The organism is Hungatella sp., from assembly GCF_046966825.1.
Genome location: NZ_JBKVCZ010000045.1, coordinates 1 through 46197, shown reverse-complemented (window position 1 = coordinate 46197; position 46197 = coordinate 1). Strand labels below are relative to the sequence as shown.

At 42.1% G+C, this 46197-nt stretch carries 29 protein-coding genes and 4 pseudogenes; 13 read left to right on the top strand and 20 right to left on the bottom strand.

Annotated elements, in window-relative coordinates; genetic code table 11:
* The 6 genes and pseudogenes from ACLTD4_RS15385 to ACLTD4_RS15360 all read right to left on the bottom strand — a co-directional run.
* Nucleotides 1-2796: InlB B-repeat-containing protein (locus ACLTD4_RS15385; protein ID WP_412331403.1), on the bottom strand; the 2796-nt coding region annotated here is incomplete at its 3' end.
* A gap of 11 nt (nt 2797-2807) precedes the next feature.
* Nucleotides 2808-9106, bottom strand: a pseudogene (locus tag ACLTD4_RS15380) (InlB B-repeat-containing protein).
* Nucleotides 9107-9141: 35 nt separating this feature from the next.
* A complete protein-coding gene (locus ACLTD4_RS15375) occupies nt 9142-10794 on the bottom strand; it encodes a cell surface protein (protein ID WP_117634093.1) in 1653 nt (550 codons plus the stop codon).
* Between the two features lie 126 nt (nt 10795-10920).
* Nucleotides 10921-11817, bottom strand: coding sequence for a 3D domain-containing protein (locus tag ACLTD4_RS15370; protein ID WP_319638388.1), 897 nt, complete (start codon nt 11815-11817; stop codon nt 10921-10923).
* Nucleotides 11818-11912: 95 nt separating this feature from the next.
* Nucleotides 11913-12695: pseudogene (locus ACLTD4_RS15365) on the bottom strand (transglutaminase domain-containing protein).
* Between the two features lie 264 nt (nt 12696-12959).
* Nucleotides 12960-13850 carry a tyrosine-type recombinase/integrase gene (locus tag ACLTD4_RS15360; RefSeq protein WP_117634091.1) on the bottom strand — a complete coding sequence of 297 codons (891 nt, stop codon included), beginning with the start codon at nt 13848-13850 and terminating at the stop codon, nt 12960-12962.
* A 163-nt stretch (nt 13851-14013) separates the two neighbouring features.
* On the opposite strand from ACLTD4_RS15360, the gene ACLTD4_RS15355 reads away from it, so the two are divergent.
* Nucleotides 14014-15393, top strand: a complete 1380-nt coding sequence (locus ACLTD4_RS15355) for a transposase (protein ID WP_412331367.1) — start codon at nt 14014-14016, stop codon at nt 15391-15393.
* 1030 nt (nt 15394-16423) lie between these two features.
* Here the strand turns inward: ACLTD4_RS15355 and ACLTD4_RS15350 are convergent.
* Together ACLTD4_RS15350 and ACLTD4_RS15345 are read right to left on the bottom strand one after the other, a co-directional pair.
* Entirely contained in the window at nt 16424-17809 is a 1386-nt protein-coding gene (locus ACLTD4_RS15350) for a YfcC family protein (RefSeq protein ID WP_117634090.1), read from the bottom strand.
* An 11-nt stretch (nt 17810-17820) separates the two neighbouring features.
* Nucleotides 17821-19074, bottom strand: coding sequence for a M20 family metallopeptidase (locus ACLTD4_RS15345; protein ID WP_368272671.1), 1254 nt, complete (start codon nt 19072-19074; stop codon nt 17821-17823).
* A 242-nt stretch (nt 19075-19316) separates the two neighbouring features.
* Here ACLTD4_RS15345 and ACLTD4_RS15340 point away from each other — a divergent pair, with 242 nt between their 5' ends.
* Complete coding sequence (locus ACLTD4_RS15340) at nt 19317-20255, top strand: LysR family transcriptional regulator (protein WP_181988624.1); 939 nt, start codon at nt 19317-19319, stop codon at nt 20253-20255.
* 1581 nt (nt 20256-21836) lie between these two features.
* Here ACLTD4_RS15340 and ACLTD4_RS15335 read toward each other — a convergent pair.
* The 7 genes and pseudogenes from ACLTD4_RS15335 to ACLTD4_RS15305 form a co-directional block, all read right to left on the bottom strand.
* Nucleotides 21837-23140, bottom strand: a pseudogene (locus ACLTD4_RS15335) (Na+/H+ antiporter NhaC family protein).
* A gap of 703 nt (nt 23141-23843) precedes the next feature.
* On the bottom strand, nt 23844-24428 hold the full coding sequence (locus ACLTD4_RS15330) for an IbrB-like domain-containing protein (RefSeq protein ID WP_118077281.1): 585 nt from the start codon (nt 24426-24428) through the stop codon (nt 23844-23846).
* Nucleotides 24418-25743 carry a phosphoadenosine phosphosulfate reductase gene (locus ACLTD4_RS15325; protein ID WP_117634086.1) on the bottom strand — a complete coding sequence of 442 codons (1326 nt, stop codon included), beginning with the start codon at nt 25741-25743 and terminating at the stop codon, nt 24418-24420. The genes ACLTD4_RS15330 and ACLTD4_RS15325 overlap by 11 nt, the downstream gene beginning before the upstream one ends.
* A gap of 142 nt (nt 25744-25885) precedes the next feature.
* A complete protein-coding gene (locus ACLTD4_RS15320; RefSeq protein ID WP_117634085.1) occupies nt 25886-26920 on the bottom strand; it encodes a hypothetical protein in 1035 nt (344 codons plus the stop codon).
* Nucleotides 26921-26998: 78 nt separating this feature from the next.
* Nucleotides 26999-27841, bottom strand: coding sequence for a 4Fe-4S binding protein (locus ACLTD4_RS15315; RefSeq protein WP_118077283.1), 843 nt, complete (start codon nt 27839-27841; stop codon nt 26999-27001).
* Complete coding sequence (locus tag ACLTD4_RS15310; RefSeq protein ID WP_333490840.1) at nt 27841-27927, bottom strand: CD1871A family CXXC motif-containing protein; 87 nt, start codon at nt 27925-27927, stop codon at nt 27841-27843. Before ACLTD4_RS15310 ends, ACLTD4_RS15315 begins: the two co-directional genes overlap by 1 nt.
* An 82-nt stretch (nt 27928-28009) precedes the next feature.
* On the bottom strand, nt 28010-29167 hold the full coding sequence (locus tag ACLTD4_RS15305; RefSeq protein ID WP_117635000.1) for a TlpA family protein disulfide reductase: 1158 nt from the start codon (nt 29165-29167) through the stop codon (nt 28010-28012).
* An 876-nt stretch (nt 29168-30043) separates the two neighbouring features.
* Here ACLTD4_RS15305 and ACLTD4_RS15300 point away from each other — a divergent pair.
* Nucleotides 30044-30313, top strand: coding sequence for a tyrosine-type recombinase/integrase (locus ACLTD4_RS15300; protein ID WP_117635004.1), 270 nt, complete (start codon nt 30044-30046; stop codon nt 30311-30313).
* Between the two features lie 344 nt (nt 30314-30657).
* Nucleotides 30658-30972, top strand: a complete 315-nt coding sequence (locus ACLTD4_RS15295; RefSeq protein ID WP_319638387.1) for a tyrosine-type recombinase/integrase — start codon at nt 30658-30660, stop codon at nt 30970-30972.
* Between the two features lie 1055 nt (nt 30973-32027).
* On the opposite strand, the gene ACLTD4_RS15290 is transcribed toward ACLTD4_RS15295, so the two are convergent.
* Nucleotides 32028-33194: an IS110 family transposase gene (locus tag ACLTD4_RS15290; RefSeq protein WP_412331402.1), complete on the bottom strand. Its 1167-nt coding sequence runs from the start codon at nt 33192-33194 to the stop codon at nt 32028-32030.
* A gap of 277 nt (nt 33195-33471) precedes the next feature.
* On the opposite strand from ACLTD4_RS15290, the gene ACLTD4_RS15285 reads away from it, so the two are divergent.
* From ACLTD4_RS15285 to ACLTD4_RS15270, 4 genes and pseudogenes are all read left to right on the top strand, one after another.
* A complete protein-coding gene (locus tag ACLTD4_RS15285; RefSeq protein ID WP_117634835.1) occupies nt 33472-34170 on the top strand; it encodes a response regulator transcription factor in 699 nt (232 codons plus the stop codon).
* The gene (locus tag ACLTD4_RS15280; protein WP_182464869.1) at nt 34163-35200 is read left to right on the top strand and encodes a sensor histidine kinase; all 1038 of its coding nucleotides are present in this window, start codon (nt 34163-34165) and stop codon (nt 35198-35200) included. Before ACLTD4_RS15285 ends, ACLTD4_RS15280 begins: the two co-directional genes overlap by 8 nt.
* Before the next feature lie 112 nt (nt 35201-35312).
* Nucleotides 35313-35651 carry a hypothetical protein gene (locus ACLTD4_RS15275; RefSeq protein WP_117634830.1) on the top strand — a complete coding sequence of 113 codons (339 nt, stop codon included), beginning with the start codon at nt 35313-35315 and terminating at the stop codon, nt 35649-35651.
* 19 nt (nt 35652-35670) lie between these two features.
* Nucleotides 35671-36558 (top strand): annotated as a pseudogene (locus ACLTD4_RS15270) (DUF4300 family protein).
* A 14-nt stretch (nt 36559-36572) separates the two neighbouring features.
* Here the strand turns inward: ACLTD4_RS15270 and ACLTD4_RS15265 are convergent.
* A complete protein-coding gene (locus ACLTD4_RS15265) occupies nt 36573-36986 on the bottom strand; it encodes a hypothetical protein (RefSeq protein WP_227146770.1) in 414 nt (137 codons plus the stop codon).
* 660 nt (nt 36987-37646) lie between these two features.
* Between ACLTD4_RS15265 and ACLTD4_RS15260 the strand changes: the two genes are divergently transcribed.
* From ACLTD4_RS15260 to ACLTD4_RS15250, 3 genes are all read left to right on the top strand, one after another.
* Nucleotides 37647-38141: an ABC transporter transmembrane domain-containing protein gene (locus ACLTD4_RS15260; protein ID WP_227146767.1), complete on the top strand. Its 495-nt coding sequence runs from the start codon at nt 37647-37649 to the stop codon at nt 38139-38141.
* 369 nt (nt 38142-38510) lie between these two features.
* Nucleotides 38511-39020: a GGDEF domain-containing protein gene (locus ACLTD4_RS15255; protein ID WP_182464870.1), complete on the top strand. Its 510-nt coding sequence runs from the start codon at nt 38511-38513 to the stop codon at nt 39018-39020.
* A gap of 809 nt (nt 39021-39829) precedes the next feature.
* Nucleotides 39830-40333, top strand: coding sequence for a DUF3955 domain-containing protein (locus ACLTD4_RS15250; protein WP_118077407.1), 504 nt, complete (start codon nt 39830-39832; stop codon nt 40331-40333).
* A gap of 346 nt (nt 40334-40679) precedes the next feature.
* Here ACLTD4_RS15250 and ACLTD4_RS15245 read toward each other — a convergent pair whose 3' ends face one another.
* On the bottom strand, nt 40680-40982 hold the full coding sequence (locus ACLTD4_RS15245; RefSeq protein WP_412331404.1) for a tyrosine-type recombinase/integrase: 303 nt from the start codon (nt 40980-40982) through the stop codon (nt 40680-40682).
* Between the two features lie 320 nt (nt 40983-41302).
* On the opposite strand from ACLTD4_RS15245, the gene ACLTD4_RS15240 reads away from it, so the two are divergent.
* Both ACLTD4_RS15240 and ACLTD4_RS15235 read left to right on the top strand, forming a co-directional pair.
* A complete protein-coding gene (locus tag ACLTD4_RS15240; protein ID WP_118077409.1) occupies nt 41303-41887 on the top strand; it encodes a class I SAM-dependent methyltransferase in 585 nt (194 codons plus the stop codon).
* A gap of 69 nt (nt 41888-41956) precedes the next feature.
* Complete coding sequence (locus ACLTD4_RS15235) at nt 41957-44449, top strand: clostripain-related cysteine peptidase (protein WP_412331401.1); 2493 nt, start codon at nt 41957-41959, stop codon at nt 44447-44449.
* A gap of 504 nt (nt 44450-44953) precedes the next feature.
* On the opposite strand, the gene rpmG is transcribed toward ACLTD4_RS15235, so the two are convergent.
* Nucleotides 44954-45103, bottom strand: a complete 150-nt coding sequence (rpmG, locus tag ACLTD4_RS15230) for a 50S ribosomal protein L33 (protein ID WP_118077411.1) — start codon at nt 45101-45103, stop codon at nt 44954-44956.
* 316 nt (nt 45104-45419) lie between these two features.
* A partial coding sequence (locus ACLTD4_RS15225; RefSeq protein ID WP_412331400.1) for a TIGR03943 family putative permease subunit occupies nt 45420-46197 on the bottom strand: 778 nt, incomplete at its 5' end.

Here is a 46197-nt window from a genome sequence, read left to right as displayed (position 1 = left end):
GGGTGAATAATCCACTGTTGCGTTGGATGCAGTCGCTACCGGAGACGGTTCATACATGGCCTGTAGGATTACATCTCCCGCTGTCATTTCCACGGTCTGATTTTTTCTGGTCAGGTATGACATATGCAGATTACCAATCTGTACTTCCCATTGTTTAAATGCCTGTCCAGCAGGATTCATATCCTCCGCAGATATCCTGATCTGGTCCCCTGCCTTTACCAGGACTTCATCTGCATGTTCTTCCACATCCAGCGCTTCCCCGTTTCTTGTCACCGATTCCACATAACCTCCGTTCAGCAAACGGAAGGTATAAACACGGTCCTGCTGCGAAGTGCCTGTTACCATTATCTGGCTTCCGTTTATCATACGGTCTGAAGGCGCATCGCCGTTATCTGCCTGTTTGGCCACGATGGTATAGGATACATTGGGTTCAAGTCCTGCAAGTTCCGCTGTCCGCGGACTGCCGGACGGGCTTACCCATCCGTCTTCGTTCCCATCCTGACTGACCACATTTCCATCCATATCAAGAACCGCATACACAGTATTTTCTCCTGCCGGGCGGATAACAATCTTCCTTAGTCCCTCTGTCGTATCATCCGCGGTGGAATAATTCCCTCCAATAGCAGGTACCATGACACGGGCTGGCTGACTTATTAAGGATGGATCCACTGAATCTGTCAGTATGTCTCCAACAACAGGAGCTGCGCTTTCCGCCATCTCATACACGTAGTAGCTGTCACAGGGCGGCAGTTGTTCAAAGCAGCCGCTGCCAAGCTGTTCCCCTGTCATTACTGCCAAAAGCCGTCCGTCACTGTCCGTCAGGGCATATTTACGCGCCTCATTTGCTCCGCTTATCTCAATCTTACCCATACCGTCATTTCCTATCGTTCCAGTTCCATCTGGAATGCACAGGATTCCATCATCTCCTCCCACAGGTGTAAAGCGTGCCCTGTAAGTCTGATCCGCCAGAATCGTCATATTCGGGTCTGTAACCTGATTCCCGTTTTCATCAAACCAGCCAGCAAACATATAGTTACTGTCCGGTGTGGTCTGGGGCAGGGAAATCTGAGACCACAGAGTCCCTTTCGGCACATGCATGGAATTGGTTCCTGAAATAGAGCCGCGGCTTCCGCTTTCAAATCTTATATCACACCATTGTCCCGGATCTTCCACAAAATCCGCGTAAAGTTTAAGGTCACCGGTCAGTTCAATATCTCCGGTCAACACGGTTCCTACTTTACCTGTACCGGAAGCATTGGCTTTATACCAGCCGTTAAACATATAGTGCTGTTCAGGAGATGGCGTGATTCCCTCTGTGATTGTATCAATGGAGTGGGTACCAAGCCGTAAGGAACGTGGGCTGCTGTCTCCTGACAAGCTTCCATGTTCGCTGTTGTAATAGTTTATCCTGGCCCAATGTGCTGTATCATTCAGATCTTCATTATAGGTAATCGTAACAGTGCCGCCTGTAAAGTCTGTTTTAAAACTCAGCGTGGCTGCTGTCTGGTCCATACTGATATCGGTAAATGTTCCATTCCATCCAATGTTAGGCGGATACGTATACCCGGCTTTTCGCTCTACATTTACCGTCACTGTTTCATTCGGAGACACCTCCCTTGTTTCCGGCTCAGCCAGCACATTGTTATGGTTGTCTATCCGGTTAATGGTTACATGGGTTACATAGGAAGGGTCAATCTCGTAAGTATATACCACGGTTACCGGCTGATTGGGCATCTTTCCGGTAAAGTTCTTTTGGGCATCAAATGTGCATCCTGCTGTCTGCGCCGAATATATCCCTCTTCCCGACAAATCATCTATATCCCCGCTGCCTGTTTTTATCTGAGCGCCGGTAAGGGTATAAGCCGTAATCTGTGCCGGTGCGGCAGAAACCTGCGACTCCGCGGAATAGAGATAGCTTTCCGGGGTACGGATCGCACGGCCACTCCCATCTGCATATTCTACACGCAGGGCAAATTTCTTTGAACTGTCAGGCTCATATCTGTATGCCACAGTCAAGTCATCATTGGGCATATTTCCGCGGACAGACCGGGTAGACTCATTAATGGTCGCGGCCTCCCCCAGCGTCCCATGGCCTGAGGCGTCATCAAAACGGCGCGTTTTGTTGTTCTTAATAATCACAGAAGATACCTTATAGCCCGGTATATCCCGTTTGTAGGTAGCGGATACTGCTGTATTGGCCGTCACCTGGGTTGTCCAGCTTCCGTCATCAAAAAACTTATATATCTGGCTGTCATCCGCTCCGGGCCATGCATTCGGGTCTTCTCCATTCATGTTTCCATTTCTGTCCTCATTCAGGTCCCGGTAATGCATGACTGTAAAATCAAACTGACTGGACGCATCACCATTCCAGCGTGCCTCATATGCCGTGGTTGAATTGTAAGGAAACGCAAAGGGCAGATACAGTATCTTATTACCATCTGCATTATACCAGCCGTCAAAGGTATATCCCGGCCAACTCAAATCCGCGTCAAATGTAGGCAGCACCGGCCTGTCACCAGAACCCAGATTTTCCACGGCAATTCCATTGAAATCACTTGCTTCAGCCAGTGGATGACCAGCCCGTCCGGTAGCATACGTAATCCGGTTTCCATCTCTGGGAACATTCATATAGTTTGAATGTGATAAATCCGGGCCCTCCTTGGGATCAAACCGAATGACTGCCGGATCCCCGTAATTCAATGCATACGCCGGCGCCGGAGGCGCGGCCATGGTGATCACCATGGCCGCGGCTAAGACACGGGCCAGATATGCCTTAATCTTATTTGTTCGTTTCATAAAACCTCCTGCTATTGTAAAGCTCCATCAGCGCCTACCTGATAACCGTCCGGTGTCTTCTCGTTGCTGTACATGGAGCCAAGCGGCCTTTCCTGATTCTGCATAAACACCCATTTCCCGGTGCTGCGGTCATATGAGTATGTCTGTGCCGTATTCTGAGGTGTAAAGAAATACCATTTTCCTTCAATTTCCTTCCATCCCATTACCATCTGGCCTGTAATCAAATCCAGGTAATACCAATGCTTATCTATCTCATCATAATGCCATCCTGTCTTCATCTTTCCCAGCCAGCCGTCTTTTTTCGCATTACAGTAATACCAGTTCATATGCTCGTCCCTGAACCAGCCATAATCCATGAGTCCGCTGGCATTAAAGTGATACCAGCCATTTCGATTCACATCACCGTTGGCATAATCAAGTTTGGCCCATATGCTGGTGAGACGGATTCCTCCGTTGAGTACAAAAGCCCATTTATCACTCTCTGGGTCAACCAGCTCCCAGTTTCCATTGGTGCCTACCACATAACTCTTACTGGTTTCCGCAACATAAGGCGCCGGAGTTGTGACTGGCCCGCCTGTGCCGGCAGACCTGGAACTGCCACCGCCTCCTTTCGAGCCACCTTTGCTTCCTCCCGAACCGCTTCCTGAACCGCCATGGCTTCCGCTTCCCCAGCCGTCTCCGCCGGATGTACCTCCGCTGTTTCCTCCACTCTGGATTTTGTCGTAATGTCATACCGGTCTTCCAGAATCTTATCGAAAGGTTTGCAGGCTTCCTCCAAACGGTTCAAGGCCTCCAAAAGTTCATCAAGAGTTGCCCGGGGGCCCGTTCTGTCGAATACATCCATAGCTTCTTCTATGGCTTCCCTTATCTTTTCCGTCTCCTTCAGCGTCAGGAAGTAATCGTCTGATTTTTCGATTGCAGCTTCGATTGCATCCTCCATCTGTTTTCTGGCATCATTCACTTCACCGCTGTTATCATCGTAAAACGCATATACATACGTCTTCCTCTTGATTTCCTTGTCCGGGTCAAATTCCTTTAGCCGGTCTTCCCGGTAACTCCAGCCAATATAATTAAATTCAACCCCCTCATTATCAATAAATGAATCGATTGGTGTCTCCACTTGGCTGTATTCAAAGGAATAGTCTCCACTATTCGGTGTCTCACCCCGGCGCACTTTAAAATAATAGCGGTACTTTGGTTCTTCTTTATTATTGATAAAATAAATCCTGTATGCCCTGGAATAGATGAGCACATATCTCATTCCGGCCTGAGCCGTAAATGTAAACAAACCGCCGGTCTCTTCCGGATCATCAGACATAGTAACCGGATCAATGATCAGCTCCCCATCATCATCCTCGGAAATAGCAAACAGCTGATAGTCCATCATGTCTACATCTTCTTTATCCAGTTGCACATATGTATTAAATGTTGCTTCTGATGGCGAAGCTACCCCTACTCTCCGCCCGTTCACATACCGTTCAATATCTACATTCAATCCCCAGGCTCCATGGTACGCTTCTTCATGGTCACTGTCATAATAAGACGAACGTTTAATTGCATTGGATTCAGTCGCCTTTACCACATTCTTTTTATATACTACTTTATAGGTCACATCTGCATGGTTCACATCCATAAGGGTCCGGTCTGCGTCTGTGGTAAGCTCCTCCTCCAGGTTTTCAATTTCATTGGGGTCCAGAGCCATCTCATGCTTATTACCTCCCCGTACTTCATCCGTCACCGTTGCATTGCTGGGTGTCGCTGACGCACGCTCATAATAAGCTGTCATAACCACGTTGGAATCCGGCATCGTAAATGTCACATCCTGACGGCGTATGGTTTCTGTCATTCCCGGAACTGCCCCGATTGTCACCTTCCAGTACAGGAAATTCTGTCCATTTCCATCGGTTTCTTCCGCGTGAAGCACCACTTCATCGCCTTTATGGACCTCATCATATCTGGGGATATCTAATTCTACTCCATCAACAGAGTGGACCTGGCCATTAATCGCCTCCACTATATAGTTGGGAATATCCAGTTCGCCGCCCGGATCTGTGCTGATGTGAGTCCCGTCTTCCAATTTGCTTTCCGCAGTGATGCCGGATGACCCATGAGGCCTTGCCACTACCACATATTCCTCATTGTAATCCAGTCCGGAGAAGGTCAGGCTTGCCGGTTGGCTGCCGCCAGCTGACTGCCAGCCCCCATCTCCCGTCTCAGGAGTTGTGACCGCATTTCCGTCCTTATCTAAAATAGCATAGTCGGAATCCGCATCCGCCGGCTTAATCACGAAAACAGTCTTCCCCTCATGTTCCTCATCGTAAAGAACCTGGTAATTGGTCTCCACTACCGGGACCAGAACCTCAGTGGCACTGCTCATAATTCCAGTCACACTGTTTATGGGCCGCCCGGTCTGTGCCTGTGTCGTACCTGTTGCTTCATATATTAAATACCGCGTACCAGGATACAGGTCTTCAAAATATACCCGTCCTGATATATTCCCGAGTACCACATCTATTATATTGCCTTCCATGTCCGTAATAATATACTGATATCCCTGGGTTGTCCCATAGACTGTAATCCTGCCTTTTCCCTGCGTATCAATACCTGCTGATGCATCCGGTGCTTTCACATCCGTGCCGAATATGGCCGGGTCCGGATAGAACCGTATGGTATAGGTATTTCCATTCACAAGTCTGCTCTCATCTTCCACAGGCATTCCGCCATCATACCAACCGTCTACCAGATAATTGACCTCCGGTGTATAGGCGGGCAGATTTCCCGTGATGTCGGCCCAGGTACGGTCATATTGGATATGGAGATTTACGTTTTCCCCCGCATCTATGGTTCCATGCTCTCCTGCTGTAAAATGAATATCAACCCATTGGTCAGGATCTTCCGCAAAGTATGCAGTCACAGTAGCCGAACCTGTAAACCGGCTGTCGGCTGAAAGCAGCTCCTCACTATTATCCTTGATTCCGTTTCCATTCTGGTCGATAAACCAGCCTTCAAAACGGTAATAGATGTCTGCAGCCGTTTCAGGAACCAGTCTCTTTTCCAGTATGTCATTCCATGTATAGCTTCCCGAGGTGCCTTCTACGGTTCCGTCATTTATCAGTACGGAAGTTTTATAAACTCCTCCAGTCATAGAGATTACATCCGGTGATGTATTGCTTCCCCGGCTCAGGCTTCCATGTTCTCCTGCCCGGTAAATCAAATCCGCCCATTTTGACGGGTCTCTGTCATAACGATAGGTGACAGCCAAACGGTCATTTGGCATAGTTCCAGTAAAATTATGGCTGCTGTCAAAGGTTCCTGCAGATGCAGGTACCGAGCGTTCATCCTGGAACACATAACCATACATATTTTTAAATTCAGCGGTCACAGGCGTATCCGCTGTTACATTTTGGATGTCCGATCCTGTAATGTTTCTCAGCCTTTCATCCTGCGTGCCATTATCCAAATAATGAATCTTATACTCATAGCCCTCTTCCGTGGCTTCATATAGGTACGTTATCTCAACCGGCTGGTTCGGCATGGTTCCCGTAAACCTTCCATTGCTGTCAAAACCGCCCTGGACAGCACTTACTAGATGCCCGTCCGTATCATCTGCAGTATTTCCCGCTGTGATGCTGCCTGACAGGTACCGGAAGCCATAAACATCCACCGGAGCCGCTGCAATCGTATCTTCCGGGAAAACATCCTGTATGTCAGCTGTATGGACAACCGTACCATTAGCAGTCACGTATTTAACTGTAAATGCGGATTTCGCATTTGGATTGCTGCGGTCTACCTGATAACCATATTTCACGGCCGCATCCTGCCCTGGCATCTTCCCCGAGAAATCACCGGTACTTCCATTAAAGGTTCCAAACGGAACGGCCCCGTTCCCATCACCGTAATTGTAGACGGCCGGGTTCGTGGAGGAATTTGCCAAACTCCAGGTATAGCCGTGGATGTTCTTCTTCCCTGAATGAACCTCTGCCTCCACGCTGTAGGCATCCTCGGCCGTGGTCGACTGGAACACGATGGAACCGTCCGCATTGACATAGTCAACCGTATAATCAAACTTCACATTACTGTCCGGTGAGAAAATTGCATAATAAGTAACCGGATCCTCCGGGAATTCTGATGGCAATCCGCTTATGAGATTTGGATTCGTCCTGTCATTCACCGTGCTCCATCCCACAAACTGATAGCCGTAGCGGCTGATATTAGGCAGCAGCGCATTGACGCTTTCTCCAACAGAACCGGTCAGAGCCTGAGGCTCCGGCGTCCCTCCATTGGCTTCAAATACAATGGAACCGCTGTTTCTGGTATATTCATACGTGATAACAACATCCTGGCCCGGCATGGTTCCCGTTACCTTGCCAAAATCTGCAACACCGGCATCTGCCTGGGCGCTCAGAGTGCCACCTGTCCCCTGGTCAATGGTTACACCTGTAAGGCCGTATCCAGTAATGGCGGCGGGCGCGTTCACCTCAACCGCATCTCCTCCCGCATATGACAGCGGGGCGCTTGCCGGCGCACCATTCACAGTTCCGCCTGTGGCAGAATCCCGGTATACAAAGGACACCGTATATCCATTCCGCTTTAATACTGCATTCCGCCCATTGCCAAGAATTTCCGTTCCCGCGCTTACATACACACCGGAATTTCCCGCCTCTTGGTCTGCTTTAAAATTATCCGCAAAGGGGCAGGAGCCTGCAGCCCCCGGATAACTACTTGACGGCACAGCTATCTTTACTTCCTGACTAGGCTGGGATGATATCCCTCCCGGTGATGCCAGAGGAAGCTGCTCTGCTGTAACGCCTATCTGGGACGTGTCCAAATCGCTCATAGCTGTTATATATTTATCCTGAGCCAGATATACGTTTGCCTTCTTCCCGGACGGAGTTGTGTTGTCCGATATCTGATTCCGGTTTCTGATTTCAAATGCACCTGACCCATTGTAATAAACAGCTCCCTTTCCAGCAGACACATTTCCGGAAACCGTTCCAAAATTCATGGACAGTCCCGCGCTTCCCGTTACATTTACCGCACTTCCCTGGCTAGACTCACTGCCGCTGCAGTTAGTAATTACCGCGCCGCTGTTAATCTCCAGCTTTCCGGATGAAGCGGATATCAGGGGATCCTGACTTTCCGCATTGTTTCCGTCCAGGACAATGTCAGTAAACTTTAAAGTGGGGCCTGATACGTTAAACAGCGGACCCGTATACCCGGATGCGCGCGTCAGGGTTTTAATATAATCACCATCCTCATTCATAGGATGACCCTCATGGTCATAATCCGTACTGGCAATGGTAATATCCTTTTGGCTGTTTCCCGACACATCAATGGCGGACGAAATATCCGAATAATCCATTACATAAATATATCCCTTATTATTTCCGATTTTATTAAGCGCATATTCAATGGTTTTAAAAGGACTGCTGTAGGTTCCTTCTGCGTTGGAAGAATCCTGACCGTACTGGTCCGATACATAGTAGGAGGTATCTCTGATGGCAAATGCAACCCTCCTGTGAACCGTCTCATATGGATGAAGCTGGAACTCCCACGAATAGGCCATTCCCGAATCAGTGCTGCTTACCACATCATTGGAACTCTCATTAAATACATTGCTTCCCCAGGAATTGTAATGACCAATCCACCTGGTATCAGGAGGCGTCACCCCAAGGCTACTGTCATTTGTGATACAGTCAAAGGTGGTTTTGACATGCTGGTTGACCATGTGAAAACCCCGGTCATTTTTATATACCGTTGCATAGTCATCTTCCCGGGTGCCTCCAATCATGACATCGGTTCCGGTTCCCATTTTTATGGTCCTGCCAGTTGAGCCGCCCTGACCATTTTTATCATAGACATAGTAATCAACAAACACATACTTATTATCCGGACTCGGGGATACGGCGATCTTGACCTCTATGCCATAGGTGTCCAGAGACTGTACCCCGCCGTTTGTACTGCCCCCTATCAGCTGTTTGGCATTGGCCCCAACCTGAAACCAGGTTGCATATCCTCCGTTACTGTAAGTTGTTTTAATACCGGCTTGAGCATAATTATGCTGTCCTGCCTGCAAGCCTCTAAGGTCAAAACGCCAGGAATTTCCTCCTCCTCCCTGGCCAGTCACAGAACCATTCTTCCAAGTATATGCCGTTGCTTCGCTGGCCCCCTCTCCCAGGTTTTCATCCAACAGCTCCGTGGATGCATAGGAAAGAATACTGGACTGCCCCAAAACAATCCCTGTTATCATGCATATAGCCAGCAGCATGGCGGTCAGACGTTTATAGAAGCTATGAATACCCCTATTCATTTGTTTCATCTCCTTTGTACATTTTTCATCTCCTTTTAAAAATTCAGCCGTTCTTCCTCCGGCAAACCGTCAATGTCAGGCTCCATGCCCGCAGCCGCAATGAGTCCTCCGGCAAAGTGGTCTTCCTTGTTCCCCCTATCATAATGGTAAAATCCGGTTCCTTCCTCTCCTTTTCTCCACCTCGGCTTATCCTCATCCCCGCACCAAGCTACCAAACGGTTTCGAATAATAAGCAGGTAACCTCCCTCCTTATCCTTTACAATCTTCTTTTTTCCTTCAATCACTTTTCCCTTGGTGTCCACCACCTGATAATAGGTATCCGCACCATCTTCTACTTTTACAACCCCGTATCCGTACTCCTCATCCGCTTCCAAACGAAGACCATTGATATAATACATGCCCTCTTTTTTCTGAAGCCGATTTCGGTTACCGAACGCCTTTCCATTGGAGGCAAATCCAAAATGAAAAACCCCATCTTCCAATTCAACCGCTATATCCTTTCCAATCTGCATGGAACCATCATTAAGTTCATCCGGAGAGAACAGATACAGATCTGATTTCTCAATACCATATATAGTTCCTTCAATAAAATCCTCTGAGCTCCAGTCATCCACTTCATAGCGGGCTACAAACTCAGACTTTCCATCGAAGAGGACAAAACCTGTCTGCATCCTGCCAATCCCATCAAAAGCATAGGAACGTCCATTGATTTTACGAATACGGTTCCGATATACCTCGCCTCTTTCATCTGTATGCCACCAACTGCATTCCTGATCATAGTAATCTTCCGTATCCAGATTCTCCGATGGATACATCCAAAACCAACTATCTTTCAGAAGCACGCCACCGTCATAGCCGGAATAATATCGGGCTGAAACATCGCTGCTAGGATTACTCTTATCTGCATTGCTGATACTGGCTACCTTACTCCACCAAGGAATCATAATGCCATTTTCATCAAAACCATACTGGTTGCCATTGATAGTCTTCTGCCTCAGGCGGGTTCCATTACTTTTAACCTTCTTCGAATTGCTGTCAAAAAAAATCCACATCTTATCGTAATCCATGTAGTTTCTCCCCGCAACCTCACTATCAAGGTCAATCCCTCCTATTTTCTCATCTACCTCTTCATAATCCAGCCATTCCCCAGTCAGGAGCCTTCCATCCTCCCTCGCATAGTAAACGCCTTCCACAAAGGGGATCTCTGAATCCTCAATGGGGTTCCCATCCTCGTCAAACCATCCAGACAGCATCTTGCCATTGTCATCAAATATGTAGGTACTGTCTCCTATGTTTCGTTTGAAGCTGTTGTTCTTACGCCGATAACCTTTTCCACTGGCCCCGAAATAGTACCACCCCTCTTCAAATTCTCCATTAGGGCAATTGGAGGAATCCACATAAATCCAGCGGCTCTGTACCCTTCGCCCATCTTCATCTACATAATAATTACAATCCTGATCCATGAAAATGCGATGTTTTAGTATTGCTCCCTCCAATGATAGGTAATACCAATCCCCCTTCGACTGCTTCCAAACCTGTGTCACTGGCTGGTCGTTCTGGTCATAATATCGCCATTCCTCATTTATCTTGGTCCAGCCTTCTGCCGCCTGTACGCTTCCCATTCCCAAAGCAGCTGAAAATCCCACAGACAACGTTAAAGCCATGATTGCTGTCATGCTTTTTCTCATTTCATTCTTTCCTTTCTACTATTGTATCTATATATAAACTGCTGAGGCACCCCACCAGCAGGTAATCTTTCCATTCACAAAACTTCTGCTACATTGACCGCCCCCTATTCTTCCATTGCAGTCCAATTATGGAACTAAATAAACGTTTATTTTCTGCCTGCCGAACCTCACCGCTTCCTCGTGGGTATTGAAATAAATATCTATCACTGTTCCCTTCACTAGCTTTCCAGTATCTTCCACCACATAGATAATATCATTAATTTCCACTTTACTCCCCATAGGAAGCACCTCTGGATCTGCCGCAATTGTATGCCCGGCCTTCGGGATTTTCTCTGCCTTAGTCAATCCACCTTTCAATCCACAGCATTTTTCACAGCCACAGTAACCAGTCACTTCAAAAATCCCTAAGGGCTCTCCCAAATGTTCCTCTCTAGATTTTATTTTAAAAACCGGCAGTATCTGTCTGCCAAACGAAATGGCGTCTGCATGATTGGAGAAATACAGGCATAATGCTTCCCTGGCTCCAGGCGACACCTTGTCTTCCACCCGATATATGTCCGGTCCGATTCTGAGCATGTCACCAATCTCAAACTCATTAAGGTCAGCCGCCACGGTTGTTCCTTGTATCGGAAGTCGTCCAGACCAAGTGACATAGGTGTCTGATCTTCCGATACAGTACTGACAGCCACAGTAGGCCGCCACAGCCAATTCCCCTATGTATGCTTCCTGGACTTCATTTTCACCTATTACTGCAAACAATGCATCTCCGTTCCAGTTTCCTGTCTGCAAACTATCTGCCAACTGCAGTGCATCTGCGGCTTCTGCATCGTCCTTGGGTACATATACAGGTGCTGCGTTCTCTGTTACTTTCTCGGAACCTCCCAGCGCCTCTGTGCTCTCCAAAACCACAGTCAACGGCGGTACCTGAATATAATCCTGACCGGATGCCCCTTCCGAAACAAAAAAATAAGTTCTTATTCCCACAACAACCGTCAGACCTGCCACTGTTAGATACCGTATCATTTTTCTTCGAGTCCGCCGCCGTTTTTCCACCCTGCGAAACTCATTCATCTGCTGACGCTTTGGCGAAGCTCTCCTATGGCTGAGTCCTCCATTTTCTACAGAAAAGTCCTGTGCATGGGGCCCTCCTCCATTTTCGCCTCCGGCACCAGTTACCATCGGCCTAGCCCCGTACTCTTGTCCCATGTAATATCGCAATGCTTCCATCCCCCATCAATCCAAACTCGGTTCCAAGCGTGACCCCCGCCGTAGACCTGTTCACAGTCCATACCTACCATTCTGCATAACATCAGATATGCAGAGACGTGACCCCAACACACGGAACGCCCTTCCATTACAGCCTCGTAAACCGTTTTCCTCTTTAGTTCCGTGTCATATTCCACCTGGCTATAGACCCACTCGTAAAAAAATAAGGCTTTCTCTCTTTCAGACATGTAGGCTCCTTCCGCTACAATATCGTAAAGCCTGTCCTCTGTCTGCCTATGCTGTATCACAGCCTGGTGAGGATCATCACACTGCACATAAACAACAGCCCTGTCCCCATTCTCTCCCACCGCCAGCCGGATCTCCTGTTTTCCGAGATATGTGTAGCGATAAAAATAACGGCCCAATGACAAAGCATCCTCCATTGTACCAAAAACAACTCCTGAATCCTTCCATTCTGACAGTTCCTCGCTGTTTTCAATCAGTTCTTACATTTTATCTCCGCAGACCTCATAATCGGGAATTCTGCCGGTCATTTCCTCAGCATGTCTGCCTCTTTTTTCAAGCTCTATATCCTTCATCTGAGTCTGAGCATTCATTCCGCAGGCCGGCAGACTCCATGTAACTGCTAAGCAAAGAAAAAGAATCAACAAACATAGCCCATGAATTCTTTTCATAAATAATTCTCCCTTTACAACAAATTTTCTCTTTTGTTGTAAAGTCACTTCAAAATTCAGTGGAAGGAAGGCGAAAACCTAATAGACAAAGTTTTTTAGAATCTAAAATTTATAGATGCAGGCAATACAAATAGGCCAACCTCGTAAAAAATCAGTTGGCCATTTTATTATGTCGAAAAACATCATAGTTACAATATTTATTAAGAATTTCTGTAGACTTCTTTCAAAATATGTAGTAAAATAATTATGGTTGTATGAATGTTTTTACAACAAAAGAGAAAAATTGTTGTAAAAGTCAAACAATACTTCAAGTTTTTCTAATTGTCTCATATGGTTGCGTCCGCTTTCCATTGTATAAATCCTTGTTGTATTAATATTGCTATGCCCTAATATATCCGCAAGCCTAACCAGGTTTTTTTCCTGTTCATAATAGAGCCTGGCAAACAAATGACGAAAATTATGCGGAAATACCTTATCCCATAATACATCGGCTCCTTCACACAGTTTTTTCATGGTTCTCCATATATTGCTTCTGTCAAGCGCCTTTCCGCTTCTTGTCACAAAAATCATCCCGCTATCAATATGACTTTTCTTTGCGTAATCCAACAACATATAGCACAAACGGGAAGTCAAGAAAACAGTCCTTATTCTCCCTTTGCATTCAACTTCTGCCTTTCCAGCCTTTACCGCTTCTATCGTAATATAGGGAACTTCAGAAACCCGTATTCCCGTAGCGCATATGGTCTGAAGAAGCATAGCCATTCTTTCATCTCCCTTTTTGTATGCAGTTTTTACTAAACGTTCATATTCATCCTTATCTATTTCCCTGTTTTCCGGACAAAATACTCTGCGGCTTACCTTTAAAAATTTAGTCCGGCAATCCTGCCATGCGTTATATGAAAAAAATCCATTCACCGCTGCCAATGCACTATTGACCGTTACCGGAGCCATTCTTTCTCTCAATATCCCCTTCCACATAATTACATCCCTTTTCTCCACACTCTTCCCACTCATGTATTGCATAAACAGCATTAAATAGTACCTGTATTGTTTAATGGTTCCACTGCTTTTTTCGCATCCATAAAGCCATTCACAATATTTACTCACAGATTCCTGAGTAACAATTCTTTTTCTTATCTTTCCGTTTCTTTTCATCTTATTCTACTCCTTCTATCATTTATTAACTAAAACTTCCCACACCAATACGGTGTGTTGAACCTTGAAAATTCAATATTTCAGCCAATAAAAAGGCATAAACCTGTTCCGTTTGGTATAATGGAATTGACTAGAAACCATCTTTACAAAGGAGATTTATGCCATGTCCAGTATACCACAAAACCATTGCGATGAGAACGAGTTAATTGATTGCGTTCAAAGATTTTTTTCCAGGCATCATGTCAGCAAGCTTCTTGCCAGATGTAATGGGATGAAAGAAAAAGGCGTTTCACCTGTTTCTCTCCTTCGTTACAAACTCTGCAACGTCTTTGTCGGAAGAAGTATGTATATGCAGCAACGGATAGGTTCCTTTAAGGAAGGTTTTTCAAAGAACACTTTTTACCGGTTCCTTAATTCGGTAAAAACAAACTGGCTCCGTTTTACTTCTCTTCTTGCTGCGGATATCGTTAATAAGGATCTCAAAGATCTAACGGATGATAACAGGAAAAATGTGTTCATCATTGATGATAGCCTTTTTAGCCGAACCAGTTGTAAGAAAACAGAACTGGGATCAAAAGTATTTGACCACACCGATATGCATTTCAAAAAAGGGTTTCGGCTGCTTACTTTAAGCTGGAGTGATGGAAACACATTGATTCCGGTAAACAGCTGCCTCTTAGCATCTGCAAAAGAAACAAATATTATCGGTCCGGTAAAGAACTTTGATAATAGGACTATTGCAGGAAAAAGGCGTAAGCTTGCGCAGACAAAAGCACCAGAAGCAATGATGACTTTGTTGGATACTGCCCTCTGTGCAGGACTAAAGGCGGATTATGTCCTTTTTGATTCCTGGTTTTCCAACCCGGCACAGATCACAGCCATCCATTCAAAAGATATGGATGTGATCGCTATGATTAAGAAAAGCAGCCGCATCAAGTATTCGTACTGTGGTGAACAGTTGAACATCAAAGAGGTCTATTCCAGGAACAAAAAACGCCGTGGCAGATCAAAGTATCTGCTTTCTGTTGACGTCATGGTAGGAAAAGAGAATCCCATTCCGGCGAAAATCGTTTGCGTAAGGAATAAAGCAAATCGCAAGGACTGGCTTGCTTTTATCTGTACGGATACGACCCTTTCCGAAGAAGAGATTATCCGTATTTATGGAAAGCGCTGGCAGATTGAGGTTTTCTTCAAGACCTGCAAATCTATGCTGAACCTGATTGGAGAATGCCGCAGCTTATCCTATGATGCACTGACAGCTCACGTGGCTATCGTGTTTACCAGATATATGTTACTTGCAATGGAACAGCGCCAAAATGTAGATCAGAGAACGCTTGGCGAATTGTTCTTTTTCCTTGTTGATGAAATGGCAGACATTACTTTCAGCAGATCACTAGGCATCCTGATGGATGCCTTAATGGCAAGTCTTCAGGAAATCTTAAAGCTCAGCGATGAGCAATTGAGAGCTTTTACTGCTGATTTTGAAGCAAGACTACCGAAATATCTGCGTAACGCACTCCATCCAGAGTCTATAGGAGCATAAATCACTATTTTGTTAGCTGAAATATTGAATTTTCAAGGTGCAAAGCCCATTTTAAGTATGGGAAGTCTTAGTTATTAATTGTAAGTATTTATAATGCCCTAATTGTAGATGATTATCCCAACTCTTGAATTATAATCATAGACAAGGTTTTTATGATGAAACGCTTATCGTCCACATGTCAACATGATTTTGGACAGTGCTGTCACCATAGTTGGTAAGTAATAAAATAAGATAAATGCCATGTATATAAAGATACACAATAATTTACTGCCTAAAATTTCTTTGTAAGAACATTATCTGAGAAAAAGTCATCTGAGAAAAAAATCAACATTTTTACATTTCCCAGGATAAAGTCGAAAGCACTTTAATCCTGGAGAATTCATTCACTCGATGAGCATTCACAAAAGAACCCCATATAGTTGGTGCACTGTATGGAAGAATGGTATTATGTTATCTGCCATGAAGGCCTACTGTCAGAAGGAGGAGTTTGAAAGCTGAATCGCGAATGCACAGAGCTATGAGATTAAGCGATTTCAGAACTGTGCCAGGAGCTACCACTCCTGACAAGATAAAATCCTGAATACCTTTGAATACAGGCTACCCCATGGGCCACAGAAGGATTTAACAACAAGATGAAGGTATTAAAATAAAGTAACTACAATAGCCGAAACTTCAAGCGTTTCCGTTCCTAAATATTTCACTGTATATCATAGTAAAAATAATCGGTCATGTGGAGACTTATTTGGCATATCTAAAATCAGTAAATATTGGAACCCTACACAGAAAAGTGCCCCCATCATAGAGCGAGAGCAGGCGCACTTTCATACAAAAATTCATGATTAATTACAGTAAACTTTAGTTATCTAATGCCACTAAACATTTGTGCAAGTTTCTGTACAATTGGTGTTCTGTTTAATGTTCTGATCGTGTCTGACAATCCAAGAATCGGAAAAGCACCGTTTCAGCCATAAAATACTTTTTACGGTAAAACGATGCTTCCGTTTTCAATTAAATATTCACAACACCTTTTCTAATATCCGATGATTTGACAGAATACCATAATCAAACAGGCGGCCCCCACCCAAAACCCCCACAGTTTTCCAAAGAACTTCATCCACCTGTCATAGGGAATTGCCGCGGCCGCGATGAACGGCATCAGAGAACCACCGTGCGGTTGTACGTAACCGCATATTCCATCTCCGAGACGGTAAGACAATACGAGAATCTGCCTGCTGATATCCGAAAGATCCGCCACTGGAGCAAGAATCGGCATAACAACCGCTGCCTGGCCTGTACCTGATGTTACAAACACACTAGCTACCATATTGATGATTAACATAGCGGGAGCTTTCAAAAGAGTGGGCAGGTAATCCATGGTTAAGGTCATTCCCATTACTACAGTATCTAGAATATTGGCTTCATCCATAATCAATGTACAAGCAGCACCAAGTCCCACGATCAGCGCTGCGGATATCATTCCTTTAGCTCCTCTTACAAATTCGGAGGCAATCTTGCTGGGCGAAAATCCGTATACTAGGCCGCTCAAAATTCCCATCCACATAAAGATAATAGCATTTTGCTGTAGGGTCCAACCAAATTTAAGACATCCATATATCAGTACGGCGAAAGAGGCTAGGAATACAATTAACACAAGATAATGTCGTTTTTCTACTTTAGTGTCCATATCATTGACATCAAACTGTTTAATGTCAGGGACTCCGTAGATGGCACTTTTAGTCTGATCCTTCTTACATCTTTCTCCATAACAAATCAGATAAAATACTGTGATAATGTAAAGAACAATGAAGGCTACAATACGCATCGAAATTCCAGAATAAGCGGGCAGCCCTACCAGCCCTTGAGCAACGGCTGTAGTAGCTGCAAAAATACCAGAACTAAAGCCGATTCCAATTCCCAGCATCACAATCGCCACGCCCATAATTGCGTCATATCCGAGCGTGGCCGCCAGCATAACACCGAGTGGTGTAAAACCAATAAACTTGTTTGTGGACTGTGTGATTCCAATGCTAGCAAAAAGAAGCAGGAATAAAGGAATAAACCATTTTTCCTTTCCTGAACAGGCTTTGGAAAGCCGGTTGCAGAATGCATGGAACATGCCGGTTGACAGCAAAACTTCTAGGCCTGCCCCAACAATCAGAATGCCAAATATGATATCAGCCTGCTTTGTGAATGACTTCATAATATAGTTTGGGATCTCCCAGAACGGTACTGGCGTCTTATCAATAAATCCAAATGAATCCGGAATAACTACTTCCTGTCCAGCCGTATTTGTCTCGCGCAGATATTCGCCGGCTGGGATTAGATACGTCATAAACGAAACAAATAGCAAAATAGCAAAAATAACAACATAGCCATGCGGCATTTTAAAAGCCTTTTTCTTTTTTATAGTCTCCATTTCTATCTCCCCTATTTTTTCTCCTCCACAACTCTCTGTTTAAATTCCTCTTTTATCTCTTTCAGCAATTCCGGATTCATTATAAGCTCTGCCGCTGTCCCACTAAGAATTTTGGCCCCGTAAATAATTGCGCTGTGGGCCTCCGGCGTTTTCCCCGCATCCACAAAGCCCTGTGAATGGGATGGAACTCCATCTGGAACAAAAGCCACTCGGATACAAGAACCTGGAATTCGATGAAGAATATTTCCAAAATCGGTTGAACCAGTATTCTCTCTAGGCGGCGCCAGGCGGGGTGCTCCAACCCGTTCTGCCTCATCCATTATAAGACGGTTCAAGCGGATAGCTGGAATCTTATTATCTACTTCCTTTTCTGGCATGATTCTCACCTCTGTCTCCGTCATCATAGCTGCCCCTCTCAGAACCTTGCTTAGTCGTTCAATGACCGTATCCAGATAGGTTCGACTATAAGAGCGCACATACAGGCTAGCGGTAGTGCTGGCTGGCACGATATTGGCAGGGGTGCCACCGCTGTTCAGTATGGTGTAATGAATCTTGACATCACTATCTACGTGTTCTCTTAAGAACTCGATTCCCTGAAATGCCAGAATCATCGCATCTAACGCGCTTCGTCCTGCTTCTGGTTTAAGCGCAGCATGGGCGCTGATTCCCTGATATTCCACTCGGAATTTAGACAACGCCAAGGATTTGACATCCGTCTGCGTGTAATTTCCCCCGTGCATCATCAGAGCTACATCCAACTCCTCGAATGTACATCCTCCCTTAATCATCATGATTTTGCCGCTTACACTCTCCTCCGCAGGCGTACCGTAAACCGTAATCGTATAATTCCCTTCAATCCCCGAATGACGAAGCGCTGCTGCAGATGCAAGAATACAGGGGCCTTGCATGTGATGACCACATGCATGCCCAATCTGAGGCAGGGCGTCATATTCGCAGAGCAAACCGATATTAGGCCCTCCTTCCCCATGACGATATATCGCCCTAAAGGAGGTCTCCACGCCAGCTATTCCTCTTTCCACCTCGAAGCCATCTTTCTCCAGCCAGTCGGTTAGCCATTTACATGCATTGACCTCCTCAAGTCCCAGTTCCGGATGATCGAAAATCTGATCGGCCATTTTGAACATTTCTTCTCCAATATTGTCAATATAGCCGTATAAACGTTCTTTCATAGATATCTCTCCCTTCATGTTCAGCCTCCTTAAACCGCCGGCTAGCTTTCGGAACTGCTGTTCTGCTAATTTCATTTATTAATCTCATAAATTCATTAGATTAATAAACAAAAATATTAATTGAGTTGAGATTATTATAATTCAATTTGTTTATTTTGGGAAATTAGTAAAACAAATAGAAACTATAACGTTAATTTTCCGCAAAGAAATCACTCTTTCTATTTTGTATACTACAATTTTGTTTTATCATAATAAAAATGATTATAGTTAATCTTTTTAAGAATTAAATGCTGTATAAATTTCAGAAAGGAGGCGTTATGCACCTGAAGGAACAACTCTATATCTGCACCATTGCAGAATGCGGAAACATAACGAAAGCCGCTGAAAAACTGTTTATCACCCAACCCGCTTTAAGCCTGTATATTAATAATCTTGAAAAAATGTTTGGAGTTAAGTTGTTCGACCGGGTTGAAAAACAATTTATTCCCACTGCCGCCGGGAAACTGTATGTGGATAAAGCTAAGCAAATGTTATCACTTCAGCAAGAATTTGAGGCTAGCTTAGGTGATCTGAAAAACCATGTAGATGGGGTGTTGCACATTGGTGTCCAACTCCGGAGAGCACCGCTTCTTCTCCCCACAGTCATGGCCCGTTTTAAAATGAGCTATCCCAATATTAGGATCGATGTAAAAGAAGGCGTCAAAACTGATTTAGAAGAATTTCTCAAGTCCAATCAGATTCAGCTTCTTCTATATAATGCAGAACAGCCGCGGGAAGATTTAATTAATAAAATTCTCTATGTTGACCGTCCTCTGATCGCCATACCAGCCGATCACTCTCTGAATGCCCGGGCAGTGGAGATGCCTGGTTCCCACTACCGCTATCTGGACCTAAATTTCTGCCAAGATGAATTTTTCATTCTTCCAACAGCTAGGCAGAGCTTGAGACAGTACATAGACAAAGTATTTTTGGAGCAGCATTTTTACACCTACAATAAGATGGAGATACGTAATTTCGAGACTGCGATCCGGCTAGTTAATGAAGGCTACGGACTTGCGTTCAACCGTGAACAGTATAAAAAGTCTATGGTAGACCTTAGCAACGTGAAGTACTATGCTTTTACCTATGGAAAAAACGAAATCAGCCGAGTTTTTGTCGGATATAAGAAACACAGAGAGCTTCCTAAATACATTCATTACTTTATTCAGCTGTTGTCTATACGCGGAAAGGAGATTGAGGCTTTGGATTCAAAATGATAGTTTTTGAAGTTTGCTTATAAAAGAACCTATTTCATGCTTCTTTCTTCTTTGGAGCCTGATAAACAGGTAAAACTTTAATACTGGCCCAATATAATCTGACAATAGGATGCCTCTGAACTGACAAATCAGCCATGGTGCGGACAGTATGACATCTCTTTGAAAAGATATTATTACCGGCTTACCAAGATCCGAAAGTTCACCCTCGAGGATCTACTATGTAAGAAAATACAGTTATAGCGAAGCAAATCTTTTCCATAATGGATGCTGTCAACCACCTTACACGATCACACTACGGTAGATAACAATATTTGCAGAAGATCAGTACGGGAACTGTGGATCCCCATGGGGCAACGGTCTGATACATCCAACAAATGTCAGGGAACACCAATCTCATTTTTCGACTGTTTTAATCTGTTATTGTTAAAATTTGCTTTTACTCCCTCAATATTCCAGCTGCACTCCCAGATAAACACAGGACTTAAAAGCATCACCGTGATAATAAACTAAATATATAACCTAATGCAGATAAATGTGAAATAAATGGTGAAGTACTGTAAAATCTTGTGGTAGGCTTTTAGAGATAGGAAACCTTAGTAGATTTGGGGAAAATAGTGGTTGACAGCATTTATTTTTTTGAGATTCTGGGATGGTGGAAGGACGTTTATATATACCAAACTACAAATCATCAACTTGTATTATCTCCAGCCTTTCCCTTGGAGCAGCCAGGCTAAATCTATTCCCTCTGAAAAGTTTAGATTTGACCAGGCATTGCGCAACATATTACCCATTGGTTTTGATATTTTCACAAGGACTTCATAAAAAATAGAACTAAGATTTTAGTGTGAGTATGTGGAAAATTGCTTCGTTAAATTACATCAAATCCTTACAATATCTAGCCAAAGTAAGAAGAATTTAAAATTAGAACCTGGTGCTACAGTGAACTTTTTGAAATTTTGGCTTTTCGATGTGATAGATATGCATTATGGTTCCTGCGTATATGATAACTTACTTTTTTCATATCAGTTACTGTATATACGATCATTCCATGCATTAGTTTTATTACCATCGGTATTGTCAATGGGATTGCATTTTTACAGATTTTCCGTATCTGAGTGACAAACAGATAGCTTATCATTACAAACAGCATATGCCCCCTCCCCAACCAAATAAAAACAAAAAATTTTCTAGATTGCTCTTGCATTCATCAAAACATTGTTCAATCGGCCACTTAGAAAATTAGAAAGTTTTTTCAATTCATATTTCCGATATCAGCTGAAGCTTGATCCTGACACAAGAATGAATTCATAAGCCCATCTCTTCGAAAACTACTCAAACGTTAATACTGTTTACAAATATACGATTTCGAAAGCTTTACTGTCCGACAACCAGCGGTGTACCAAGCACTCTCTTTAAAATCAGGTAAGCATATTTAGCGGAAAACCGTTTGCTCCAAAACAGCGCGCCACGGTGATAGGACACCATCGATCAACCAATCTATTCTACCATAGAGCGCACAAAAAAATCAAAAAGGACGGCCCGATCAATAAAGAAAAAGGGGAAGTATGTACACCTAGTACCTTAGAAGAACAATGGACACAGGCATCCCAGGATAAAAATGGGGATATCCGATGCGATGAATGTAGGCACGCAAGTATCCCATATGTGGTTGTGTTGGCCATCGGCATTCAGTCCAGCTGTGGGTGCCAGAGTAGTGTCGGACACCGGGGAACCAGTGTCGCCTATGGTGGCTGCTGCTGCGATCAAAAGGGGGGTTGCTCCCAAGCTAAGGCCCAGTTCGGAACACAGGGGCACATATAGCACAGACAGAACCGGCACCGTACCGAAAGAGGTGCCGGTACCCATAACGATAACTAGGCCCACCAGCATCATCACGAAAGCACCCAGGAACTTGTTACCGTCAATGAATACTAGGGAACTCTTGACCAGTTCAGCCACAGCATTACTTTCGCTGAGCACTAAGCTGAAACCATTGGAGGCCAGCATGACAAAGGCGATAAATCCCATCAGCTGACGCCGCCATCCAAAATCTTGTCCATGTCGGACCACTTAACGGCTTGGGTGATAAACATAACGCTCAATCCAACCATAGCCCCAAGAGGCAAGGAACCAGTAAATAGCTGGATGAGCATAGTGGCAATGGCGGCCAGCAAAGCAATCCAATGCTTATAGGTAAGAGTGGTGTCCACGCTATCCAGGTCCGCCGCTACTCCCTTAATGTTCTTATATACCCGAGGCTTGCGATATAACACCAAAACAGCGAAGACCAAACCGGCCAGCATGGACAAACCCAGAGGCCAAGTGTACTTCCAGACATCCAATTCGCCGATCTCCATGCCATTCTGAGTGATATTAGTGGCCAAAATACCGTGATACAAAGCTCCAAAACCCGCAGGGATGGTTACATAAGGTGCGCGCAGGCCGAAGCCCAGGGCGCAAGCCACCGCCCGCCGGTCGATCTTCAGCTTGTTCATTACGAGCAACAGAGGAGGAATCAGGATTGGGATAAAAGCTACATAGACAGGAATAGGGTTCTGGGAAAAACAAGCAAAGAAAGCCAGTAGGAAAATAAAAGCCAGCCGTTTGTCGCTGATCCATTTGGCAATCTTCACCGCCAAAATATCGGACACACCCGTGTAGCTGATTGCAGAAGCCAGACCTCCCAACAGCACATAGGCAATAGCGGTTTCCGGGGCAGTACCGCAGCCAGAGATGAAAGTAGACATAGTGGTTCCAATGTCCATTCCTGAAACCAGGCCAGCCACTACAGAGGCACATATCAAGGCCAGCAGCACGTTCACCCGCAGGAAACAGAGAACCAGCAACACAATAACTGCAATTACCACAGGGTTTGTAAAAATCATTGCAATAACCTCCTATTTCGTTCTCAATTACAACACACACTAAACAAGAGTATAAAAGCCTACTTCCCCTTCTTCCGATTTCTGATTTCGCCGACCTATGAAAAAGAACGCAGACGCACTGTATACCTTGTGAAATATCATGCGCCTCTAAGCTCTCCTATGCGCTCCTGATATTGCACCCCCATGAATATTGAACTAATTTTCAACATATACTTTCCCTCTTTCTTGTATATTGTATTTTAATTTTATATCTACGAATGGAAATGTTCAATACAGGGTATATACTTTTAACAATTAATTGGCATTTTAATGTTTTATTTTGTGCATTTTTATAATTATTATCTGATAAAATTAAAAAATACAAAAAACAAAAAAATATCAATGTAGAAAGACATTTCCTTTTGAACATCCTAGTATAACTCATACCAACTAACTTATTACTTATCTGGCGCAACATCATTGGGATATTGTACTCTTTGATCTGATGAAACTAAAGATGATTAAAGTGAACTATACTAGGTAGATTCAACATTTATCCTTCCATAATAAAGGCCTCCTACTATGTTCTTATTTGAGCATAGTAAAAGGCCTTATAAATCTTTTATTACAGAAAAACTTTCATCGACTCTGTTTTTAAAGAATTTTAATTAGATGGCTTTTTCTTATTCCTATTTTTTAATCAATTACCTAAAAATTTTCCTCTTTAACAATCCTTGATAGATTTTCTTTGCAAACTATCAGAGGACTCATCATCCGGAACCCTATCTTCTCCAGGCCTCCATGCCTGACCAAATTTCACATCACGGAACAGCGCAGCCAGGCCAGTAATTTGCTTGAGCCTTAAAATTTCATCCCGGTCCATTCCCAGGTGTTTGGAAATCCACGCATCCGAACGCCCCAACTCGTGCAGTTCCTTAATGATATTACTCATTAAGTCCACATCATGCGTTCCACGGGCGCGGTTATGCCGGATGGTGCTGGCCATACGGTCAGATAACGGTTTATCGATTACCGAAACCGGTATCATCCCCTTCTCTCGCTCATAAATATCCGGGTAATCCCGCATCACTCTCCAACGATGAAAGCCATCTACAATTACATACTTATCACTGCCTTTTGCATAATAACAAACAATCGGCATAGTATAACCGTCCTCTTTGATGCTATCGTACAACAACCTCATTTCCGGTGGGGCCACGTTATTCGGGTTATATGTATTGGGTACAATGTTTTCAAATGGTACCGCACTGATATGGTATACCGGGCTTCTGAATTCCTTATTTACCATCTATCATCCCTCCGTACTTACGTCTAATAATATCCACACGTTTTTGTTCCTGCCGCGTAAGCCCAAACCCCATAAACCGACAGGTATGGTCATTTTTCAAAATACAGCAGCACATCCGTTTCCAACTTGGTATATCTTTCGTGCTCTTAATATCATCGGTATGATCAGGAATTGGTCCAAGAAAAATAATACGAGAATTTTTGTTGAGTGTATAGTTAGATATACCATTTCTCCGAATGTGGTACCCATGTTCCACAAGCTCTCGGATTGTTTCCTCAGACAATCCACCTCCGCTATCGTGCCAGAACCGGATGGAGGTGTTAAACTTTTTCACATAATTATTCCGCAGTCGGGCAGGTAACGTATCCAGCAAAAATTGAGTGTATGATTTCCAGGTATGACCCTCTGGTAACGTAATACTGCGATAACCCATCGCTTTTGTCTTACCATAAATAGCTCCAAAATTTGCTCCGCACACCCGCCCCACCAGTTTCACCCATATTTCTGGATCGATAACCCGATACAGATTCAAAGCATCTTTGGAATAGTCATTAAAGGGAGATGCCACCCGCATCTGATCTATCTTTAATCCTGCCTTATAATATAGGTCATATAAATGATTGTAGTCATAATCAAATCGGTAATTCGCGCACCATACATCAGAGTTTGACCAGTCGTATAAAGGTGAAGCACACCATACGTCTTTGAATTGCTTGGAAATCCAGCACTCATTTTGATACCCATGTTTTTTATTGACAAATCCGCTGTACCGCTGCAGAGACTCATCCGCCCGCATACCAAGCAGGCAGACCGTCCTGCCATTCCCATGTTCCTCCTTGTAGAATCGGCCAAACTGTTTTGCCAAATCTTCCTGATGCATCCTGTAACGATAGTGGGCAAAAGGCTTCGTCAGATTAATGACATAGGGATACTCTGGTATTGGACGTACCCATGTATCCTGTTTTGTATCATCCCAAGGATACCAATACATTTCGTAACTACTCAGTGCTGTCCGTGTTGCCATAGGAAGGCAGACCCAGTAAAGGTCTATGCCTGATTTGTTTTCCAGGCGCTTGAAAGTGCGGGTAATATAGTCCGTAGTCACGGTATACTGCGCCTCAAAATCCTGATGGAATATGCCAATCACACGATCTGAAGCATGCTTATTCCTGTAATCCAGCAGCAAATTTAAAAGAACACCGCTATCCTTGCCGCCGCTGAATGAGATATAAATATTTTTAAATTCCTGAAACAAAAACGCAAATCTCTTCTGCAACGCATCGAATACATCCATCTCAATGTATTCTTTTTTCATATCTCTAATAAACTCCTTATCTTTCAAGTAAAAATTTACAATAGCATCTGTTTGACAGTTGGATATCCTTCTAATTTTCCCAGACCATGACTGACGCTATCATTCTATCTTAAAACCTCTTTCACTTTTCCTTTCTTTCGCACTATATATTTTCTTTCAAAATTTCATATAGAAATACCGGTGTTGTTTCCGTTTGTTCATTTAGTTTTTCCTGCCAATTTGGAATCTCTAATTCTTCTAACAACAAACATAATAATGCTCCTGTTTCATAAGGCATACTATCTGCTAAAAAGCTTTTTTCCAACGCACCTGCTTTCAAAACAGGTATTACTCCATCAAAAGGAATGTCTTTTCCACTATCAAAATACATAACATTATAATTGTATCCTACAATTTCAGCAGCTTTTATTCCAACATATTCAGCTGTGCCTTCATCAGTTTCCATACTTAATTCTTTTTCCAAATATTCAGGATTATTTTTAATTCGTTCTTCCCTAACGACAATCAACTCGTTTGAGTAATTCAATAATTCATCTCTGCTTGGTTTTTCTTTTTTTAACTCGATTCGAATATTTTCTAATATTACATATTCTTTTTCAATAAGTGAAATATCCGATTCGGTTAACTCTCCATAAAATCGACTTCCTCCAGACCATTCGTTTTGCATAAAATAATGAAATGCTTCATGTACAAGAAATGGCATAAAATGTTTACTTGAAAATTCTTTTTCAAAATTGGATTCATCGTACTTTATGTAGTAAACTTCATTTCCAAATATTTTTATTTTTTCACCAATCACATTGAAAGAACCAGGCATTAATCTTTTGATAAATACTTGCAGTGTGAATTTTGCTAACCTGTAAACATTTAAGTTGCATTCTTCTGGTAAGATGATTTTTGTTGCAAACATACTTTTAATCTCAGAAGAAGGATTTATTATGTACGCCGAACCAAATATCCCATCATAAGCAAATATTGTTTTATCACTTAATTTATATCCAGGCCATAACTCAGACTCAATTTCTTTCTTGCAATACATATCCATTTCAGTCAACATTTTTTTATCAATTTCATTTAACTCTTCAAAAGATATCCGAAAGCGATTAAACATGACTATTCCAATCAATATACAAATAACACTTATTGTAAAAATCACAACCCATTTAATTTTTTTCATTTTTATATGTTCCTCTTACTATGTAAATCAATATAACAATTATTGAAATCAATGAAGAAATTGATATAAACTAAAATATTATAATTTTTTCTCAAAAAAATTAGTTTCTATTGCACCCTTTGGACAAATATTTTTACATTCCATACATCTAATGCATTCCGCTGAATTAATGTTTTCAAGAACCTTTACCTGCATTCTGCAATTACGTTCACATACTTTACAGTCGATGCATTTATTTTTATCTATTTCCATTCTATAAAAACTAAAACGATTAAACAATCCATATAGTGCCCCTAACGGACATATATATTTACAAAATGGACGATAAATAAAGATTGATATTATTACAACAAAAACCAGTATGCAAAACTTCCAATAATATAAAAAACCAATCGTTTCTTTTAATGTGCTGCTCATCAAAACCAAAGGTATCCCACCTTCCAACATTCCAGCAGGACAAATTAATTTGCAAAAGTACGGAGCTCCCAATCCATACTTATTAGTAAGCACCATCGGAAATATAATAACAAACGAAATGAATATTATGTATTTCACAAAACGCAACTTTTTATCTAACCAAGCAGAAATAGATATCTTTTTTGTCGGAATCTTATATAATAAATCTTGAATAAAACCAAACAAACACAAAAAACCACAAATCAATCTTCCTACCAAAATTCCAAAAAGCATAATCGTCCCTAATACGTAAAAGGCAGTTTTATTGTTAATGTCCCCCAGCGAGGCCTGGAGCGCCCCAATAGGGCAAGCTCCAAGTGCACTAGGGCAAGAATAACAATTTAATATAGGCACACACGCCATTTTAGTTTTTCCTTTAAAAATTGTTTTATCACGAAATCCTAAAAGATAACTATTAAAAAGAAATGCCGAAAAAATTTGTATGTAATGTCTATTTTTTTTCATTACCCAATTCCGATGCATTCTAAACAAATATTTATTGCCTTCTTAAATACGATTAGATGCTCCTTTCTACAAATTCCGATTGCCATCAATATTACGGATATACCTAAAATCCCGTTTCCGATAAAATTATTCTTGCGCATATATCTTCTCCAATATTCCAACTATGTTCTACTGGTTCTGTAATTCCGTCAGCTTATCTTCAATGATTGATTCATATTCTTCAAGGCTTCTTGCGCCTTCAACCATTTTACCAACCACATTTCCTTCCTTGTCAACGAAAATACTGGTAGGAACTGCGCCTAAGTTGTTTAAAATACTTTCTTTAAGCTGCTCATTATCCATAAGTGTGGTAAATTTCGCATTTTCCGTTTTCATGATCTTTTGTGCGGTCTCTTTGTTTTCTGTTGCATCAATACAGATCGAAATCATGTTCACGTTTTCATTTAATCCGTTATGAAGTTTCACCAAGTCCGGCATTTCTGCTAAACAAGAACCGCACCAGGTCGCCCAAACATTGATCATCGTAAGATCATACTGGTTAAAAATATCTTGCGTAATCTCATTTCCTTCTAAATCTTCTGCTTTAAAATTTGCAAATCCTTTTGCAATGCTGTCCATCATAGGTTTAAACACCAATATATGCTCTTTCAGATTTTTTATTTCACCTGTCAGTTCTTCGTATTCCTTATATTCTTCATCCTTTAATCCCGGGAAGTCTTCTCTTGTTTTTTCATTACTGTAAGCTATATAATAGGTGTTTCCAGCATAGGTTCCGACTCTCTCACAAATTTCAAATCCACTTTTTTTACCATATTCACTCGCTTCTGTATCATCTCCCTTTCCTTCTCTGTAAAACAGTTTTCCAAAGGAAACGCCTCTACCCTCAAATTCTTCTGGCGTTACACTTGCAGCCTCTTCTTCTGTCATTGCATTTATCTCTTCAAAAAACAGTGTTGAAAAGAATGAAATATTTAAATCTGTGCCGTCCGAATTTGCCATAATACCTTTTTCTTTCCATGCGTCTGGTGTTATGTATCCTGTTGCATTATAAAATACAACTCTTTCATCATCACTTTTAACCTCTTCGCCTGTTACCGTTTTATAGGTATCCTGTTCATAGCTTTCATTGCCAAAGATATCATCTTCAAGATTCATCATTCCTGCATTCAATACTTCGCCGGTTGTTTCATTAGCCACTTTATTCGTTGTTTCTGTTTTCTTGTTCGTTCCATGGTTGCCCGAGCATCCAACCAGTGAAGATAACGCACACACACCGGTCAGACACATAATTCCTATCGTTATTTTTACATTTTTTGAAAATTGCATACTACATTTTCTCCTTTTCTATTTTTGTTAATTTTTTTGAATGAATCCGATTTTTCGTCTACCTGTTTTTTTACCTCCTAGAAACAAATCAGAAACTTCATTGAATAACCATAGGCAATTTTAGTGAAAAAGGCAAGCAAGTAACTCTTGCATCGCGCTTTTTTAGGCAATTATCGCTTGCGCTATGCTACTTTTTGTTTTTTATATTTATGAATTAAATACACCTATTTTGTGTAAACTTATCAATTACACCTTTTATTACAACGCCGAATCGCCCATCCTTTACATGATATGAACAACAGGATAAAGTAAGAAATCTATCTCCAAATTTCGCTGTCACTTCCGTGCCATAAAGAGAAAGTTCCTCGATATTTTTATACCAGTTTTTTAATAAGCTTGATTATGTGTTTCAAAAAATTTGTAATATTTAAACACCTCATTCGCTTGTTTATAAACCTGATAATAAAACACCGAGATTAGTTCATATTTTTCTCTTCATACAAACTATCAAAACAGATAACTCTATGCTTCTTTCCATACTCTTCTTTTTCGTAAAACTTTAAATTTCCAAACATTTGTCCACTTTTCATTGCTTGTCCGCGGATGATTAGATTTATGAACGTCTTTAATCTGGAATCTGTATCCAAAATCAAACGCCTGTTTTGGTCCTTTTCTCCATAAAAATTTTTATCAAGATAATAATTAACAAAATTTCTCGTTTCTTTCGACATTACCTTTGTCTACAAAATTCTTTTTTTACAAAAGAAAAATCCCGTTCTTTCATTTGTTGTAATTCATTTACTTTTTGTTCTTGTCAATTTCAACCGTACCATTTTTTTTGCAAGGATGATATAAAGAAACTATTCTCCAGATGGAATACGTGCTTATACAGTTGAAACAGTTATCGGATTACTATGGTCAACCAGATCGAGACCATCCGAGCCAATAAAACTTACTATTGCAGATGTAAATCTTGAACAACAGCTACTTCATATACAGAAAACAAAGTTTTCAAAGGAACGTATTATTCCTATTGATGATTCCGTTTCTGCAAAACTTCAATCTTACAAGCAGCGGATTAGTAACAAACTCGATTATAAGATGCCTTACGAAGCGTTTTTTATACAACGGAAGGCGTTCCTTTAACAGAATCCGCATTAGCTTATGCATTTAAACTTATACGTCCTTGTATCAAAGCGACTCCAACTGGATATCCTCATGTCAGACTATACGATTTCCGGCATACCATGGCATGTAATGCTATTCGAAGATGGAACAAGCAGGGAGTAGATATCAACGCTAAACTGCATGTCCTTAGTAGAAATAGCGCATTTTGATCTCAGTTATCTTCAAGGGTTTTGCGAATATCTTGAAAAAGTAAGATGCAATAAGCCTGTTACGATTATAACAGAATCAATGCTATAAAATCTTTCATACATTATGTTTCGGAACTGGAACCCGAATATAGTGCTATAACAAAACGTGCACTTATGTTATCAGCTCAAAAGCACAAGCAACCAACTATGGTTTTTCTCACTAGAGCAGAATTCGATTCTCTAATAACTGTTTGTGATACCAATACATTCATTGGTGCAAGAGATAAACTGAAGCTTATGATTCTGTATAATTCTGGCATACGGGTATCAGAATTACTTGCAATAAAGTTGACTGATATCCAGAAAACAGACTCCATCAATCATGCCAATTTAAAAGTATATGGAAAGGGCCGAAAACAACGTGAAATACCGCTTTGGAAAAACACTGTCAAATATATCAATAAATATATAAAAAGATTGTCCTACTGATGAAGACGGATATTTGTTCATAAGAGTTACTATATAAAGGGTAGTTTCTGATACCTAATACATAGTGACTGCGGCTCATTTGTGGTGAATGGAAAAGCAGTTATGAGAAAGGAACGATACAGGCATTATAAGCGAAAAACACGCTTTCGGCAAGTGAAACATAAATCGTGTTTTCGGTTTTACGAGTCGAAAGAGAAAGTAACCGTTTCGACCTCTGAAAGCCTTGTGTGGCAAGGAGTTTTTTAGGCTAATTCTATGTGGGTAATGTGTTTGCCCTGCCTGCCCTGTTTTGAGCCTTCTGAGCGTTACGGAGTTCGGAGAAAAGCGGAGTGTCTTTTTCGGCGCAGTCCAAATCCTTTAGTGTGATTATACCAAGGGCGCATTATCCGAGATAAATCAGCTAAAGCCAATGAATACAAGCATTTCATAACAATTACCTCGGATAATTATCGAAATGACCGGTGATTTTTTCAGCAATAATTATCCGAGAAAACTTCTTTGAAAGCCTTGTAGAATGGGGCTATTCACAAGTTTCCTCGGATCATTGAAAATCTCGGATAATGCGCCCTATCCGAGTTCTTGGATAGGGCGCACTTACTCACCACCCGTAAGCGGGCGGTGGTACTGCCTTGCGGCAGTCGTGCGCTCTCCGAGAGGATCGGCGGAAATCGTTGAAGGAGAAATGATAGAGTTCCATCAGTTTTGTAAAAGTTCTTGTGTGGATAGTTTAATTCTGAAATATCTGTTCTTGAAGGATCCTCACTATTATAGTATCATTAATATAAAATAATATGCTGTTTAAGAAAAATACGAATCTACCTGACTTGAGCTGCTTATCAATGGTTATAAACCTACATAAGAATGTCTGTATCCAACACATAGAGAAACAGGCTGTCTGTTGCTTATATTATGGACATCGACAGGAGACCAGCTATGAAAAGTCAAGTATAAATTAGCCAAAAATTCCGTTTCTATATCGATGAAAAAAAGGGTAACTTTAATAGAACTCCCTAAAGGTGCTTTTTCAAAGTCTATCGATATTAGTATACAGGCCTCTATTCGAGGTTGAATTCCACTTCGTCAGTGAGCATCTTCCAGATGACCCTGACAAGTTTTCCGGCGCAATGTCCAAGGGCATTGTAGTGTGTCCGGCCTTCGGCTCTCTTGGTGTCGTAATAAACCTTGAAAGTCGCATTGTTCTTTACAACATTATGAGCTGCGTTCATAAGGGCGTAACGAAGTACACGTGACCCTCGCTTGGACATATGGGTTCTTTTAGCCTGAAAGTTTCCAGACTGGTATACAGTTGGATCCAGTCCAGCGAATGCAAGCAGTTTACCTGGTGTTGAGAAACGGTGAATATCACCGATCTCACCCAGTATCATCCCGCCATTTACGGTTCCAATGCCGGGAATGGTCATGAGTACAGAGTGCAGGCAGGTGACAAGATTCGCCATTTCAAGCTCTGTCTCGATTAACTGTGAATCCAATAACTTGATCTGTGCAATGGTCTGAGTTATCTGGATAGATAAAGAGCTGTCATTTAAGCCGACAGACCTCTGTGCGAGAACTCTTAATTCTCTGGCCATATCTTTTGTGAAGTGTCCATGGGAGGATTTGACAAGGAGATTGGAGAGATGAGTCAGGTGCAGGGAAGCAATGTCTTTTGGCATAGGAGCCTCTTTTAAGAGTGCATAGACAGCTTTCTGATGCAGACCGGATTTGAAAAAATACTGAAGTTCCGGAAAGACCTGATCCATATAGGAAGTCAATTGAATTTTCAAACGGGTACGCTGTTTCATGGTCTTCTGTCGGAACCTGCCGAGTTCCTTCAGTTCAATGTAATCCAGATCTTCCAGGGTAGAAAACCTGAGAGAGTCCTGCATCATAAGGGTTTTAGCAATCACCAAAGTGTCGACTTTATCGGTCTTCGTCTTGCGTACATTGTTTTTACGCATGGACGAAGTCATGATAGGGTTGAGAACACACACTTTAAAATCCTTGCAGATTAGGAAACTAACAAGGTTGTCACCGTAGTGTGCCGTAGATTCAAGACCTATGATGATGCTGTGCTGGTCAAGTGGTGCCAGCTTAGACAGCAGCAGATAGAAGCCATCATAGTCATTTGAGAATTGAAACGGCTCGATGAGTATCTCGCCTTCCGAAGAAACAGCAGCGGCAAAATGGTTGAGTTTGGCAATATCAATGCCTACATAAATCATGAGGTTATACCTCCCTTTCAAAAAGTCTGATACCGTGATATCCACCAACGATTATCATCGTAGACTTGATTGAAATAAGTACTCATTGGAACAGACGCTCCGGTACATCCAGCTAATAAACAATTCAGATAAAGGCAGCGGCAATACACTCCTGTTGAGTAGTCAAGGCTACAGGAAAAAATCAAAAGTCCACAGTATCTGAATGTATTAAACCACGATATTAAAACGAAAGGAAAGTAGATGTTTTCGCTTCTATAAACATCATACAAGTGACTATATGAAAAATGATAAAAAACTAATCTTAATAGCTGATGATGAAAAAGAAATCCGTGATATTCTGACATTGCTGCTGACAAGCAACGGATATGCTGTTGAAACGGCAGAAGACGGTCAGAGTGCCATTGATTCCGCATCAGAGGATATCGACCTTTATATTCTGGACGTCAATATGCCCGGACTTTCCGGTATTATGGCCGCTGCTGAAATACGAAAGAGTTATGATGCGCCGATTATTTTTCTCACCGCCTATTCAAGCGAGTCGGATAAAGTTATGGGCTTTTCTGTGGGTGCAGATGACTACATCGTGAAACCATTCTCCAATGTGGAACTGTTGATGCGTGTCAAGGCTATCTTAAAACGAAGCCCTGCCTACACCGTCTCACCCCCTACGTGTCGGGATACGAACCAGTTAACCTTTCAGGATGTGGTGCTGAATTTGGACAGTCAATCGTTCATAAAAAACGGTGAGACAATCGCTCTTACTTATACGGAATTTAAGATATTGGAGCTGCTTGCTTCCCATAAGAAAAAAATCTATTCTCTAGAAAACATCTATCAGAGCATCTGGGATGACAATGCTGTTGGCGACAGCGCCATTATGGTACATATCAAAAACATCCGCAAGAAATTGGGAGACAATTCTCGCAACCCCACTTATATTAAGACTGCATGGGGAAGGGGGTATTATATTGACTGAAGAAAGCAAACGACTAAGAGGAAAAAGGCTTCCTCGTGAAATTCTTGGCTTGTTGTCGCTCTCTTTTGTTATTACACTGATTCTGTTTCTGCTGCTCCGCATTTGTGCAACTGCTGTGGCCGACAGCATTCTTGTTATCCGGGGTATCGTCCTCACAGAAAGCAAAGTTCTGTCTCTAGAAGGCTGGATGTTCAATCTGAGCCTTCTTATATCGGTATGCTTTTTTACTTTCCTGTTTCTCTTTCTGCTTGGGGAGCGTTTATCCTACATATGGGATATCATCAAGGGGATCGATGCCCTGCGTTTAGGAGAAATGGATCATCTGGTTTCCGTGGAGGGAAACAACGAACTGACTCGTCTGGCCGAGGCCGTAAACTATCTTTCCATCACACAGAAGCAGGTAAAAGAGAAGGAACGCCTATTGGCAGAAGAAAAGGAACAGCTGATCCGCACCCTCTCTCACGATATCCGCACACCACTGACCTCCATCATGGCCTATTCGGAATTTCTGGCAGGCAACAATGATCGACCGGCACAAGAGCAACAGGGATATGCAGAACTGATCCGGGTAAAAGCGCAGCAAATCAAAGAGCTGACCGATATTCTGCTGGACGGCGGCAGGCGAAACCCGGAACGATTTGAAGATTCCCGATTGCTGATGGAACAGCTTGTAACAGAATTTGAAGAGTTGTTGGAAGAGGATTTTCAAATTTTGACTGATCTCAAAAGCTGTTTCTCTTTTTCTGGCAGTTTTGACATACAGGAGCTGCGCCGCATCTTTGACAATCTCAGCTCAAACATCCGAAAGTATGCGGATCCGCTGCAACCTGTATTCTTATCGGTTCGCTCCGATTCGGATCAGCTTGTCATATATCAGAAAAATTACATCTTTCCCGGCGATGAACAAAAGGAAAGCTACCAAATGGGACTGAACAGTATCCGCCGCATTGCACACAACTACGCAGGAACTGTAGATGTTCGGCGAGCCGAATCCGAATTTGAGATAACGATTACGCTTTCAGAGTTTTAACAGAGTTTCTTCAGAATTTTTTAGAAATGTCTTGCAAATTTCTTCAGAACTTCCTGTTATTCTATTCTCAACAAAGCAACACAACACAAAAAACGAAAGTGAGGAAATGAATATGTTAACTTCTTTGGATTGGTTGGTAATTGTTTACATGGTTATGGTGGCTGCAAGTCTTTTGTCTTTGTGCCTGATGTTTCTGGTAAGACGTCCCCGTATGAAACAGGTCTGCTTCTACATCGTAGCAGCCCTTGCAATCTACGCAGCTTCTGTCGGCATTCGCATCGGCCTTGGATTATTCCCGGTACAGGTTGCCATCGGTGTAGCCATTGGTGCCGTAGCCATTGCAGCAATCGTGCTCGAACGCACCAGTAAAGGTAATGCAGGAAAATTTAAATTTGCCCGTATTATGGCCGCAGCCGCGCTGATCATCGGCGTCATCAACACCTTCATGTAAGGAAAATGCGAGGATATTTATGAGAAAAATCCTTTTCAGCTTAAGTTCACTATGCTTGGTTATACTTCTGGCCGGCTGTCAGCAAAGCAATGACCGGTCATGTCCGGAAACGATTGAATACAGCAACCTCCTGAACGATTCTGTTCAGGAGGAGCTGTCTGTCATTATGTCAAGTGCCGGTATCTCCGATGAACGCCAGGAAATATTCTTTGAGCATGTCGATCAGTTCAACAGCACAGTTTCTACAGAAGGTCTCGCCGGAGAATTTGTGCAGAAAGATGTATCAAGGGCAACCTATGATCCGTATACCATGCAGGACGAATGAAACGAGGTATATCCATACTTTTTAGGATACAACTGCCGCATTACAGCCTTCAGCCTTTTTGGCGACTACATCGAAATCCCGACAGACGCCGAGATTCGATCGGATATGGTCATGCAGGACATGGCTTCTCTGGAAGAGGACTCTTCCGCATTGCTTAACGAAGGAGATTATGATCGTTTTCTGGCCTTTTATTCCACTGTTCCTACAGAGAGCACTCAGGAAACTTCCGTCCATGTGGAAAATCTGCAAGGCGACTGGGCCAAACGTGGTATTATCTTTGATAAACAATCAAAAGCACGGCTCATATCGGTAGTTTTCCATGACTCATGGGATGACGCAGATTATCTGTTCATTGGGCACATTGGGGTATTGTTTCCTGTTTCTGCGGACGCGCTGTATTTTGTGGAAAAGATCGCATTTCAAGAACCATATCAGCTGAGCAAATTCGCAAGTCGAGTTGAGTTAAATGACTACCTGATGTCAAAATATGATGTCAGTTTCGGTCAGCCTACCGCAGCTCCCTTCATTATGGAAAATGATAAGCTGATGGAGGAGTACAGACAAAAACCCGACAAATCCTAAAATTCAAACTCTTTTTATAAATACTTGCGTTTGATTGATAATCCTTGTTTTTTCGCAAAAAGCCCCCTTGACAAATCTCGTTTCAACAATATAGCACTCAAACAGATAACAACAGAAAATAAAATTTCCAATAGGTTCTTCTTTTTCAAACCGGCTTTACCGCTTTTATTAAATCCTGGTCGGATTAAGAAATTGTCTGCAATTTCCAGGATAATCAATATGACAGAACTATACCACCAAGAAAAAGATATATAATGCCCGATGATCTGAGCCACTCCCGAAACAATAAAAACAACGCTCCCATAGGCAAATGCACCGTAAAGTTTAAGACCCTCGGTATCACCTTTTCTTTTACGCACGAGCGAGTAACTAAGTCCAAATAATCCTATTCCAAAAAATATCAAAAGAAGATTTAACAATAGGAACAACTTCTATCCTCCTACCTTGTTGGTTAGTTTATGTTAACCAACAAGATACACTTTGTCTGTTGGCTCAATAGGACTTTACCACTATCAAAATCACAGCCAATTAAACGGATCAAGCATCTCTCCAAGGAATGCTAAAAAGCATTTCCAAAATGTTTTTCCATGTTTTCTTTGCGTGTTCCCGCCCTTTCCTGAGCGCTATCAATGTCCGTATCGATGCAATCAGTATCACGATAGCAAGATATAGTAGCAATACAAGAACCGCTATTTGCCCGATTTCCCTATGTAAAATTCCTTTTTTATGCCCGGATTATTATTCGTTTTTGCTATTGTATCAAACACGCTCTAGCGCGGTGACTAGCCCTAGATATGTGAATCCACCACTTTTTTTAAGTAGCAGTTTTTGAATATATGTTGTATTGTTGAGTTACCACACACGACAATTACATATATCATCAACTGCTATGCTTATATTATCATGGGTTTTAAACTAAACAACTGCATTATCTGAAATTTTTATCGTCCCCCTCCCAACTTGGAATGCTGTTCTAGTTGTTTTATCATTTATCACTAGGAGGTAAGAGCATGATTCAGACATTGTAAAGGTGTTTTGCGTTATCAAGGCAGGGGGCTGTCGATTTGATAAAGGGGTGTATCGTGTGTGTGTTTCAGGAGATATTCTTTATGATCCCTGTTGGGCTTCTCTATAGCTTTGTCATTGTTCTCATGAACGGGGGCGTAAATGGAAGCCGCATTTCTTTCTATGTGGTTGACACTTTGGCTTGTCTTGTACCCATGTTCATTGTAACGTATTTTCAATACAATGCCACTTATGTGGAAAGCGGCGTAAGGCGTGTTTCCTTAGCGGAACAGCTCCCACTGTCCTTTTTCAGGAAAAAGGACAGTGCTGATTTGGCAAATTCTATTATGGGGGATTGTGCCACCCTGGAAATAGCGCTCTTCCATTATGTACTCGCTTTAGCAGGTTCACTCATTTCCACAACACTGATTGCAATCTGCCTTTTTGCCTATGACTGGCGCATGGCTCTTTGGGTTTTACCGATTGCATTTGCAATCACATTCTTTTCAGCCCGCATCCAGGAATATTTTAACCATAAATTTGTAGAGGCAAATGTCGCGCTTGAAAGCGGTGTGTAGGAGTGTATCGAAAGTTTACAGGACTTAAAGGCGAATAATGCGGAAGAAATCTACCTAAAAGGACTAAACAAAAAATAGACTATGCGGAAAAACGGAATATTATAACAGAACTTGGGACCCCGCTGATATATATTTCACTGTCTTCTTGACAGATGCAGACATTATCAACATCTTCCCAATCAGCAACGAAATCACCGATGTGCTGGGATATTTCCTTGTGTATTTCCGTGCGCTTATGTTTATTGCTTTTGTTCGTTGTTTTATGGCAGAACGGCATCGCAAGTTCTGACGATTCCTTCTGTTGTGCTTTCGGCAATGATAGTGATTCAGCCTGCTCTGTACTTGCTTGGCATTTGCAGAATGTACGACATGTTCATCATCGGAATGTTCGTTATGGTTGCTTGTATATTGTACGCCGCAGTCTGCTTGATCATAGATGCGTTGAAGCAGAAGTCAATAGGGATATGGTTGATTGCAACATCGTATGTGCTCAATGTAGCTATCAACATCATGTACGTTGTGATGTTCTTCTCCCCGGCGGTTTCTGCGAAGTATAACAAAATTTATAAACCGTATATGTTTGTCAGCGATACCATTATTCTATTTTTGCTGATAAGCATCAGCTTGGGTCTTTCCCAAAAGGCCATCACGGACCGTGTTAGTAAAGCAAGTGCAGAAAAACCCAAAGCGGAACAAATGGCCGTGGAATTTGAATATCTTGCTACTCGTGATTCTCTGTCACAGTTGTGGAATCACAAAGCCATTATGGAACAACTTGATATCTGTTGTAATGGTAACGAACCTTTTGTTCTTGGCTGCTTGGATTTGGATGATTTCTGTAACATTAACAACACATACGGCTACCAAATAGGCGACTAGGTTATCCGTTTTGTATCTAAGATTAAGGTGGAATCCTTTGGTGAACTTTGCGGCAGAACCGGCGGTGATGAATTTTTGTTCATCCTTGATGATGCAGGGCAAATTACCAAGCTGGAGGACTCTTTGAATCAGTATTTGTATAGGCTGCGTCACAATTTCGTATTGAGAGAAACTGGAGAAGTCATTCCCCTTGGTGGTAGTATAGGCATTCTTAGGATTAAGTAACTACCGCATGTATCCGCTGAGGTATTCAAGCGCTGTGATGATGCTTTGTATGAGGCAAAGGCCAAAGATAAGAATCAGTTTAATTTTATTGAGATGTAAAACGAAAACTCCTTGCTGCCGCTAATGGTAGTGAGGAGTTCGTGTTTTTGGATTTATGCTTTTATCTCGGTATCGTTCTTGAAGGTGAATCGCACATCATTCTTGGAATAAACTGTGAAATTAATACTTATTATTTGATACAAAATACAGCAGCATAACCGCAAAAAAGGGCAGGTTTTTTTGTTTTTCAGTAGATTTATTTATATTCAAGCTATATAATGGATTGTAATGAGAAAAGGATAATTTGAATTTAACAAAGGATTGTGAGTGTATAAAAAGATCAATTACTAAGAGATTTTGATGGAAGGCTAATGAGTATAGAGATGGGGATTTTATTTCAACGTAATGAAGGAATTTGGGAGATTTTCTAAGTGTTTAGTTATGCAAGCAACTTTTGCGTCCATTATTTACGGATGCAAGCACTGCTTTCTTGATAAATTTTATGTGGTGTCCTACAATAAATCATGAAATGGAGGAGAAAAAAAATGAATTTTGGAAAACAGATTAAGCAGATTCGTACAAAGGAGGGATTAACTCAGGAACAGATGGCACAAAAATTAAATGTAACAAGGCAAGCCATTTCTAACTGGGAAAATGATAAGAATCTGCCGGATTTAGAATTACTTATTCAGATAGCTCAAGTGTTTTCTCTTTCATTAGATCAATTGATATTAGGAGGAAATGATATGAACAACATGACAGAAAAACTAATTAAAGACGGAAGTGAAACAAGAAGAGCTAAATTTAACATGGTATCAATTGCAATAGGTGCTGTTTTATTACTAATTGGTGTGGGATGTATTATTTTAAAAGGTATGACAGTTGAATATATTGACGCAGAGGGTGTTTTGCATGAGAACTTCTTTTTAATTCCGATTGGATTTTTATTTATGTTTAGCGGATTCATCACTTTTGTTGTTACAGGAATTAGAGGTTTCATTAATAGATTTAAAGCAAAAAACAACGAACCTCTCACCGCCATAATGTAAGCGCTTAATTTAAGTGTGTAACTAAAAACTCCAGGGCGTTTAGCCCTGGAGTAATTCTGCACATGTAGCTATAATAATGGTCGCCTGCATATTTCTTGAACACTGGTCGACCCTGGCGCTAGTATTTATACGGTTCCGAACTGTGAAGTTTCAGCATCTCTACAATGGCATATATGCCCATACTTGCTTCCGCCCCATCTATCATGTCGGAGAAAAGCCAATTCTTCCGGTTATGTTCTTAAGGACATAACCGGAATTATGTGCTGTTCAAAGCTTTGTGCAGCAATGGTTTACGAGCCGTTAATTAGCCCAAACCATTGCATTGTATAAGCATATAACTAAAGTTCTATAATGAGTTCAAAAAACTGAGTAAATCAGCGGATGGCTTATATCTGTATGAATCATTTCCAGCAGCACCTGCTTTTTCCATAGCTTTACGTTTTGATTCTATATCAGCAACCATATATTTATGAGTTGTTCCGATACTAGAATGGCCAAGCCATATCGCTATGATTGAAATGTCAACACCCGAAACTAGCAGATTCATAGATGCGGAGTCTCTGAATGTATGAGGTGTTATATTTTTCTCTAACAGACTTGGGGAGTGATCTGCCGCTTTTGTAACAAAAGTATTGATACGAGTACGCACACCTGATCTGGTGAGTTTATCACCATTTTTATTTAGTAAGAAATTGTTTCGATTTCCGCTTTTCTCCCATGCAAAGGGATATAGCAAGGCTTGGTCTTGTTTTGGGAACGATGGGAGAAATATGGATATCTGATATCTCCCGAAAAACAAAATATATCATCACAGGTGTGTTCATAACGGTTGACCTTATTATGTTTATTTGGAAATGAGGATGTAATTCAAACAGAACGGAACTCGTGCTAATACAGTAGGAAAGGATCGGTGATTCCCTAGGGATTTTCAAACAGTTTTTTAACAACACCAGAAAGCCGAATGGCTGGATGGGAAAAATGATGGTCAATGGCATGAATCAAGGTCATGCTGCGGTTTCAGATTGGGGTCTTTCCCATTTTCCTGTCGCTCCTGTGGCCCCTTCTATGATTACGGATTTTGGATGTGGAGGAGGACGCAATACCGCAGAGCTTTTAAAACGGTTTCCTATTGCAACGGTTACAGCCATGGACTATTCCCAGGTGTCTTGTGACAAAACAAAGCAGTTCAACCGGCATGCAGTACAAGCTGGGAGATGTAAGATTGTGCATGGGGACGTATCTCACTTCCCGTTTGAAGCAGAGACATTTGATGGGATTACCGCCTTTGAAACGGTCTATTTCTGGCCGGGGCCGATGGAAAGTTTTCAAGAAGTATATCGGGTGCTCAAACCGGGAGGGGAGTTTATGATCGTAAATGAATCAGACAGGACGAAACAGGCAGACGAAAAATGGACTGGCATCATTGAAGGAATACGTATCTTTACGCAGGAGCAGTTGACTCAATATTTACAGGATGCAGGATTTTCCCGGATAGCCGCACATATAAACCGGGAACATCATTGGCATTTTCTCCTGGCGGAGAAAATACGGTGAACAGAAGTGCCAATGCAAAATGAGGATTCATAGAGATTTCTTTTAAACCACATCATGGAGGGATAGGCAATGAACATAAGAAAAGAAACTGATTCTGAAAAAGATAATTTGAGTTCGTTTACAACAATAGATTTGAAAAAACAAAAGAAGGAAGCGAGGCAGGCTGCCAAACTCACAAAAAGAAAGGCATATCAAGACTTATCATTTCGAAAAAAGGCGCTTTACTGGGGAATGCGAGTAATTGGGGCTGTTGCCGTATGTGGTCTTGTGTTAATTATTGGCGTTTTCTGTATGAACCCGATATTGACGCTCGTTGATGAATGGTATTTCGATTACTGTTCCCAAAAGCCGGTATCAAAGGAGGAAATTTACTCTGAGGTACCGATTGATACAGACGGTGCAGAAGGAATTGCAGCGTTGCCCACCTGTCATGCGGATGATACATGGGCATTTTACATTTACATGTGCGGAAGTGACCTGGAAAGCAACCATGTGAACCGGCTTTCTGATGTCACAAAGTATCTAATAATGCCCGAAGCAGCTACTTATATCCAAAAAACACAGGAACAAATGGATACTCAGTTTTGGCAGTTCGTAACAGACATTCGAGAAAAAGGAATAGATCTTCCTACGAATATGTATCTACCACCCGCAATAGAGGCCTCTAAAACAACGGCAGGGGAATTTGATGAAGTCGTAGCAGATATGCAGCCTGGGTATGCATCTGCTGACATTGATGAAATCCTTTCGGTTGCATTGCCCCAAAATGTGAAATTTATTATCCAAACGGGTGGGGCTAGCAGATGGAGTTCACCGGAAGTAAATCCTAACCGTTCCCAAAGGTTTGTTTACGACAGCAAAGGCTTTCAAACTACAGAAAATAACCCGCCACAAAATATGGGGGAACAGGAAACTCTTATCGACTTTCTGAATTACTGCAACAAAAACTTTCCCGCGGATCACAAAGTTCTTCTTTTTTGGAATCATGGTGCCGGCGCATTTGGGGTTGCGTCCGATGAACTATATGGTCAGGACAGTCTTTCGCTCAGTGAGATGTCCGCTGCACTTGGAGCGGTCTATGAACAGAATGAGTCAGAACCTCCATTTGAATTGATTGGATTTGATGCCTGCTTGATGGCCTCGGTTGAAGTGGCACATTCACTGCATGGATACGGAAAATATTTGGCGGCCAGCGAAGAATTAGAACCAGGCGAAGGTTGGGATTACGCAGCCTGGTTAGAGAAATTTGTCAATGATACATCGATGAATGGTGCGCAAATCGGTCAGATTATTGCTGACAGCTATATTGATTACTACACTGAACAGGCAATTCGGTTGAAAGATTTTGGCATTGATTTTCCTTGTACTTTTTCCATCACAGACATAGGAAAAGCTAATGAAGTTTATATCCGTTACGGAGAACTGGTGACTGCAATACTACGAGATATCGTGCAAGAACCCTGGATTATGTCTGAACTTGGAAGGGCTTCGGCTCAATCGGTACGTTACGCCAGTGATGCCTACAGCGTATTTAACACCATTGACCTTGCGGTGTTCATGAGAGAACTATCTGAGATTTATCCTGCTGAGACACAAGCTGTTTTGGATACGTTGGATGAAACCGTGCTTTACAACCGGGCAAGCTCATATGTGAGAGAATCCCAAGGGCTTTCGATTTATTTTCCCATCGAATTGAAAAACATGGAAGGATTAAGTTATTATCTGAATTACATCAACAACATTTGTTCCAATAATGACATAAAAACATTGTATTATTACAAGTTGGCAGGATGTCTCAATGGTGAACTGCAAACCTACGCCTACAGCAAGGGTTACGGAACCTTTCCGGTTCTTGATACTACACCGTTGTCAATGCTTACCGAGGCGGATATACAACTTTCAGATAATGCACAGTTTCATATCCCGCTTGACAGTTCCGCTGTAAATCTTTTGCAGGATATGACATTTTGTCTTTGTCAGTTGGATACAAAAAATGGTATGATTACTTATCTTGGAGAAGATCGGTTGGTTTTTTTGAACGAACAAGGAATTCTCAATACTAATTTTTCGGGAAAATGGCTTTCCATTGACGGACAGCCATTGGCAGTGGAGGTAATTGATACCACAAAAGAAAGAATCCGCTATCGTGCTCCGGTACTTTATAACGGAACCGACTCCTACCTTGTGATAGGTTATGAATACGAGAGCGGTGAATTCTCCGTTTTAGGAGTTTATGATATGACGTCTTATAAAGAAGGCGGTGATACATTAATGAGAAACACACAAAATGTAGAACCGGGTGATGCAATTCAAGTCATATATGAAACCAGTCAAAGTACGGGAAGTACAAATGAGAAAATTTATGGTAAAAAGTTTATTTATCGCGTAAGCAGCAAAGTCGGAGAGCAAATATTGCCTGATGGAGGATACCTTGCAATGGTCGCTTTAAGTGATTCACGTGGTGATTACTATTATACGCCGATTGTAAATTTTGAAATTCAAACGGGCCGCGTTCATAATGCTAATTTAAGTGATATGCATGCTATAACGGTAGCAAAATAATGTTGCGGTTGTTTTCATTTATTAAATAAGAAATTGTTAAAAAACGTGCGTTATGTATCTAAGGCTCTTTGTCAATAGCTGGGGTGGGATTTGTAAAATCCTGCTCCAGTTCTATGAAAAGGGCTCTTTTTATAGGCTCTTTGTCAATAGTTGGGGTGGGATTTGTTAAAATCCCGCCCCAATTCTATGAAAAGGGCCCTTTTTATGTTTAGTTCCAGGTTTTACTGATTTTGGGCATGCCAAATAAGCCTCCGCATTACCGACCTTTTTATCCTATGATGTACAGTGAAGTATCCGGGTTCGGAACCGTTTGAAATTCCGGATTCCGTAGCTGCCCCGTTTTTTCTAAATAAATGCGTAACACACGTTTTTTGTTTTATTTTTGATTCGATTCGTGATTTTGGATGTTTTTACTTTTGTATCATGAAAAAGAGTAGCAAAACATATATTTTGTGCAATTTTAAATTCTCAAACACACTCTAAAAGCAAATGCAATCCATCGTTTTATTTTGTTTCTTTATGAAGCGTATATTTCCAAAGCCTCGGACAATATTTCATTACCTCCATCCGTTCCGGGTGCTTCTGCTTATTTTTAGTTGTTGCATAGTTTCTGTCGTGGCACTCCATACATGCCAATGTTACCTTGACTCTCATGAGCACATCTTCCTTTCCGGATTTTACCCTGTCAAATGTTTATTTCTCTACCCCCCCCCGCCTCTGTAGACCGGTTTCTAATATACAATCTGTCCTCTTTATTTGAGCAGATATCTATGATAATGACCGATAATCCGGCAGCGTTTATGCAGCCGGATTGGGGAGGCATTCTTTGGCAGGCTGATTAAAGCCGCATGGTTCCCCTTCCCCTTTTAATTTCTGGCACAGTTTCCTGTATTGCTCCACTGTATTCTGCTCCTGTTTTACTTTTCAAGCTTTGATTTTCCTTTCAATTCTCCCTCATCCTATTTTCCGATTAGAAATATGGATAAACATATTCTTCTTCGGGTTTTTCGGCCGCTTCTATATTTTGGGCCTTTAAAATCAGAGAGGCTCCATCCTCGCTGATTCCAAATGTGCCCTTTACCGTCACCCAGTCGTCATCCTTGAATGTCACTTCATTGTCACTATCCACCAGAAAACCAATTGGGCTTAGATCCGCGGCACAGCACCACATGGACAGCCGGACCAGGGCAAAATCGCACTTTTTTTGAATGTCTGGAGCACGGTAGACAAACCCTTTCATTACAATGGTATAGCCTTCATACTTTTCATAAAAGTTACTCAGTTCATACATCCATGTGTAGTAATCTTCATCTGCAATCGTAATGGTTTTTTCCGCCTCGTCCAGACCATTTAAGTCATACCATGGATTTTCTTCTCCGAAGGACTGTCCGGTATCATCTTCTGGATAAGCATCAGTTCCGCTGTATCCATCCGTTTCTGTATTTTCCCCGTCCAGCAGCCCTGAACCTGATTCTCCATCGGAGAAAGGCCCCCTGGATTCTCCTCCGGCCGCAGGCAATGTCTGTCTCACAGTACTCCCCGCTGTCTGCCGCCCCGGATTTACCGCCATCTGGCCGCCGCCATTTCCGGCACTCATGGAAAAACCGGAGCTCTCATAGCTTCTGACCATACTGCTCCCCCCAGGATCGGCCGGACGGAATACAAGCAGCAGAATCGGAATAATAAAAACAAAAGAACGGGACAGCTTTACCCGATACCGGGGTGTCAGTAAGTACCTTCCTGTAAAC

Bases quoted from the DNA above. Each gene is read 5' to 3' on its own strand.
- ACLTD4_RS15375 (WP_117634093.1), bottom strand. From the start codon at position 10,794: ATGAGAAAAAGCATGACAGCAATCATGGCTTTAACGTTGTCTGTGGGA.
- ACLTD4_RS15370 (WP_319638388.1), bottom strand. From the start codon at position 11,817: ATGATACGGTATCTAACAGTGGCAGGTCTGACGGTTGTTGTGGGAATA.
- ACLTD4_RS15360 (WP_117634091.1), bottom strand. From the start codon at position 13,850: ATGAAAAGAAACGGAAAGATAAGAAAAAGAATTGTTACTCAGGAATCT.
- ACLTD4_RS15355 (WP_412331367.1), top strand. From the start codon at position 14,014: ATGTCCAGTATACCACAAAACCATTGCGATGAGAACGAGTTAATTGAT.
- ACLTD4_RS15350 (WP_117634090.1), bottom strand. From the start codon at position 17,809: ATGGAGACTATAAAAAAGAAAAAGGCTTTTAAAATGCCGCATGGCTAT.
- ACLTD4_RS15345 (WP_368272671.1), bottom strand. From the start codon at position 19,074: ATGAAATTAGCAGAACAGCAGTTCCGAAAGCTAGCCGGCGGTTTAAGG.
- ACLTD4_RS15340 (WP_181988624.1), top strand. From the start codon at position 19,317: ATGCACCTGAAGGAACAACTCTATATCTGCACCATTGCAGAATGCGGA.
- ACLTD4_RS15330 (WP_118077281.1), bottom strand. From the start codon at position 24,428: ATGGTAAATAAGGAATTCAGAAGCCCGGTATACCATATCAGTGCGGTA.
- ACLTD4_RS15325 (WP_117634086.1), bottom strand. From the start codon at position 25,743: ATGAAAAAAGAATACATTGAGATGGATGTATTCGATGCGTTGCAGAAG.
- ACLTD4_RS15320 (WP_117634085.1), bottom strand. From the start codon at position 26,920: ATGAAAAAAATTAAATGGGTTGTGATTTTTACAATAAGTGTTATTTGT.
- ACLTD4_RS15315 (WP_118077283.1), bottom strand. From the start codon at position 27,841: ATGAAAAAAAATAGACATTACATACAAATTTTTTCGGCATTTCTTTTT.
- ACLTD4_RS15310 (WP_333490840.1), bottom strand. From the start codon at position 27,927: ATGGCAATCGGAATTTGTAGAAAGGAGCATCTAATCGTATTTAAGAAG.
- ACLTD4_RS15305 (WP_117635000.1), bottom strand. From the start codon at position 29,167: ATGCAATTTTCAAAAAATGTAAAAATAACGATAGGAATTATGTGTCTG.
- ACLTD4_RS15295 (WP_319638387.1), top strand. From the start codon at position 30,658: ATGTTATCAGCTCAAAAGCACAAGCAACCAACTATGGTTTTTCTCACT.
- ACLTD4_RS15290 (WP_412331402.1), bottom strand. From the start codon at position 33,194: ATGATTTATGTAGGCATTGATATTGCCAAACTCAACCATTTTGCCGCT.
- ACLTD4_RS15285 (WP_117634835.1), top strand. From the start codon at position 33,472: ATGAAAAATGATAAAAAACTAATCTTAATAGCTGATGATGAAAAAGAA.
- ACLTD4_RS15275 (WP_117634830.1), top strand. From the start codon at position 35,313: ATGTTAACTTCTTTGGATTGGTTGGTAATTGTTTACATGGTTATGGTG.
- ACLTD4_RS15255 (WP_182464870.1), top strand. From the start codon at position 38,511: ATGTTCATCATCGGAATGTTCGTTATGGTTGCTTGTATATTGTACGCC.
- ACLTD4_RS15250 (WP_118077407.1), top strand. From the start codon at position 39,830: ATGAATTTTGGAAAACAGATTAAGCAGATTCGTACAAAGGAGGGATTA.
- ACLTD4_RS15240 (WP_118077409.1), top strand. From the start codon at position 41,303: ATGGGAAAAATGATGGTCAATGGCATGAATCAAGGTCATGCTGCGGTT.
- ACLTD4_RS15235 (WP_412331401.1), top strand. From the start codon at position 41,957: ATGAACATAAGAAAAGAAACTGATTCTGAAAAAGATAATTTGAGTTCG.
- rpmG (WP_118077411.1), bottom strand. From the start codon at position 45,103: ATGAGAGTCAAGGTAACATTGGCATGTATGGAGTGCCACGACAGAAAC.